Below are 57,671 nucleotides of genomic sequence, written 5' to 3'. Positions count from 1 at the left end.
CAGCACCGCGTTGATCAGCGCCGCCAATACTTCTGCGCGGCCCCAACCGAATGACATTTCCCGGCTGGCCGGTTTCTGTGCGAGCAGTGCGGCCACGGCACCCAGCGCCAGAGAAAAGGAATCAGTGATCATGTGCCCCGCATCGCCGAGGAGCGCAAGGGAGCCGGAGATCCAGCCACCGATGGCTTCGACCATGGCGAAGGCGAGGGTGATGACGAGGCCCCAGACCAGAGGTTTCAGGCGGCTGCTGCCGTGGTGATGGTGGACGTGATCGTGCATGGAATCCTTCCCAATGAAAGTGCACTTATTGTAGGAGCCTGCCCTGCTGACAAACGGGGTGTTCTGCGAATGGTTCGTCTGGAGAGCCGGCGCCTACGAAGGCGTTTTACGCACAAAAATGGCCGTAGCGGCCGAGGGTTATGCGCTCCCGCCCCGCATAATCGCGTCGGGTCTCTACACTTGTGTAGCCACTGTCGGTGAACATCTTTCGCACCGCTTTGCCCTGATCCCAACCGTGCTCCACCGCGAGCAAGCCACCTTCCGTGAGAAACCGTCGCGCGTCGGTGGCGATTTTACGGATATCCGCCAGCCCCTGCTCTTCCGCCACCAAAGCGGTGAGCGGCTCGAAGCGCACGTCGCCCTCGCGTAAATGCGGATCCTTGGTATCAATGTAGGGCGGGTTGCTGACGATCACATCAAAGGTATGTCCACCCAGTGCAGAAAACCAGTCGCTCCGAAAAACCTGTACGTTCTCAAAGCCCAGAAGCTGGCGGTTTTCTTCCGCCAACGCCACGGCCGCGGGCATGGTATCGACGGCTGTGATCTGCCACTGCTTCCTTTCGCTGGCCAGGGCCAGGGCGATCGCGCCGGTTCCCGTGCCAAGGTCGAGTAAACTCGCCGCGACTTGCGGGCAGGTAGCCAGTACTGCCTCCACCAACACTTCGGTATCCGGGCGCGGGATCAATGTGGCGCGGTTGACCTTTAAAGGAAGGGACCAGAACTCCCGGCTGCCGGTGAGATGGGCCACCGGTTCGCCAGCGATACGGCGCTCTACCAGCCGATCAAAGCTGGACTGCTGCGCTTCGTCCAGTGGATGTTCCGGCCAGGTATAGAGCCAGGCACGGGACTTGCCGAGCAGGTGGCACAGCAACACTTCCAGATCCAGCCGCGGGCTATCACTTTCTGTCAGCGCAGTTGCGCGCAGCAGATTTTCCTTCACCGTGGCCATAAATATCAGTGCTGCCCCAACGCCGCCAACTGGTCCGCCTGATATTCCGTGCGCAGCGGGCCGATGACTTCATCCAACGCGCCCTGCATTACTTCATCGAGCTTGTACAAGGTGAGACTGATACGGTGATCGGTAACCCGTCCCTGCGGGAAATTGTATGTGCGGATACGCTCGGAGCGATCGCCGCTGCCCACCAGGTTGCGGCGCGCATCGGAAATTTCCTGGGCGGCGGCGGACTCTTGAGCGCTGTTCAATTTGGCCTGCAGCAGCGCCATGGCCTTGGCCCGGTTCTTGTGCTGGGAGCGCTCGTCCTGACACTCCACCACGATGCCCGTGGGAATGTGGGTAAGGCGCACCGCGGAGTCGGTTTTGTTGACGTGCTGACCACCGGCGCCGGAAGCACGGTAGGTATCCGTGCGCAGGTCCGCCTTGTTGATTTCGATCGCATCGCGCTCGTCGGGCTCCGGCATCACCGCCACGGTACAGGCAGAAGTGTGAATGCGCCCCTGGGATTCGGTTTCCGGCACCCGCTGCACCCGGTGGGCACCGGACTCAAATTTGAGTTTTGCGTAAACGTCTTCGCCGGCAACCCGGGTAATGATTTCCTTGTAACCACCGTGTTCGCCGGGATTTTCGCTGATGACCTCAATGCGCCAGCCCTGCTTTTCTGCGTAGCGGGAATACATGCGGAACAGGTCACCAGAAAAAATGGCCGCCTCGTCGCCGCCGGTACCAGCGCGAATTTCGAGATACACGTTTTTGCGGTCGTTGGGATCGCGGGGCAGGAGTAGCGTCTGCAGCTCGCTTTCCAGAGGTTCCAATTGTGCCTCTGCCTCGCGCAATTCTTCCTGGGCCATTTCGCGCATTTCTTCATCGCTCTCGTCGAGCATTTCACGCGCCGCGGCCATATCCTCGTGCAGGGTTTTGTAGCGGCTGTAGCACTGCACCACTTCTTCCAGCTCGGAATACTCCCGCGAGAGATCACGGAATTTGTCCTGGTCGCTGATGATTTCCGCATCGCCGAGCAACGCGGAAACTTCCTCGTGACGCTCCACCAGGTTGTCGAGTTTCTGTTGTACAGAAGCTTTCATTATTTGAGGTTCTTTTTCTCCGGCGCTGAGGCCGATACATCGGATGCCTGGCTACTGTCTTCCGCTGTCAGGCCTATGATTTCCCGCGCGATGCGCAGCCGTTCCATATCGCCATCGGCGGTGGCCTGGCGCAGGGCTACGGTGGGGGCGTGAATCAATTTGTTGGTAAGTGAGCGCGCCAGCTGCTCCAGCAATTGCTCCGGATCACCGCCGGTGCGCAACTGGATCAGGGTCTTTTCCAGTTCGTCTTTACTGATGCCCTGGGCCTGCTGGCGATAACTGCGAATGGAATCCACCGCGCGCAGGCTGCGGTGCTCGCGCATAAAATCCTGCGCGGCAGCATCCACGATCAGATCTGCCGCTTCAGCGGCCTTCTCCCGCAAGCGCTTCCCTTCGTCGATGACCCCGCGCAAGTCGTCCACGGTATAGAGGTAGACATCGTCGAGCTTGCCCACCTGCGGCTCGATATCCCGCGGCACGGCGATATCCACCATAAACATGGGACTGTGGCGGCGCTGCTTGAGCGCGGTTTCCACCGCGCCCTTGCCGAGGATCGGCAGCTGGCTGGCGGTGGAGCTGATGACAATATCCGCGCGGGGCAGGTAGTCGGGGATATCCGCCAGCAGGATCGCCTCAGCGCCAAACTCTTCCGCCAGCGACTGCGCACGCTGCAGGGTGCGATTGGCAACGATCAGTTTCTTCACGCCTTTATCCAGCAGATGCCGGGCCACCAGTTCGATGGTCTCGCCGGCACCGATCAACAGCGCCGTCTGCTGGCCCAGATCGGTGAAAATGCGCGATGCCAGAGATACCGCGGCGAAGGCCACGGATACCGGGTTTTCGCCAATGGCGGTCTCGGTGCGCACTTTCTTGGCCACCGAAAACACCTGCTGGAACACATTGTGCAGCGTAGACCCGACGCTGCCAGACTCCCGCGCCACCGCGTAGGCGGACTTCATCTGACCGAGAATCTGGGGCTCACCGAGCACCATGGAGTCGAGCCCACAGGCCACCCGCATGATATGGCGCACTGCGGTCTCGTCGGTGAACTGGTAGTAGCAGCTGCTCAGCTGCTCCATGGGCACGTCGTGGTACTGGGAGATCCACGCCAGTACAGACTCAGGAGTCACCTCACCGTAGATCTCGGTGCGGTTACAGGTGGAGAGAATCGCCAGCTCCGGGCAATCCAGTACTGCGCGGGCGTCGGCCAGTGCACTGGGCATCACTTCGGGCGCGAACGCGACCCGCTCGCGCACAGCAACCGGTGCACTATCGTGATTGATTCCCAGAGCTAGGATCGGCATAGGCTCTCATCGTCTCGTCCGGGCGCCTCACTGCACCCGTCCCGAAAATCGGTACTTCTGTCGGTAAAAAGGTCGCACATTGTCCGGGGCAGCCGCACGCCGTGCAAGCGCTATCACGCTATCTCCGTGATAGCCCAGACTACACCGCCATTTCTGCGACCGTTTAAATAGGTGCTGACTTTGCCGCAGGAGCCGGCCCGCCACCACCAGAGACTCCATTCACAGCTAGAATTATACGGCGATAACCCGGAAAAATACGCCAACAGACGCCTCACCACACGGATTGGCCCGCCCTTACTGCCCGATGCAGTGAGCGCAGCGCCAAAGCTCAGCCCCGCCACCGGCCGCTGAGCAGTGCTCGGCGCGAACGTACGGACACGTTTATATGCAGCTTTTCTCTTCCCCAGTGCTAGCCACCCTGTTCACCCGCCATTGCAGCCGAAACGGTGCGGGCCCGCAGATACCGCTACCGGACCGCCACCACCGGGGGAAACTACTGGCCACGGCCGTGTCCCTGGCCATCCTGTGTGGCTGCGCCCAGCAGGCGCACCAGGTGGACCACACCTCTGCACCCGCAAACATGGACACGACCGCTCCGGCCCCGGAAGTCTCCCCTGAAGTCACCGCGATACCCGCCGGTGATACCAACGCGGACGAGCAGGCGGCAGTGGCGGAGCCCGATACAGACGACGCCAGCAAAACGGATGGCGCACCGGACCCGGCAGCAGAAAACACCGCCAAGTCCTTCCCCATCGAGACCTTCTACACCCTGCTGGTGGCGGAAGTGGCCGGCAACCGTGAGCAATACGACCTGGCCCTGGCCAACTATTACTTTCAGGCCGAGCGCACCAAAGACGCCGGTATTGCCGCCCGCGCCACGCGCATCGCGCGCTTTCTGAATGCGCGCCGCGCGGCGCTGCGCTCCGCCCTGCTGTGGGTGGAACTGGAACCGGAAAACCCGGATGCACAACTGGCGGCTACCGCGGAACTCACCCTCGCCGGTGAACTGGACGACGCCATGCGCCATGCCGAGCTGGCCCTGGATCTCGGCGGCGATGCGCCGCTGCAATCGGTGGCCGCCACCGCGGTGGATAACGATGAACTGGCGGCAAAAGTATTGCCAGAGTTCGAGCGCCTGTCGCAAAAACACCCGCGCAACAACGAAGTTTCCCTCGCCCTGGCGATGATCCTGCGCGCCAACAATCGATCGCAGGAGGCCCTGAATCTTACACGCCGGGTACAGGAACGGGACCCAACACTGCTCGACGCCCCGCTGCTGGAATCACACGTTCTGATCGATATGGGGCGCACTAAAGAAGCCCGCCGGCTGCTGGAAAACCTCGTTGAACTCTATCCGAAAGAGAGCCGCCTGCGTCTTCAATACGCGCGGCTGTTGATTCGCGAAGATCTCGACCTGGCCCAACACCAGTTTGTGGAACTGGTGAAGCAGCGCCCCAACGATGCCAACCTGATTCTGTCTCTGGCGTTGATCCAATACGAAACCGATCAACTGGACAACGCCAAGCCGCTCCTGGAGAGACTACTGGAACTGGAAGAACACGAATCTGCCGCACACTTCTATCTCGCCGCCATTGCCGAGCAGAGTGACGACATCGAAACCGCCGTCACCCACTACCGTATGGTGCGCCCTGGCAGCGATTACGTGCAGGCAATAACCCGCGGCACCAGCCTGCTCGCCGCCAACGACAATACCGAAGAAGCGCAGGAGTGGTTCGAGGAACTCCGCCAGCGGCACCCGGGGCAACATGAGCAGTTCTACCTGCTGCAGACCGAACTGCTGACCAAGCACGGCCACCTGAAAGATGCCCAAACACTGTTAGCCGGTGCACTGAAAACCAACGACGGCAGCAACCGACTTATCTACGCCTACGCCATGACCAGCGAACAGCTGGGCGATGTGGAGAATTTTGAACTGGGTTTGCGCAAGTTGTTGTCCCGCGATCCGGATAATGCGAACCTTCTGAACACATTGGGTTACAAACTGCTCTCCTATGACGACCGCCTCGACGAGGCACTGGTACTGATCAGCAAGGCGCTGGAACTGAGCCCGGACGATCCCGCCATCATCGACAGTATGGGCTGGGCGCACCACCGGCTCGGCAACCACGCCGAAGCGGTGAAGTATCTGCAAAAAGCCCACGAGCTGATGAAAGATCATGAAATTGCCGCGCACCTGGGCGAAGCCCTGTGGGCACTCGGCGAACGCCAGCAGGCCATGCAGGTGTGGGAGCAGGGATTGCAAACCAACCCGGAAAGTAAACTTATCCCGGAAGCCATGCAGCGGCTGCAGGACCAACAAAGACTGGAACAGCATGTTACGGAAAGCTGAAGCTCTCTCTCTGACCACCACCCACACTGCTACCCAGGTTTCGCCGGGTGTCGGTCGCGCCTTCAAGCTGCTGGGCGCAGTACTGCTGCTGACGCTGGCGGCGTGCAGCGCGCAGAAACCGCAGCCGCAGCAGCCACCGGCGCAACAGCCCACGCAACCCCAGTCAGCGGCTGCCATGCAGCGCTGGGAAGCAAAAGGCAAACTGGGTGTACGCTCGCCTAAAGAAAACGGCAGTGCCAATCTCATCTGGCAACAGGCAAATGCCAATTACCGTATACACCTGAGTGGCCCACTTGGCGCCGGCGCCACTACCATCAGCGGATCCCCCAGCGGTGTCAGCCTGCAGAAAGGGAGTGATCCGGCGGTACTGGCTTCCGACCCCGCGCAACTGACCGAGCAAATCATGGGCTGGCCACTGCCGGTTTCAGAAATGTTTTACTGGGTACGCGGTCTGGCGGCCCCCGGCGCGGTCGCCGGGCAACAGAAAGATTCCCGGGGACTACTGCAGAGCCTGCAACAATCCGGCTGGCAGCTGAATTTTAGCGACTACCAGTCGGTGGGCGCCTTCCAGCTCCCCAGCCGGATCAAGGCCGCCACCACCAATGCCGCGGGCCCGGTCAGCGTTACTGTGGTGATCAAAGAGTGGAGCCCCAGGTAGAACACGCGGGAACCGCGGATCACCCGGCTCCCTCCGGGCTCTCCCCTAAAAAACTTGGCGGCTGTTAAACTGGCCGCCAGTATTTCAACGCGCCACATCTTAATGAACCCTTCCTGCCCCGCTACAACAACCGGCCTCACCCTTACCGCACCCGCCAAACTCAACCTGATGCTGCGCATTCTCGGTCGCCGCGACGATGACTACCACGAATTGCAGACGGTATTTCAGCTGTTGGATTTTGGCGACAGGCTCCATTTTAGTGCCACCACAGACAGCAATATCCATCTGTATTGCCCCGGAGTAGACGTGCCCCCGGAGCAGAACTTGATTTATCGCGCCGCGCAATTGCTTCGGCAAACCAGTGGCCGCACCGACCTCGGCGCCGATATTGCCGTCGACAAAATCCTCCCTGCTGGCGGCGGTATCGGTGGCGGCAGCAGCGACGCGGCAACCGCACTTCTCGGCCTGAACCACCTGTGGCAATGCGACCTCGACCTCGACGCCCTCGCCGAACTGGGGCGGCAGTTGGGTGCCGATGTTCCGGTATTCGTGCGCGGTCACTCCGCGTTTGCCGAAGGCGTTGGCGAGCGACTGACCGCCGTCTCCATCGAGCCGCGCTGGTATCTGGTGCTTACCCCCGACTGCCACGTAAGCACTGCGGCGCTTTTTTCCGATCCACGTTTGACAAGAGATTCTGCCGCAATTACATTAGCGGCCCTTCGCGACAGGCGGCTGAACACACACTGGCTCAATGAATATGCCGGTAACGATTTCCAGTCGCTGGTTGAGAACCTCTACCCGGAGGTGCGCGGCGCCAGAGAATGGCTTTCGCAGCACAGCCAGGCCCTGCTGACAGGAACCGGCGCCTGTGTTTTCGCTGGATTCCCGTCTGAATCGGCAGCACAAAAAGTGTTCTCCGAGCGGCCTGCAGGGTGGAACGGTTTTGTTGCCCAGGGGGTGGATGAATCCCCCGCTCATCGGCAGCTCGCGAAATTTGCAGCAACAGTCTAAATTGATTAGCTGCAGCATTGCTGGGGTGTAGCCAAGCGGTAAGGCAGCGGGTTTTGATCCCGTCATGCGAAGGTTCGAATCCTTCCACCCCAGCCATATTTTCAGAATGGCAGTGAGTTCGGCGAAAGCAGCGCACTCTGACAGGTTCGAGCCGGAGCTGGCGCAGCCAGCGGAGACCAGCGAGCCGCAGGCGAAGCTAATCCTTCCACCCCAGCCATTTCCTTATTTAGGCGCCCGCTCCTCAAGCGGACGCACACGGAGCCTCCGGCCCTGCCGGACAAACTGGCAGCCTCGCCACAACCTGACACTTGCACCAATGGTCGCCCAATGAAACGGCATCACACTACTCTGCAAGCAGTTCGCGCTCCGCAATTCAGCTGAAATTCACTACTATCATCTACTCCCAACGAAAAAGGTACTCGCAGTGGCTGACTTAATGGTCTTCACCGGCAACGCAAACCCGGAACTGGCACAAAAGATTGTTGAGCATATGGCGATACCCCTCGGGGAGGCGGATGTTAAGCGTTTCTCCGACGGCGAGATCGCGGTGGAAATCACCGACAACGTGCGCGGCCGCGATGTATTCGTGGTGCAGTCCACCTGCCAGCCCACCAACCGCAACATCATGGAGCTGATCCTGCTGGTAGACGCCTTGCGTCGCGCCTCTGCAGGCCGCATCACCGCGGTAGTCCCCTACTTCGGCTACGCCCGCCAGGATCGCCGGGTCCGCTCCCAGCGTGTACCGATTTCCGCCAAGGTTGTGGCGGACATGATGGTAAGCGTGGGAATCGACCGGGTACTGACCGTCGACCTGCACGCAGAACAGATTCAGGGCTTCTTCGACGTACCGGTAGATAACGTGTACGGCTCCTCCGTACTGCTGGACGATATCGAGCGCCAGAATTACAAAGATCTGGTGGTAGTCTCCCCAGATATCGGTGGTGTAGTGCGCGCCCGCGCCGTAGCCAAGAGCCTGGAGTGTGACCTGGCGATCATCGATAAACGCCGCCCCGCCGCGAATGTCGCGGAAGTGATGAACATTATCGGTGAAGTCAGCGACCGCACCTGCCTGCTGGTGGACGACATGGTGGATACCGCCGGCACCCTGTGCAACGCGGCCATGGCCCTGAAAGAGCACGGCGCCAAGAAAGTCGTAGCCTACTGTACCCACCCGGTACTGTCCGGCAAGGCGATCGAAAACCTGAACAACTCGGTAATGGATGAACTTGTGGTCACAGACTCCATCCCGCTGGGCGACAAGATGCAGAAGGCACCAAAGATTCGCCAGCTGACCCTTTCCGCCATGCTCGCCGAATCCATGCGCCGCATCAGCAACGAAGAGTCACTGTCGGCAATGTTCCGATAAGCCCTCCCGGTAGGATCCTGCCCAGCGGACCCTTACAAATCCGCTGGCATTCCCCCGCACTTCCCCTTAGAATACGCGCCCGCCCGGCACCGCCGGGCGTTTACTATTGGGCGTTTCAATAGATTTCGCCCCTTTTATAGCAACGCCAGAAGGTTCCGGTCGCAGGTCCTTCTGGACAGACAACCTGAGGTTTATCCCATGTCTGATTTGAAATTGAATGCCAGCGTCCGTAGCGACGAAGGGAAAGGTGCGAGCCGCCGCCTACGTCGCCTGGAAGCGAAAGTTCCAGCCATCATCTACGGTGGCGAAGTTGAGCCGCAATCCATTGCCCTGCTGCAGAAAGATATGTTCAAGGCACTGGAAAACGAAGCCGTTTACTCCTCCGTCCTGACCCTGGACGTAGATGGCAAATCCGAGACCGTGATCCTGCGCGACCTGCAGCGTCACCCGGCCAAGCCTATCCTGCTGCACGCTGACTTCCAGCGCGTTTCCGCCAACACCAAAGTTCACGTGAAAGTGCCTCTGCACTTCCTGAACGAAGAAACCTGCAAAGGCGTTAAGGCTGGCGGTATCGTTTCTCACACCCTGAACGAGCTGGACATCAACGCACCGGCCTCCAAGCTGCCTGAGTACATCGAAGTGGACCTGGCGGACCTGGAACTGGACGGCACCGTTCACATCTCCGACATCAAACTGCCGGAAGGCGTTGAGTCTGTAGATCTGGCGCACGGCGAAGACCACGATCTGGTTGTTGCCTCTGTGCACAAGCCGCGCGGCGCTGTTGAAGCTGACGCAGAAGAAGGCGAAGGCGAAGAGTCCGGCGAAGAGTAAGCTGACTCTCGTTCAGGTCTCCTGATATAGGAAAAGTACCTTGAGCAAGGCTCCGGACACGCCCATCCAGTTGATTGTGGGCCTGGGTAACCCAGGCCCCGAATACGACCGGACGCGCCATAACGCCGGAGCCGACTTTGTCTCCGAGCTGGCCCGTATTCACGGCGCCCAGCTCGCGCCAGACAGCAAGTACCACGGCCTTTCTGGCCGGGTACGAATCGGCGGGCAGGATATCCGCCTGCTGATTCCCACCACCTATATGAATCGCAGTGGCCAGGCAGTGGGCCCACTGGCGAACTTCTTCAAAATTCCCGTCGAGGCTATCCTGGTCGCTCACGATGAGCTGGACCTGCCCTGCGGCACTGCACGCCTGAAAGGCGGCGGTGGCCACGGTGGGCACAATGGCCTGCGCGATATTATCGCGGCACTGGGAAACAACCGCGACTTCATGCGCCTGCGCCTCGGCGTCGGCCACCCGGGCAACGCCCGCGACGTGGTCAATTATGTTTTGCAGCGCGCCCCACGAGCCGAGCAGGATCAGCTCGCCGAAGCCATCGACCGCGCGGTAGATGCACTCCCCACCGCCGCCAGCGGCGACTGGAACGGGGCCATGAAAGCACTGCACACCAAATCCCAGTAACACCAGATTGTAAGTAGACAGCGGCCGCCCTACCCCGGCGCCTTTGTCCCAACGCACTACAAAATTCACAACAGGATTCACACCATGGGTTTTACTTGCGGCATCGTCGGCCTGCCCAACGTAGGCAAATCCACTCTGTTCAATGCCCTTACCAAAGCGGGTATCGACGCAGAGAACTTCCCCTTCTGCACCATCGAGCCGAATGCCGGTATCGTACCGGTACCGGATCCGCGCCTCGACAAACTCACCGCGATCGTCAAGCCGCAGAAAGTAATCCCCACCACCATGGAGTTCACCGATATCGCCGGCCTGGTCGCCGGCGCCTCCAAGGGTGAAGGCCTGGGCAACAAGTTTCTCGCGAATATCCGCGAGACCGACGCCATTGCCCACGTGGTGCGCTGCTTTGAAAATGAGAACGTGATTCACGTCGCCAACCAGATTGACCCGGTCGCCGATATCGAAGTGATCAACACCGAACTGGCCCTGGCAGACCTGGATACGGTAGAAAAAGCGCTTTTGCGTTACACCCGCGCCGCCAAAGGCCAGGACAAGCACGCGATCAAGATGAAGGCGCTGCTGGAAAAAATTCAGCCGCACCTGGATGAAGCCAAACCCCTGCGCTCCTTCGGCCTCAGCGACGACGAGCTCGACGGCCTGCACGAGCTGAGCCTGCTCACCGTCAAGCCCACCATGTACATCGCCAACGTGGACGAAGACGGCTTCGAGAACAATCCGCACCTGGACGCAGTAGCCGCCATCGCCGCCGAAGAAAATGCCGTGCTGGTGCCGATCTGCAACAAGCTGGAATCAGAAATCGCCGAGCTGGACGACGATGAAAAGGCCGAGTTCCTGGAAGAGCTGGGCATGGAAGAGCCGGGCCTAAACCGAGTAATCCGCGCCGGCTACAACCTGCTGAGCCTGCACACCTATTTCACCGCCGGCGTAAAAGAAGTGCGCGCCTGGACCATCCCCCAGGGCGCTACCGCACCCCAGGCGGCAGGCAAGATCCACACGGATTTCGAGAAAGGCTTCATCCGTGCCGAAGTGGTGAGCTACGACGACTTTATCGCCAACAACGGCGAGGCCGGTGCCAAAGAAGCCGGCAAGTGGCGCCTGGAAGGCAAAGACTACGTGGTTGTCGACGGGGACGTGGTTCACTTCCGCTTCAACGTCTAACGCTCCTTCCGCCAACACCCCAGCACCCCTCCACACACCCGGCGCTCCACCAGAGCGCCGGGATGCGCAACCGTCATCCACGGGGCCCGCAACCCACTTGCTCGCAGTATCACCCATTGCGCTACTACCATAGGTTGCCATGTACCAATCCAACTGGAGAGTCGGCCTGCCCCTGGCCCTGACCACCGCCTTTCTGTGGGCACTGCTACCCATCGCCATGAAAGGCCTGATCGCCGACATGGACTCCACCACCGTTACCTGGTATCGCTTCTTTGGGGCCGCCCTGTTTGCCGGCGCCTGGTACGGCTGGCGAAGAGATCTGGACCTGCGCAGCCTGTTTAAGGGAAAGTTACTGCCGTATTCCCTACTGGCCGTTGGCGGCCTTCTCGGCAACTACATCGCCTATGCCACAGGCCTCAACTACATCACCCCGGGTGCTCTGCAGGTATTGATCCAACTGGCACCACTACTGCTTTTGATTTTCAGTGTGGCCTTTCTGGGCGAACGCTTTTCCGCGCGCCAGTGGATGGGTGTCGGGCTTGTTTGCATCGGTCTGCCCCTGTTCTTCAACCTGCGCATTCAGGAGCTGATGGACGGCGAGGACCGCCAATACCTGATCGGTGTCGGTATGGTGATAGTCGCGGCGGTGACCTGGGCTGTCTACGGCCTGTTTCAGAAGAAGATCGTCGCCCAGTCCCGCCCGCAGAACCTGCTGATGCTGATCTACATTGCCGGCAGCCTGTGCTTTCTACCGGTGTCCCACCCCACCAGCGCCCTGCAACTGGACGCCCTCGGCTGGGGACTGCTGCTGTTCCTGACGGCTAACACCCTGATTGCCTACGGCGCTTTCGCCAAAGCCATGGGGGCCTGGGAAGCTTCGCGGGTTAGCGCCACCCTGGCGCTGGTGCCGCTGATGACCCTGGCGCTGAGCGCCATCATCGGCACTCTATGGCCGGAATACATCGAAGTGGAACCCATGAACTGGATCAGCTGGGTTGGCGCAATTACCGTTGTTTTTGGCTCCCTACTCGCCGCCATCGGCCGCGGGCGCTGATTGCGCACCAAAAAACACATTACACGCTAAGCTACTGATTAATTTACTAAAAAGGTGTTGACAGCTTCCCGAGGTGGCCCGATAATGCGCGCCCTCGGTTAGCCGAGACTTTCAGTGGCAAGGTAGCTCAGCTGGTTAGAGCGCAGCACTCATAATGCTGAGGTCGGGAGTTCAAGTCTCCCCCTTGCTACCATTTTCCCTCTGTGAGAAACCAGACTCACAGCACCTTTACTGGGGTGTAGCCAAGCGGTAAGGCAGCGGGTTTTGATCCCGTCATGCGAAGGTTCGAATCCTTCCACCCCAGCCATATATAAAAAAGGCGACTTCTTGCGAAGTCGCCTTTTTTATTGCGCCGCCAATAAACCCCGAGAAGCGCAGAGAACTACAGGAAGTCAGGCAGCGGGCTGCCCCAGGCCATCATTTGAGTGCGAGGCGGCCGGGTGCTCCGGCACGTCAACACTGCCAGTATTGCCCTTGCGGCGCAGCCACTCAAAGCCCAACAAACAGATCACGACCGCACCGGCAAACACAAACATACCCGCTGCGCCCAGAGTGTCGCGCTCGGTATAGCCGGTCCACAGATACTGGCCAATACACAACACGGCCACCACCAGCAACGTGGGTTTGCGACCAATCAGCCCCACCACAAAGACCCCCAGCGGCGCGCCCAGCGCTACCACCGGTGCCGCAGCCAGCCAATTGCCCAGCACTCCCGGCTGCCAGGTGCTGGTGGCGGTTTTCACCGCAACCCCCACCAGTGAGGTGAACGCCATGATGATCACCGAAGTGGGAATGGCCACCTTGAGATCCACCCGGCAAAGCAAAACCAGCAGGGCGTAAATCACCATATCAATCCCCACCCCGGTAATCGCCGCTGCCATGCCGCCAGCACAAACGCCAGCCACAAGCCCGAGACGAAACTCCCGCACAGAAGCGCCCGCCCCCATTCCGCTGTGGGCAGTAATTTCCGGCAGCCGGTACAGGTGCAACACCCCGAAGCTCCCCCAAATCACCGCAAATGCCAGTTTTATCCACAACTCAGGAATCAACGGGGATAAAAACAGAATACCCAGCGGCGTGCCGACCAGCGCCCCGATCATGGCGCCGCGCAACATGCTCCAGGCCAACGGCTGGCGACGGCAGAGAATAAAGATACTGGCACTGACCATACCGATGGACTGCACCGCAAAACTGAAATCCCGGCCGAGGCTGGCGGGCATATCGAACAGCAATACCAATACCGGGAAGCCCACGGTACCACCACCCATAGGCGTAGAGCCTGCAGCGTAGCTGCCAACAGCCATTGAAAGCGCCATGGGCCAGTGTTCCGCCACCACGCCCCACTTATCCCGCCCAAATACAAACAGCGCCCAAAGCCCGTAAAAAGCTCCGAGGAATGTTAGCCAGGCGGCGTAGCGGGTAAAAAACATGGTGGGATTACCGGGGGTAGAGACCCCGGAGCTCGCCCAGAAAGAGCGAGACCGGGAACATCAGGGAGCAGGAAGCTCCCCGACAGCAGGGATCAGCCCTCAGCCTGCATCCGCGCCAGACGAGAGAACTGGTGCATGGAGCCCAGCTGCGCGAACAGCGGCGGCAGGAAGCCGCGCTTGCGGAAGTCTGCGAAGTCTTCTTCGCTCAGCTCGCCCAGTTTCTTCTCATCGACCATGTAGATACCGGTCAGATTGATCTTCTCACCACCTGCGTTGACCGCAACGTTCTGAGTGGTCAGCAAATCTTTCTCAGCCAGAATGGTGATAAAAGCCTTGGTCATCTGGTCACTTTCCAGGTAACCCACCAGCGCCTCTTTCTTGGCCTTCAGGTACTCGGACTCTTTACCGGACTCGTCGAACAGGGCATTGCCCTCTTCTTCGCCAACAACCGGGCTGTTCTCTACCAGACCAACCATCAGCTGCTCTTTGTTCTCGCCAGCCGGGGCCAGAACGAAAGGATGATTGCGAACAGCGCCCGGAACGAAAACGCCCTTCCACTTTTCGCCATCTACAAACAGGTTTTCGCCTACTTTCAGGCTCAACAAAGCAACAGACTGAAACTGGTCGGTATCGGAATTCTTGACAAAAACGATCGGGTATTCGGCACCCAGACGAGAAAATTCGTGAGCAGTTACCGGCACCATGTGTGCGTTCTTGACGTGCTCAAAGGTCCCCAGTTCACGGACTTTCAGCTTACCGTGCACATCGCTGCGCAGAGGAACGATTTTTGGGGCTTCTACAGTGGCCATACAACACCTTATTGAAATTTGAAGTTATTCTAAAAACCCGGACAGTATATTTTTTATACTCAAAAAGGGAAGCAAAAAGTTACACCAGACCGGTCCAGTTTGCCAGTCACTCGTGCAGGTAAAAACGGCCTACATCTGATACCGCCGCGGAATAGGCACTTGAAACGCTCAAGGATTCACCTGAGGAGCTTCGTAGCTCACAAACAGGTTGGCCGTCAGGCGCCCATCTACCGGACTAAAGCTGATACTTTTGTCACTAAGAATATTGGCACTGTGTAAAGTGTTCCCGCGGTATATGACAAGTCGATTAAATTTTGCAGGTACGAAACCCACCCGCGTGAACAAGTCGTCTGAGTCCAGGCAGTACTTTTTGGGCCGACGGAACTTGTTGAACTCGACATAACAACGGTCCAGGTAGTGTTCGACCCGCTGAGGTGAGATCGTTTCGTAGCCAGTACTCTTATGCTGATAAAAGCCGGTGCCACCATGGCTTTCGTCACACAGATACAGCAATACCGCGTAAAGCCCCGGCGCGCTGGTATCGAAATGGGGAGCCCGCTGCAGGGGGCCAAGCTCCTCTTCCGGCACGGTAATCAGGTTCAGCGTTTCCTGATGAATCTTCAGCTCGTGACTTTCGGGTACAGCGAATCGCTCCCGAATCACATCATCCAGCCGATCCATCATCATCCTTGCATGATGCTCAGGCGCCGCCGCGCGGACGCCGGGGTAGCCTTTGCGCTCGGCAGCGATCGGCCAGGGAGCAAAGCTCGACTTGCTCGCAAAGGCCACCAGGTCCTCCGCCTCAGCGCCCCCCAGAAAATCGTCCATGACGACAATCGTATTTTTCTCTTCGCCAACGTTCAATACTTGCGTATTCAATTTCACCGAACTCCAAGTTCAACCTGAATCACTTTTGGCTACCCTGCCTACAATCCTTAACTCGTCCGACCGCTCACATGCCAGCGCGCTTCAAATGTTGCTGCAACTCCGTCAACCAGGCCCGTTGCGGCATCAGCTCCCCGGCCAGGCTTTCCGATTGCTTTCGCGCAGCTTCGACAATTTCCGACGCTTTCGTACTTTCCACATCACTGAGAGCAATTGGCTTTGTCGGGAACTTCATGCCGTACAGTACGTAGAGATAATTTTCGACGCCGAAAATGTCAAAAGCACTGAAAAAATCCAGGCTTTTGGGAGTAGCAATAGACCAGCGCTCTAAACGATCTGACAACTCTTCTGACAGTTTCGTCTTTTCCGTACAGTCAATCCAGAACTGAGTGTCCCGTCGGTCGGAAATACAGTAATGCAATTGAACAAAATCAATCACTCGCTCCCAGGTATAGCGAACAACTTTGTTGTAATAGCCGGACAATTGCGGAATATCGTCATAATAACGCGGAAATCGCTTGGCCAGCAGATTGGCAGAAAAGTCCGTCACCAGAATAGATGTCGCCTCCAGGGGCTCTACAAAACCTTGGGCCAGCCCGAAGGCCACGCAGTTCTTTTGCCAGAATTTCTCACGAAACCCTATTTTCATAGGTATTTTTCGCACTTCATCAATCTGCAACTGCCGACCGACATATTCGGAGAACTCTCCCAGCGCTTCTTCATCTGACATGTATTTACTAGCATACACACAGCCCAACCCGCGCCGCGTTGTCAATGGAATATCCCAGATCCACCCTGCCTTGTGCGCCCTCGCTGTGGTGTAGGGTCGAATAGCGGAGTCCGGTGTGCTGGGTTCCTGAAGCACCAGAGCGGAGTCCGTCAGAATACGGTCCGATTTATCTTCAAACGCTGTTTTCAGAGCACCACCCAACAGTACGGCGCTGAACCCGCTGCAATCCAGGTAAAAATCGTAGGCTTCGCTCTCGCCATCACTGTAAACGAGAGAACCAATCCCACCATCCTCGCGGAGGATTACATCTTTTACGGTCGCAAACTTGTGCTTTACGCCAAATCGCTGTTTCGCGTTGCTCGCGATCAGCTCAGAAAATTTACCGGCATTAAAGTGGTAGGCATAGTCAACAGCACCCACATAAGGCCCGGAAGACTTACGCTTGGGACAGCGGTCCTGCTCAGACAACGCAAAAGATTCGGAGATATGGGAAAAACAATATTCAGGGTTCTGAGATAGCCAGTAGTCAGTTACATCAAACCCCTGCGGATAAGGAGTGCTGAACGGGTGATAATAAAATTCATCTCCCGACTCCCGCGACATCCAATTGGAAAATTTAATGCCTGTTTTAAACGTCGTATCGCAACTGGCCAGCATGGCAACTTCCGATATACCAAACCGGTCTAGGGTCTCTTTAATTCTGGGAACAGTCCCCTCCCCTACACCAATTACCGGTACATCTTTGGACTCGATAACCGTAATTTCGATATCCGGGTCGTTGGCCAGCTCCACGCCGAGGTGATTTGCGGCCATCCAGCCAGCCGTTCCACCACCGACAATCGCAATTTTTTTTATTTTCATAGCAACCACTTTCAGACAAAAAAAAGGCCCAGCTGAAAAGCTGGGCCTTTTATTAGCTAGGCAAAGTTCTTAGAACTTGTAGCTTGCACCCAACTGGTACACTGCTTCGCCTGCAAAGGACCAGGCCGGGAAGCCTTCCTGCAGAGTCACCTTCTGACCAGTTTCAGAGCTATCTTTGTCAGCAACACCGTACTGAATATCGTCTTCTTCCAGCAGGTTTACTGCTTCAAAAGTAATATCCAGGTTCTCAGTAGCATACCAGTTCAAGCTCAGATCCAGAGAACCGAAGTCATCGTGCATACGGTTACCATACCAGAAACCACCGTCACGAATCATGTACTCAGAGCGGAAGTTATAGGCCATACGCGCGGAGAATGAATCATTCTCCCAGTAGCCCATCAGGTTATACGCGTGTTCGGAAGACTCGGTGAAGACCGGAACCTGATCCATAAACGCTTCTGATGGCGCGTCTGCATCGGTGTAGGTGTAGTTAGCCGCTACACCAAAGCCGTTGTCGAACGCGTGTTGAACTTGAAGCTCAAGACCCTGGATATCGGCACCGCCAGCATTCTGGAGAGATTCGATAGCCCAGCTATCTCCGCCATCCGGGTCAACCAGACCAATAGACTGGTCAGGAGTGATTTCGGAAGTTACAAAGTCGTCGATGGACTTGACGAAGTAAGTGGCAGATACGAGGTTGCCATCGCCATAGTAGTACTCGAGAGAGATATCGGCGTTGGTGGATTTCATTGGCAGCAGTGCTTCACTACCCAGACGAGCAGTCTGGTTCAGTGCGTTGCTGTCATCGAAACCATTGTAAGTCACCAGCATGTCATCGTAATTCGGACGACTGATGGTCTGGGAAGCGGACGCGCGCAGAACCAGCTCTTCAGACAGATCGTAGGTTACGTTTACGCTCGGCAGGAAATCACTGTAATCTGCAGTGTGATCGGTCAGCGAGTAGCTGTAGCCATTATTGCGCGGCAGATCGCCCTCGCGCAGGTCAGAACCATCCAGCTCGTACTGGGTGCGAGTTACATCGGTAGAGATATAACGCAGGCCGAAGTTACCGCGCAGAGCACCGGTTTCGAAAGTGAACATACCGTAAAGCGCGGTATTTTCTTCGTTCAGGTCGGAGTAACCCGCACGAGCTTCAACCCACTTGTCCAGGCTGGCATTGGTGGCGGCAATCATCGCATCCAGATCGGGCTTCGGCGCAGTGAAGCCATCCTGACCAATCTCGTAGCTACCGTTGTACAGGCTATCGGTATCAACAACCGCTGGGTCGTTAATTACTTCGCCATCTTCGTCCAGGGTGGTTTTGAACACACCGCGATAGGCGCGACGATTTACATCGTGATCGGTCCAGCGTACGCCCGTTTTAAACGCGGTCAGAATGCCTACATTGAGGTCAAACTCAACATCCAGCTGTGCGTAGACTTCTTCGTCTTCTGCCGGGCCACTACCTACCGCCCAGCTTTCTGGGGAAGCAGTCGGCGCATAGTTGTCCAGAGTCAGGCTCGGATCCAGAGTCGGATCGATTTGAATCTCTTTACCAGTGGCGTCAATGGAACCCTGCCAAAGGGACATTGCATCACTGAAGTGAGAGAAGTTGGTGGTGTAGTCAGTACCGCCAGCAGCCTTGGAGGAACCGATGTTACCGCTTGCACGGAAGCCTTCACCCTCGAATTCACCACTGAAATCGAAAGTATCTGAGCTCATTGAGGACTGACGGCCCCAAGTCTGGTTGAAGGTTTTGTTTGCTACGGTAGAGTTTTCAGTTGTGCTGGAAGTACACAGGCCGGCAGCATTTTCTGAATGACAGGTAACGTTGTCACCAGCCAGGGAGAACAGGTACAAACTGTTGTTGGTATTGTTTGCTTCCAGGTCCAAAGTCATGGCGTGCAGCGCGAAAGACAGGGCGTCAGTTGGCGCGTACTGCAGGGTTACGTCCAGGGCTTTACGCTCTTGATCCTGCAGGAAAGTGGTCGGGGCAACATCACCAGACCAGCGGTAGTCAGATTCGGTACCGCGGCGAACGTACTCACGGTCTTCAACAGCGGCAGAAAGCAGCACACCGAAGGTTTCGGAATCATTTTTCCAGCTGTACAAGCCGGACAGCTCCGGAGCCAGCTCATCACTGATGGTGCCAACGCGGCCTTTAGTACTGATAAATGCAGTATTTGCATCCATATCCAGCGGCTTGCGGGTTTTGACGATGACAGTACCACCGATACCGCCTTCATTCAGGTCAGCCTGGGAAGACTTGTAAACTTCGATTCCACCGATCAGCTCGGACGGCAGCAAAGAGTAGTTGAAGCTACGGTCAACCGGTACCTGATCAAACCAGCCGGTAGAGGCAACGTTCTGACCGTTAAGCTGGGTCAGAGTCATCGCAGGTGCTGCACCGCGAATGGATACAGAGGCACCTTGACCAAATGCACGACCTACGGTGATACCCGGGATGCGGCCCAGAGCTTCACCCACGTCAGAATCGGGGAACTTGCCCACGTCTTCTGCAGATACAGCGTCGACCAAAGAGGTCGCGTCACGTTTGATATTTACGGCGTCTTGCAGTGCTCCGCGGATACCAGTAACGGTAACCTCTTCCAGAGCTTCGGTTTGCTGAGCAACTGCCAGCGGAGCCATCAGGCCACCACTCAGTACAGCTGCACTAATCGAGAGAGCGAGTTTGTTGCGCTTGAGCATCGATTTCCCCTTCCTTTTTTATAGATATAAGGTTTGGCTAGAAACTTTTATTCACCTTGTACCGCCAAATGATAGCGCTGTCATTCATTTTTATGATAGCGCTGTCATTCTCAAGATCGACAATACACAGAATGAAAAGAAAAAGCTACAGGGCTCGGGGGAAATTATCTGGGATTTTTACAGTTTTTTGCCACCAGAACCTGTCTATTGTGACAGAAGGGAGCGAAAACACGCCGAAACCCGGCAAACAGCAGGACAAAAATTGTACAACCCTCATGGCTGACTATTCAGTCCACGCCAGCGCGCAGCCTCACGAGCGCCCCGCTCCATCCATCCCCTTGTTCTCTGGAGCCGAAAACAAAACTCCCGGCATTAAGCCGGGAGTTTGGGAAAGATCTCGCTCGGATACTTACTCGATTTCTTTGATACGCATGGAACTGGTGCCGCCACCCATGTTCAGGCGTTCACCCTGAGTAATCAGGATACGCTGGCCCTTTTCCAGAGTAAGGCGTGAGCCCAGCACTTCCACGATGGCATCGGTCAAGTGGCCCAGGGGCACGGAGGCCGGGTCAAACTCGATGGGCTCGACGCCACGCAGCAGCACCAGCTGGCGCGCAACACGGGAGTGGCGTGTGAGAGCGTAAATCGGCAGCTGGCTGGTGGCACGAGACATGATGCGCGGGGTGCGACCAGACTCGGTGAGCGCGGCAACGGCGCACAGGTTTTCCACCCGGGCAGCGGACTCAATAGCCGCCTGGGCGATCACGGTATCGATGGTCTCGGACGAAGAGCGATCCGCGGCCGGGCGAGAGGTAGTGCCCAGGTATTGCTCTGCACCCACAACCACTTCAGCCATGGATTCCACAGCGGCAACCGGGAAATCACCGGCAGCGGTTTCTGCGGACAGCATCACCGCATCGGTGCCGTCGAGCACCGCGTTGGCCACATCCATGACTTCCGCGCGAGTAGGCGTCGGGCTGGTGATCATGGATTCCATCATCTGGGTTGCAGTGATCACACCGCGGTTCAGAGCGTTAGCGCGGTTGATCAGTTTTTTCTGCACGCCTACCAGAGCGGAATCACCAATTTCCACACCCAGGTCGCCACGGGCAACCATGATCACGTCGGACGCGAGGATAATTCCGTCCATCTGCTCATCGTTGTTTACTGCTTCCGCGCGCTCAACCTTGGCGACGATTGCGGCATTGCTGCCAGCTTCGCGCATGGCCTTGCGCGCGATATCCAGATCTTCGCCACTGCGCGGGAAACTGACCGCGAGGAAATCTACATCCAGCTCAGCGGCGAGTTTAATATCCCGATAGTCTTTTTCTGTGAGCGCCGGTGCAGAAAGGCCTCCGCCCAACAGGTTGATACCTTTATTGTTGGACAGCTTGCCGCCCTGCAGCACGCGGGTGAACAGCTTGGTATTGGTACCGCCAGTCACTTCCAGGCGGATCTTACCGTCGTCCAGCAGCAGGATGTTGCCGGGTTTACAGTCGGCGATCAGGGACGGGTAGTCCACTCCTACTTTCTGCTGGTTACCACCCTCGTTCGGGCAGTCGGCGTCGAGGGTGAACTCAGCATTATTCTCCAGAAAGATGCTGCCTTCGGCAAAGCGGGCGATACGGATCTTCGGGCCCTGCAGGTCACCGAGAACGGCAACCAGTTTGTTTTGCTCAGCGGCGGCACGGCGCACTTCTTCCACGCGTTTGCGGTGGTCGTCGGCACTGCCGTGGGAAAAGTTCAGGCGTACGACGTTGACGCCGGCGCGGATAATCTCGTCAATAACACGCGGCTTGTCAGTACCTGGGCCGAGTGTGGCAACTATTTTTGTATGGCGAATCATAGTGGTGGTATTCGTTTTATCGTGTGGATGTGAGACGTATTTTCTGGCGATCGTTTTTTATGGCAGTCGGCGTTGACTGCAGAAAGCAAAACCGGAGCGGATATTGCACCCGCTCCGGTGCGATAACGATGACGTTATCAGGCTGTTGTTACAGCCGGCCGTATTTCAGGCCAGGCTTACAGCCCCTGGGCTTTGGCCATGGCCAGACCGGTATCGAGCATACGATGGGAGAAACCCCACTCGTTGTCGTACCAGGCCATCACTTTCACCAGGTTGCCATTTACGCGAGTGTGGTTGGCATCGAAGTGGCTGGATGCGGCCGTGTGGTTGAAGTCGACGGAAACCAGCGGCTGGTCACAGTAAGACAGAACGCCGCCTTTCATGCTGCCGGCTGCGTCTTGCAGGATGCCGTTGATCTCTTCGACCGTGGTGTCGCGGCTCGCAATAAATTGGCAATCCACCAGAGAAACATTGTTAACCGGTACACGTACCGCCATGCCGTCCAGCTTGCCTTTCAGCTCTGGCAGTACCAGGCCTACTGCAGCAGCAGCGCCGGTCTTGGTGGGGATCATGTTGTCGGCTGCAGCGCGGGCACGGTAGATGTCTTTGTGCACGGCATCCTGAGTGTTCTGGTCGTTGGTGTAAGCGTGCACGGTGGTCATGAAGCCGCGCTCGATACCGATTGATTCATTCAGAACCTTGGCTACCGGCGCCAAGCAGTTGGTAGTGCAAGACGCGTTGGAAACAACCTTGTGCTCAGCAGTCAGCTTGTCATCGTTTACGCCGTAAACCACGGTCAGGTCGGCATCGCCAGACGGCGCGGAAATCAGTACCGCTTTTGCGCCTGCCTGCATGTGCTGAGAAGCGGCTTCTTTGCTGGTGAACAGGCCAGTACATTCCAGTACCAGATCCACTTCCAACTCGCCCCAAGGCAATGCAGCCGGGTTGCGCTCCTGGCAGACTTTCACGGTGTCACCACCGATAACCAGATCCTCGCCCTGTACGGCGACTTCGGTGTTGAAGCGACCGTGTACAGTGTCGAACCGAGTCAGGTGCGCGTTGGCCTCTACCGGCGCCAGGTCGTTGATGGCAACCAGCTGGATACGATCGTTATAGCCAGATTCGTAGATCGCGCGCGTTACGTTGCGGCCAATGCGGCCATAGCCGTTGATAGCAATTCTAAGTTTCATATCGCTACACCCTCTGTGTCTTGTAAATGAATAATTTTTTGTTGTTGGTGCCGGGTGTACTCCCCCCCAGCACATGCTCACTACTCGAAATAATTACTGCTCAGAGCCTTACCCCTTCAGCAGCGAGGCCTCCTTGGCCAGGCGGGTAATTTCCGCCCAATTTTTTTCTGCAACCAATTTCGGTGCCGCCATCCAGGAACCACCAACACAAACTACGTTGGAGAGAGCCAGGTAGTCTTTCGCGTTCTGCGGGCTGACACCGCCAGTGGGGCAGAACTTCACCTTGCCGAGGGGTCCACCGATGGATTTCAGCATCGGGATACCGCCGGCCGCTTCCGCCGGGAAGAATTTCTGGTAGTGGTAACCGCGCTCCAGAAGACGCATGACTTCAGATGGATTTGCGGCGCCGGGCAACAGCGGCACGGTCGCATCGGCAGCGGCGTCAAGCAGCGCTTCAGTAGTACCAGGGCTCACCATGAAAGTTGCGCCGGCATCTACAGAGCGGCGAATATCGTCCGCGTTCAGCACGGTGCCGGTACCCACGTAGGCATCGGGCAGATGCTTGGCGATTTCTTCCACCGCAGCCAGCGCGGCTTCGGTACGCAGGGTGACTTCCAGAACATTCAGGCCGCCTTCAACCAGGGCCTGAGCCAGCGGCAGCGCATCGCTCACCTTGTCCACTACGATGACTGGCACTACGCCAGCCTGTTCCAATACGGGTACCAGAGTCTGTTGCATCATCACGTCCTAAAACTCGTCAAAATTCGGTTGTTATTTACTTTAAGGGGCCCAGTACACAGTAACTGGCTTCAACCCCTGCTTGAGAATGCTGCGCACCGGCATTTCCTGCTCGTCATTCCCCAGTAGCGCCTGGCGGTAGACCTTGAGCTTTTCTTCACCGGTAATCAGCAGCTTGATTTCTTTTGCCTGCAAAATAGCAGCAAGGGTGAGCGTCATGCGCTCGGTGTGCGCACCGGTTACCGCACTTTGCTTGGCGGTAATTGCTTTGCACAGCTTTTCACCTTTCGCATCCAGCGCTTCATCCAATCCTTCTGCATACGGGAAGAAAGACGCGGTGTGGCCGTCATTCCCCATGCCGAGCACGCACACGTCGTACGGGCGCGGCAACTCCTGGTAGGCGCGCTCGCAATCCGCTTCACCTTCTGCGGGCGTAGCCGCAGAATTTTTCATGCCCAGGCAAGGCGCCTTCGCCGCTTCGTTTTGAAGAAGACTGTTGGTGATGAACGCGAGGTTACTACCGGGCTCGTCTTTCTCTACCCAGCGCTCATCCACCAGTGCCACATTCACGTTCTGCCAGGGCAGAGGGCGACGGGACAGTTCGCGATAAACCGGCTCGGGCGAGCTGCCGCCGCTGACCAGGAAAGTGGCCTGCCCGTTCGCCTTGATACCGGCATGCAGCGCTGCCGCACACTCATTGGCGAGCGACAGCGTGAGCTTTTCCCTGTCTGCAAAAAATTTCTCTTCAACCATGTCTCAGACCTTGTTAATGGTTTTGCCCGGCGGCTCTCAATTTCTTTTCACGGCTCAACTAGGGGTTAAACCAGTGGTGACCGTTCTCTGCCAGCAACTGGCTGGAAGCCTGCGGCCCCCAGGTACCTGCGCGGTACAGCTGTGGCTGGTTGGCGGTATCGCGCCAGTGATCAATAATCGGATCGACCCAGGCCCAGGCCGCGGCAACTTCTTCGCGGTGAATAAACAGTGCGGAGTTGTTCGCCGCCGCATCCAGCATCAGACGCTTGTAGGCGTCACTTTTGAAACTGTCATAGGTGTCGGACAGAGTCAGGTTCAGCTCCACCGGTTGCAACTCCATGGTGAGGCTGTCCATCTTCTTGGCCATCAATACCAGCTTGATGCTCTCTTCCGGCTGCAAGCGGATAACCAGGCGGTTGGGCAGCACTTCGCCCGCTTCCGGCTGATAAACGCTGTGGGACACCTTTTTGTACTGGATCACAATCTCAGCGCAGCGCTTTTCCATACGCTTGCCAGTGCGCAGATAAAACGGCACACCGGTCCAGCGCCAGTTGTCGATATGCGCACGAATGGCCACGAAGGTTTCGGTGGTACTGTTCGGCGCTTTCAGTTCTTCCAGGTAACCGGGCACCAGCTCTTTACCCAGGCCGCCGGCCACGTACTGACCGCGCACGATGTTGCTATCCACACTGTCGTCAATGAGCGGACGCAGCGCTTCCAGCACCTTGATTTTTTCCGAGCGGATGTTGCGCGCGGACATGCTATTGGGGGATTCCATGGCGATCAGACACAGCAGTTGCAACAGGTGATTCTGCACCATGTCGCGCATAGCGCCAGTGTCATCATAAAAACCCGCGCGCCCTTCCAGGCCCACGGTTTCAGAAATGCTGATCTGGATATGATCGATGGTTTTCGCATCCCACAGCTGCTCAAACAGTACATTGCTGAAACGCAGTGCCAGCAGGTTCTGGACGGTCTCTTTACCCAGATAGTGGTCGATACGGAAAATACTGTCTTCCGGGAAATACTCGGCGATCTTGCTGTTGATCTCGTCGGAAGTTTTGGCGTTGTAGCCCAGCGGCTTTTCCACTACTACGCGGGAGTTTTCGTGGATCAGTCCCTTTACCGAGAGGTTTTCACAGCAGGGACCAAATACCGCGGGCGGGATGGCCAGGTAAAACAGCCGGGTGCGCTCGGTGTCTTTACCGAGGATGTCTACCAGGGCGTCCCACTGCTCGTCCGGCTTGGAAATATCCAGCGCGGCGGCACGCAACATCTGGCTGAACTCTTTCCAGCTTTTATCGCTGTATTCGCCATCGCGCAGGTGGGTTTTCAGCGCTTGCTGTGCGGTTTTCAGGTAGGCATCAGCGTCGTCCTGGCGACGACAGATAGGAAGAATACGGGTGTCCTTGTTCAGGCCACCTTCAATATACGCCCGGTACAGGGCCGGAATCAGTTTGCGCAGCGACAGATCCCCGCCGCCGCCAAACAGTACCATGTCGAATGAGTTTGCCATTGTTTTGCTCTCAAGTTGCGCAGCCTCTACCCAGCAGGTGGCCGCGCGAAATTCAGTTAAAAAAGAATGCTACCGCCGGTTTCCGCGCCGCTCGCAAGCTTGCGCATATTGGTAAACAGGTCCCGCCCCATGCCCGTGGCATTGGCGGACAGGTCGCACTCTGCCGGCGTGCGCGCCGCCAGCTCTTCATCACTTACATCGACTTTGAGAACGCCGGCTTCCGCGTCCAGCTCAACAATATCTCCATCCTGGATTTTCGCGATTACGCCACCTTCCAGCGCTTCCGGAGACAGGTGGATGGCTGCCGGCACCTTGCCGGAAGCACCGGACATACGGCCATCAGTAACCAGTGCCACCTTGAAGCCGCGGTCCTGCAGTACACCGAGCGATGGTGTCAGTTTGTGCAGCTCGGGCATGCCGTTGGCCTGCGGCCCCTGGAATCGCACCACGGCGACAAAATCTTTTTCCAGCTCGCCGGCCTTGAAGGCGTCGAGCATGTCGTCCTGGCTGTTGAAAACGACCGCTGGTGCTTTCACCTTCAACTGCGGGGTTTTCAGCGCGGACACCTTGATCACGCTGTTACCCAGATTGCCCTGCAACAATTGCAGACCACCGTGACTGGAGAATGGATCGCTGGCCGGGCGGATGATTTCCGAATTGCCGGACTGTTCCGCGGTCGGGCGCCATACCAGGCCATCTTTGTCTTCGTTCAGGAACGGGTCGTAGGTATACGGCTCCATACCGGAATTGCCCAGTACGGTGCTGACATCGTTGTGCAGCAGGCCGGCACCCAGCAGTTCGCGAATCAGGAACTGCATACCGCCTGCAGCGGCAAAGTGGTTAATGTCGGCGGTACCATTGGGATACACGTGGCACAGCAGCGGTACGATTTCAGAAAGCTCGGCCATGTCCTGCCAGGTAATCTGGATACCGGCGGCGCGGGCCATGGCGATCAGGTGCATGGTGTGGTTGGTGGAGCCACCGGTTGCGTGCAGACCGACAATGCCGTTTACAAACGACTTTTCGCTGAGAATTTTTGCGATGGGCGTGTAGTTGCTGGGCTCGGAAATTTGCACCAGCTGCTTGACCGCCTCTTGGTTCATCGCGTCACGCAGCTCTGTACCGGGGTTGACAAAGGAACTGCCCGGCAGTTGCAGGCCCATGATTTCCACCAGCATCTGGTTGCTGTTGGCAGTGCCGTAGAAGGTGCAGGTGCCGGCGCTGTGATAGGACGCGCTTTCGGCTTCGAGCAGCTCTTTGCGGCCGACTTTGCCCTCGGCGTAGAGCTGGCGAACCCGGACTTTTTCCGCGTTGGCCAGGCCAGTGGGCATGGGGCCAGCAGGAATAAATACGGCGGGCAGATGACCGAACGAAAGTGCGCCAATCACCAACCCGGGAACAATCTTGTCGCAGATCCCCAGGTACATGCCGCCATCGAACATATCGTGAGACAGGGAGATCGCCGTGGCCATGGCGATCACATCGCGGGAAAACAGTGACAACTCCATACCCGGCTGCCCCTGGGTAACGCCATCACACATGGCGGGCACGCCGCCGGCAACCTGTGCGGTTGCGCCGTTGCGCAGGGCTTCGGCCTTGAGCATTTCCGGGTAGGTGCCGTAGGGCTGGTGCGCCGACAACATGTCGTTGTAGGCATTGATGATCGCGAGATTGGGGCCGTGACCGGAGGCGATCAGATTTTTATCGTGATCGCTGGATGCCGCCATCGCGTGCGCCAGGTTTCCGCAGGACAATTTGTGCCGCGCACGACCCTTGCCCTGCGCGCGCTCAACCTGGGCCAGGTAGCTAGCCCGGGTTTCTTCGCTGCGGCGGATGATCCTGTCGGTAACCGCCTGTATCCGACTGTTTACCACTGTTTTGTTTGCCATTTGTTTAACTCTTCGTTTTTTATCAGTTCGTCACACGCTGTTGCATCGCTGCAGTTAAGCCTGTTCTCCGGCAGACTCAGCCACCCCAACTTCAGGTAGCTCCGTGGACGTAACCGCGCCGTTTATCCGGCGGTAGTATTCGATCAGTTGGGTGGTGGAACCGTCTTCTGCGGACAGGTCACCGGCAGCCAGTTTCGGCTCCAGTTTGCTGGCCAGACCTTTACCAAGTTCCACGCCCCACTGATCAAAGGAATAAATTTGCAGGATCACACCCTGAACAAAAATTTTGTGCTCATAGAGTGCAATCAGCCCTCCCAGTGATCGGGGGGTCAACTCCTTCAAGAGTATTGTGTTACTAGGCTTTCCACCCCTGTGTACTTTGAACGGGGTGAGCCTTTTTATTTCTTTTGGCGACAGCCCTTTGGCTGCCAGTTCACGACTGACTGACTCCGCATCCACGCCGTTCATCAGTGCCTGACTCTGGGCGAACATGTTGGCCAGTAGTATCTCGTGGTGACCTTCGAGGTCGTGCCCCGGGATCACGCTACCGATAAAGTCCGCGGGAACCACTTCCGGGCTCTGGTGCAGATACTGGTAAAAAGCATGCTGCCCGTTGATACCGGTCTGGCCCCATATTAGTGGGCCGGTTGCGTAGTCCACCTCCACCCCCGCACGGGTGGTAGATTTGCCGTTGCTCTCCATATCCGCCTGCTGCAGATAGGCGGGCAACATATGCAGTGCCTGGTCGTAGGGCAGTACCGCCTGGGCGGGATACCCCATAAAGGTGCAGTACCAGACACTCAGCAGCGCCATGATCACCGGCGCGTTCTGGGCAAACGGTGCCTCGCGGAAGTGGCGATCCATCTCCGCGGCCCCATCCAGCAGCGCCCGAAAATTATCGAACCCACAGGCGATGGCGATGGGCAGGCCGATGGACGACCACAGTGAGTAGCGGCCGCCAACCCAATCCCAGAAGCTGTAGGTGCGCTCCGGCAGAATGCCGAACTGCTGCGCCTTGTCCGGGCTCGCGGTGACACCCACAAAGTGCCGCTGCACCAACGTCTCTGCCGGCACTTCCGGTGCCGCGCGCTGCAGCCACTTGAGCCCACTGCGCGCGTTGGTCATCGTCTCGCTGGTCGTGAAGGTCTTGGACGAGACGATGAATAAAGTCGATTCGGCATCCAGGCCGGCCAGCACATCCGTGAGCTGGGTTCCATCCACATTGGAAACAAAATGCACTGCGACATCGCCCTTCCGATGGGCACGCAATGCTTCGATGGCTGTCTGTGGCCCCAAATGGGAGCCGCCAACACCAAGATTGACGACATCGGTAATCCGCTTACCGCTGCAACCCGTCAAGTGGCCATTATGTAGTAAAACTACAAGCTCTTTCAAGCGCTGCAATTCGGCCTCCACTGCTCCTGTGACGGATACCCCGCCCACTTCGAGATCAGCCTCGAGACCGCCGCGCAGTGCGGGGTGTAGAACAGGCCGCCCCTCGGTGGCATTGATGGGCTTGCCCGAGAAAAAGTCCCGCCGCCACTGCTCCAGCCCAGCCTCGTCCGCCAAGCGTAATAAATTTACAAAAACTGACTGGTCAATATGGTTTTTGGAGTAATCCAGCAGGAAATGCGGCAATTCCAGGGAGAAATCCCGAGCGCGCTGGGGTTCTTCGGCAAACAGGTCTTTGAGTTCGCGCTGCTTTAGCTCTGCGGCCTGCGTTTGCAGTGCCCGCCAGATGGCGGAATGGGAAATCGCGGAATGAGAGTGTGCATCTTGCATGGTGTGCCCCCTGAAAGTGGCGCCCACCGGAGGGTGGCGGGCACCGGTTATTCTTGTTTATTAAATGACAACGCTGTCAATATGGCAAAAGGGTCACATAGAGGACAAACCCTGTCAATTGAGTTTGTAGTTTTCTTTCAGGAATCCGGAACTGCGGCCACGTATCGGTGGCCGCCCTTGTACCCCGGCAACGCAAAAAGCCTGAAAAGCTCTAAAATTGAAGGAAACCGCGGCGAAAACACGGGTTTAGCAGGCAAAGCCGGCGCCAAAACGACGAATGACTATAAAGCCATCGTCGCGCAGCCCTCAAAGGGGTAAACTGCGCGGCTGGGATGGATAAGGAACATTGCCGACCATGAAGAGCACCATCAACGACGTGGCCGCAAGGGCCGGGGTATCGATCAAGACCGTTTCGCGGGTTATCAACAATGAGCCGTCGGTGCGCCCGGCCACACGCAAAAAGGTGATGGATGCGGTGGAGGAACTCCACTACCAGCCAAATCTGGCGGCGCGCAATCTCGCGGGCACTCGCAGCTATACCATTGCGCTGATCTACGACAATCCCAACGCCTATTACGTCATCGACATGCAGAACGGTATCCTCGAGGCCTGCAAGGCCCGCGGTTACGAGCTGCTGATCCACCCCAGTAACTCCAAATCCTCTACCGTCAACGACGAGCTGCGCGCACTGGTGGAGCACTCCAAGGTCGCCGGTGTGGTACTCACCCCACCCTTCTCTGAGACCCAATCGGTGATCGAAGAGGTGAAGAAACTCGGCCTCGACTATGTGCGTATCGTATCCAGCGGCGCGGCCGAAGGGGACGAAGACAACTGCATCCAGGTGGACGATACCGCCGCCGCCTACGACATCACCAGGCACCTGATCGAACACGGTCACAAGCGCATCGGCTTTCTCTGCGGTGGTGAAGAACACGTATCCACCCACGGGCGCCTCGAGGGCTATAAAGAAGCCCTGCAACAGGCTGGCATTACCATTGATCCGGAACTGATTGTTGCCGGTGAGTACTCATTCGACTCTGGCGTGAATGGTGCAAAGCACCTGCTGGAGCAGGACAACCCGCCCACTGCGATATTTGCCAGTAACGATGAAATGGCGGCGGGCGCACTGTTCGCTGCACGCTTGATGCACATCGAAATTCCCCAGCAGCTGTCTATTGTCGGCTTCGAGGACAGCCCCTTCTCCCGTCAGACTTGGCCGAAACTCACCACTGCACACCAGCCGAACAATGAAATCGCCAAATGCGCTGCCGCCCTGGTATTGAACAAGGCGCGCAGCAAAAGTGCCGCCGAGAGCGCCGCGGCCAACAAGGACGCGGGTATTCTGAAAAAGTTTGTGCCGGAACTGCTGGTGCGGGACTCCACCGGAGATTCCCCCAACTGAACAGGCAAAAAAAAGCCCTCACTAGGAGGGCAAAGATGACGAGAACCAAAGAGAGAAACTTCTAAAGAAGTTCACAAAATCAAAAAATCCCTTTCAAAACAACATCCAAAACTGAGAGACAAAACGTTCAATCTGACTGAGAGCGCTAACGCTGGCAACCGTCCTGGTTGCCACTTTGTCCAACTATGTCTAACTACGTCCAGCTGCGCATCTTGTGGCCTTTGACCGCGTAAAACAGGATAAACAGGTAAGCCGGAATCGAGATGACATAAGCCATCTGGCCGTCACCGGTATCGGCGAAGTGACCGTACAGGGGCGGCAGGATTGCGCCACCGGAAATACCCATAATCAGCAGTGCCGCACCTTTAGAGGTAAACTTGCCCAGGCCGTCCAGCGCCAGCGGCCAGATTGCCGGCCAGCACATGGCGTTGGCGAAGCCCAGCAGCGCAACAAAGTAAACCGCATTGGGAATTTCCGGCAGGCCGAAGTGGGCCAGCGTCGCAGAGGACATAACGGTGCTTTCGAGCGAGCCGGTCATTACTGCAATAGTGAACATAATGCCCATCACTGCAGAGGCCAACAGCGCGGTCTGCTGACTGATAAAGCGCGGAATGGCAACAGTACCCCAGAGATAACCCAGCACCATGAACACCATGGTGTAAGACGTGAGCACCGAAGCCACTGCGGTGTCGAGGCCCGCCTGCTTGCCTAGCAAGCCGATGGCATCACCAGCGATTACTTCCACACCCACGTAGAAGAACAGCGCGATGGAACCAAGGATCAGCTGCGGGAATTTTTTCAGCCCCATCAGGGTAATGGCCGCATCTTCCTGACCTTCCAGCACTTCGTCTTCGATATCCGGCAGCGGGGCGAACATCATCGCAACCGCCAGAACAAACCCGAGTATGGCCATGCCGATGTACGGAGAAACCAGCTGCCCGGCCAGCTCGTCCAGCTTGGCGTCTTTAGCGGCCGCACCCAGTGCGGAAAGTTCGGCTTCGGAGATGCCGGAAATACCAGACATGACCAGCGCGGCGAACACCAGCGGCGCCACAATACCGGCACCTTTATTCAGCAGCCCCATGATGCAGATACGCACCGCTGCAGTCTCCGGGGAGCCGACTTTCACCACGTAGGGGTTGGAAGCGGTTTGCAGAATCGTCAGACCGGAACCCACTACAAACTGGGCCAGCAGGAAGATACCGAACATACGGCTGTACGCCGCTGGGATAAAGATCAGGGCACCCACCGCTACCAGTCCAAGGCCGAGTGCCATACCGGTTTTGTAACCGGTGCGCTCGATGATGGCTGCCATGGGCAGCGCCATGACGGTGTAGGCGATATAGAAAGCGGAGGCCACCAGCATTGCCTGGAAGCCCGTCAGGTCACAGATGGTCTGCAGAAACGGGATCAGTGCGCCGTTCAGCCAGGTCACAAAACCAAAGATAAAAAACAGCAGGCCGATGATGATCATCGGCAAAACGCTGCTGCGCGTTTCACTCTGGCTGATAACTGCGGTATTCATAAACTCACCTTTAATTATCGTTATTTAGCGTTGATTGAAATCGTCATCGTTTATTTGTTTTGGCGTTCGCCCGCGGGGGTTAGCCTGCGGAAAATACTTCCTGCCCACCAATCCAGGTTTTCTGCACCTGAAGAGCTTCATCCATCAAAATCAAATCTGCCCGCGAACCGGCTTTGATACGCCCGAGGTCCGCCCCCAGAAACTGGGCCGGATACAGGCCCGCCATACGCAGCGCTTCGCCCAGTTCTACACCGCACCAGTCGCGGACGTTGCGCACCGCACCGATCATATCCAGGTGCGAGCCGGCCAGCTCGCCGGTTGTAGAGGTCAGCTTGTCGCCGTCGCGGGTCACGATACGGTCGAACAGCGGGAAGCTCATTTCGTCGCTGCCCACCAGCGACATGGCATCGGTCACCAGTACCACCTTGCCGCGGGGCTTGGCCTTCAGCGCCAGAATCATGGCCTCGGCACTGACGTGGTGACCATCCGCAATCAGGCCGCACCAGCAGTCATCGCTGATCAGCGCGGTGCCCACCATGCCCGGGTCACGGGAATGCAGCGGCGACATGGCGTTGTACAGATGGGTAAACCCGGTTGCACCGGCAGCCACTGCCGCCGCAGCCGTTTTGCCATCCGCATTGGAGTGGCCGAGACACACCTTCACACCCAGATCGACCAGCTTGCGAATATCTTCTGGCGCTACATTTTCCGGTGCCAGAGTGACCATTTTCAGACCCAGGTCATCGCGGCCGTAAATCGCCAGTTCTTCATCGCTGAGCGGGCGAATGAATTTTTCTTCGTGCGTCCCCTTCTTCGGGGTGCTCAGGTGGGGACCTTCAAAGTGCACCCCCAGAACCCCGGGAACACCCTCTTTGAGCGCGGCACTGACAGCGTCCGCGGCCTTCTGCATCACATCCACTTGATCGGTGATCAGGGTAGGCATAAACCCGGTGGTGCCGAAGCGGGCGTGGGCTGCCGACATCTTGCCCAGCGCGTTAACGGTGGTGTCGTTATTAAACAGGGCGCCGCCGCCACCGTTGACCTGCACATCGATCAGTCCCGGGGCCAGCAAGCCTTTGAGGCGCACCGCATCTGCCGCCGGCTCGCCACCGAGTGCGACCACCTTGCCGCCGTCGATGGTGAGCGCCACATCGATGTGTAGCTGCTCACCGTCGAATAACTTGTCTGCGATAAATACCTGTGCCACTTGCCCGCTCCCGAGGTCCGTCACCGATTCAACAATCAAACAGTCTGGGTGACTTTTTTCAGGCCCGCCGGCTCATCCGGGTTGATACCGCGGCTGACAGCGACGTGAGCCACGTCGAGATAAAAACGCTGCAGTAGTGCCAGCGGTGCGACGCGCGGATGCACACCCTTGCTCGGCACATGCAAATTGATCAGGGTACCGCCGCGACGGATGATGTCGGCGATCTGCTCGCTGTGTGCCTGATAGGATTCGTCTTCGATGGGCACATTCACCACCGTGAGCTTCTGCTCTACCAGGGTGACCGGGCCGTGCAGGAATTCCGCACTGGAAAAAGATTCCGCATGCACGCTGCACACTTCTTTCAGTTTCAGCGCCAGCTCGCGGGTAATGCCGTAACCGGGGCCACGGCCCAGGACGACCAGGTTTTTCACCGCAGCCAGATCTTCCGGACGCAGCTGTATGTCGGATTCGATGGCGTCGGTGAGGGTCTGCGGCAGCATTTCCACACCGGCTTTCAGCTCTGCGTCCTGAGTCCAGCTGGCCACCAGCTGCAATACCGCAGACAGAGTGCACAGGTAGCTCTTGGTGGCAGCAACGGCCAGTTCGGGACCGGCTTTCAGCGGTACCACCTGGTCAACGATATCTTTGATGGGCGCAGTTTCGTCGTTCACCAGCGCGACGGTGTAAGCGCCTTCGTCTTTCGCCATCTGCGCCTGAGCGAGGATGTCCGGGCTGCGGCCGGATTGAGAAATCACGATGACCAGTGCGTCTTCCAGCTTCAGCTTTTTGCCGTACACGCTGGACACAGACGGGGCCGCCGCGAAGGTGGGCGTGCCGGTTTCAATTTCGATCAGATATTTGGCGAACACACCGGCGTGGTCGGAAGAACCGCGGCCTACGATCATCACAAAGCGCGGCGGCTTGCTGCGCAGGCGCTCACCCAGCGCCTCCATGATCGGAGCATTGTTTTTCAGCTGTTCGGCAATCCGGCTCGGGGCTTCGCGGGCCTCGGTTTCCATTACTGTCATCGCCATAGATGTATCCGCCTTGTTGGCCTCAGCAGGAGTCACTGCGCTCATAAAATCTGTCCGTAAAATCCGTATGACTTTGGTTGCCCATCAATGTGCTCGGACAACCTGTGTGTTCTAGTTAGCCGGCGCGCTTATCCAAAGAGCGCTTTGGCATCCACCTCTTCTGACTGGCGGGACTCGCTGCCCCCCTGCGCCGCAAGGGAGTGCTGCGCGAAGTACGCACAGCCAAGCTCTGGCGGGTCCAGCGGGTCAGACACCCGCTCGGCAATATGGGGTTTCAGCCAGGGCTTCAGGCGCGGCGCCAGGCCGCCGATCATGGCCAGGCGCGGCGGCTTGCTTTCCATCAACTTCTCGGCGAGATCACTGATGTAGGCAGCACCATCGCGCATGATGGACGCAGCCATCGGGCAGTCCGCTTCTGCACACTCCACCACTGGCACCGCCAGCTTGGCGTATTGACTGGAGGGTTTCCCCGCCATCATCTCGATCACATCGTAGGGGTCGTCGGTACCCAGCGCCTTTTGTATTTCGCGCTGCAGCATGGATTCCTCGGCCAGCCCTTCCATCGCCATCAGCACATATTTCACCGCTTCCATCCCCAGCCAGGCACCGCTGCCCTTGTCGCCGTGAGGGAAACCGTGACCACCGACAATCTCACTGCGCCCGTTCACCCAGGAGTAACCGACTGAGCCGGTACCCGCGATGATGACTGCACCGTCGCCACCGCGATGGGCGCCGAGGCAGGCGGAGTGCTGATCCGTAGTGAGGAACATCTGCTTGAAGGGGTGTGCCCAGGCATCCATCTCGTTGTACAGACGGGGCATATTGACGCCCGCCAGACCGACGCCGGCCACCAGCTCACCCATGGTTTCCGCAGGCAATCCGGCATCGGCCACAGCCAATGCGGCGGAGCGCACAATGGAATCAATGGTCTGTGCATAACCATGAAGGGGGTTTGCGGGCCCGGAAACACCGGTGCCCAGCAGGCGATTGTCCGCGTCGAAAATCGAAGCCCGGCATTTACTGCCACCTCCGTCGACGCCAACGTAGAGAATGTCCCTGCTATCTCTCAAAGCAACCATCTGAACCGGCCCCTAAGATTTTCTATTGTTATCTGTCCTGACCGAATTCCCCACCGCAATTGCTTGCTCCCCAGGAAAATCCGGTGCGACGCCTTGATTGACGTCTGTGCCAATATGGGAGAAATACTACAAGACAAATGACAGCGTTGTCATGTCTTTTTTCAAAAAAAATCCCGTGCACTTTTAAATTATATGGCTATTCCGCGCACCAAGTGGTGAATAAAACGTCGGAACAGCGCTGTAAGCCGCACCCTACGGCAAGCGAGAACAAAAAACAAACAACCCGCTACCCGACTGCCTACCTGCGTTTAGAGACGGCCCATGCGGGTTGAGTTCAACCTGATTGCAATAACTTCGTCACACTTTTTTGCGATAAAGCGCGCCGAACGCATCGCCCGAATTCGGGCGCGGAGATAATCGGGACTTGTAGGGATAAATGATGGTAAACGCACGGGCGATACAACACTGCCTGCACCGCTGGATCGCAGGCTGCGCGGCGCTACTCACGCTGGTGCTATCCGTAAGTCACAGCCTGGCAAACGCCAATGTATCGGATTCCTCGCAAATACTCTTCCGCATGACCGGCTCCAACACCATCGGCGCGGACCTCGCGCCCGCCCAGGTCAAGCGTTACCTACAGTCGATTGGCGCCAGCGATATCGCCCAGCGCAGCGAAGGCGAAACCCACTGGATTGATGCCACACTCAATGGAGCACCGGTGGTAGTCCCGATCATCGCCCTCGGGTCCAGTACCGGCTTCAAGGCGCTCCGTAGCGGCACTGCCGATATCGGCATGGCTTCCCGCAAGATCAAAGCCAAAGAGGTCGACCAGCTCGCGCACCTTGGAGACTTTGCCGGCCCCCAGGCAGAACACGTCATCGGCCTCGATGCGCTGGTGGTATCGATACACAAAGACAACCCCGTCTCGCAGCTCACCATGACACAGCTGGCGCAGATCTACCGCGGTGAGATTCGCAACTGGTCGCAGCTCGGTGGCCCGAACCTGCCGATTCGCCCGTTGCACCGGGACATCGAATCCGGTACCCGTGCCACTTTCGACAGCGAAGTTTTCGGCGCCAGCCGCTCGGCCGCGCCTTTTGTCTATGAAGTTTCCGGCAACCACGAAACCCGCGCGCTGGTACAGCGGGACCGCGGAGCCATCGGCTACCTGCCTTTCGCCGATGCGGATGGCCTGCACAAGGTAGCCATCAAGGCGGGCGAGCTAGCCGCGGTGGTCCCCGACCGGGGCATCATCGCCACCGAAGACTTCCCACTCACACGGCGCCTCTACCTGTATCGCAACCCGGGGAAGTTCAATCCGCACGTGGATGCCTTTATTCAATTTGTGGAATCCCACAAGGGGCAGCATGTGGTTGCAGACGTGGGATTTATTAACCTGACCCCGGTGGCGCTGCAGATGACGCCCTATACCAATGCACCGGATAACTATCGCCAGTTGATGGAGAGCGGCTCGCGCCTGAGCATATCCTTCCGCTTTGCCGACGGCAGTACCGAGCTGGACAACCGCGCCCTGCGCGACCTGCAACGGTTGCAGGAATTTATGGAGGAAGATGAAAATCGCGACCTCTCCCTGACACTCGTCGGCTTTTCCGACCAAAAATCCAATCGCAATATATCTGACCTGATTTCCCGCTTCCGCGCCCTCAAGGTCCAGGGCGCCCTGCTACGGAATCACAAATTGGGCGACAGCCAGATCATGTCTGTGGGCGCCTTTGCACCACTTACCGCGAGTAGCGAGCACGGTCCGGTCAAAAACAGTCGAGTGGAAGTCTGGATCAATTGATCGCTTATGGGTCGCGGGGGCACCAGGCAGGATCTATATTTAACGCCATGAATATACCGCTCCCGGCAATCACTACCCGCGCCATCGGCGCCACTCTGGCACTGATTATCCTGCTTGTCGGCGGCTGCTCGAGTGTACGCCTTGCCTACGGCCATCTGGACTGGTGGATGGACCGCAACATCAATAAATACCTGGACCTGGACGGCGCCCAGGAAGACCTGCTGCAGCTGCGTGTGGATGAATTCCACCGCTGGCACCGCCAGACCCAACTCCCCCGTTACGCCGATTACCTCGAATTACTCGCCGCGGATGTGGATTCACCGGACGCCAACCCGGAAAAGTTGAAGCAGATAGAAGAGCAAGTCGACACTTTCTGGCACTCATCAGTAGTGATGCTGAGCGATCTTCTGCTCCCCATCGTGATCAAACTGGACGAGCGGCAGATAGACCAGCTGGAAGAAAACATTCGCGAGGAGCGAGAGGAATCCCTGAAGAAATGGGAGAAATCCAAACGCAAACGGGAAAAAGAGTTTCGCAAACAGGCCGAGCGCTGGCTGGGGGACCTGACGCCAGAACAGGATGCGATGATCGACCACCAGGTGGACACCACCACCTTCGACCCCAAACACCGGGATGCCCAGCGCCAGCTTTGGGCTAAAGAATTTATCAATACCCTGCGCAACAAACCCGACGGCTATCAGAAAACGCTGCGGGAAATGCTGATCAATCCGCAGTCTCTGTGGTCGGACAGTTATCGCCAGATGCAGGATCAACTGCGTGCCCAGGCCCGGGCGTTGGCCAGTGATATTCTCACCAGCGCCACACCAGAACAGCGCACCCACCTGAAAGCCAGTCTTCTCGAATACGCTGCCGACTTCCGCATTCTCGCGGCCCAAGAACACTGACTGCCGAAGCTCGCGCAACGTTCGTACGGCAACGAGCGACAGACCGTTTCAGCCGAAACAAATTTTCTGCCAGCAACCCCTGTTTTTACCGGGTAAAGCGTTAAAAAAGTGTCAGAAAACATGACGCAATCCGCCCGTGGCTGATAAGCTCCCTCCCCGCAAGTTCAACCCCCAGATGAGGATTTTCCGTGCGTATCGAGACCGCCAACCGTGAACAGCTGCAACAGTGGGAAAAAGAGCTGGAGCAACAGTACCAGCGCATTTGCCAGCACAACCTGAGCCTGGATATTACCCGCGGTAAACCGGCGGCGGATCAGCTGAGCCTGTCCGACGACCTCGACGGTATTCTCAACGGTGACTACCGCGCGCCAGACGGCACCGACACCCGCAACTACGGCGGCCTGGAAGGTATCGCCGCAGCCCGCGAACTGGGCGCCGATGTACTGCAGGTACCCTATGAAGAAGTGCTCGCCGGCGGCAACAGCTCCCTGACCCTGATGTACCACGCGGTGCTCACCGGCTACCTGTTCGGCTTCGCCGGCACCCAGCCGTGGAAGGAAATGCGTGCGCCCAAATTCCTGTGCCCGGTTCCCGGCTACGATCGCCACTTCTCCATCTGCGAGCAGCTGGGCATCGCCATGGAAACCGTACCCATGACCGCCACCGGCCTGGACATGGATGTACTGGAGCAGAAAATCCGCGAAGACGATCAGATCATCGGCCTGTGGTGCGTACCCAAGTTCTCCAACCCTACTGGTGTCACCTATGACGCGGACACCGTCGACCGTCTCGCGCAACTGGGCAAGTTCGCCAACCCGGGGTTCCGTATCTTCTGGGACAACGCTTACGCCATTCACGACCTGGACCACCAGGTAGCACTGCCGAATATCCGCGAAGCCGCTCTGGGTAATGAAACCGCAGACTCGGTACTGCAATTCGCCTCCACCTCCAAGGTCACCCACGCCGGTGCCGGTGTGGCCTTTGTCAGCGCCAGCCCGGCCAACCTGGCTTCGCTCAAGCAGCAGATGTCTGCGATGACCATCGGACCGGACAAGGTGAACCAGCTGCGCCACGCGCGTCTCTTCCCGGAGCTGACCCAGCTGAAGGCGCACATGCAGCAGCACGCGGAAATCCTGCGACCGAAATTTGCCTGTGTTCTGGAACACCTGGATAAAAACTTTGCCGATTCCGATCTGGGCGAATGGGAAACCCCGAAAGGCGGTTACTTTGTTTCCTTTAACACCCGCCCGGATGTGGCTTCAGAAGTGATCCGCCTGTCAGCGGAAGCGGGTGTAAAACTCACCCCCGCCGGCGCCACTTTCCCCTACGGCAAGGACCCGGAAAACACCAATATCCGCATCGCCCCGAGCTTCCCCCCACTGGAAGAACTGGATACGGCCATGTCGGTATTTGTGCTGTGTGTAAAGCTGGCCAGCGTGCGCAAGGCACTGGAAGCAGCCTGATTTTTCACGCCGTACTTCTCCGCCGCCAGAAACGAAAAAACCCGGCCCCCTGAGTGAAGAGGGCCGGGTTTTTTATGCGCTGCGTTCAGGCTCAGTCGATCAGGCCGTACTCGTCGCGCAACACCTGTACGATTTCCGCCTTTGGATTCGCGGAAATCCGCAGCTTCTCACCGATGATCTTTTCCGCAATACCCACATAGGTTGCGGAAACATCCATCAACATGGACTCAGGCAGTTCGTTGTCGCGCGCCAGCGCTTCGCGCTCATCCATGCGATCCTTGTTCAGGAGAATATCCGGGTCCGGGAAATGGCTCAGCAGCGCCTGGCGGAAACCTTCTTTGGAATTCTCCACCACCTTGCCGTTGCGATAGGCTTCGCCGTCCCAGATACGGGACGAATCCGGAGTACCCACCTCGTCCATATAAATCAGCTTTGCATTACCATCGGCATCGGTGACATAACCGAATTCAAACTTGGTATCCACAAACACCTGATCCAGCTTTGCGAGCTCGGCGGAGATAACATCGAAGCCCTCTTTCAACAACTGCTCGTAGCGGGCGACGTCGTCGGCACTGCGGAAATTGAACGCGGGAAAATTGCCTTCGATATCCTTGCGGGTGATATTCACATCATCCGCCTCGGGTACCCCGGGGATACCCTTCAGAATGCCCTTGGTGGACGGGGTGATCAGCAGCTCAGGCAGTTTCTCGTCTTTTTGCAGACCGTCGGCGATTTCAATGCCACAAAACACGCGTTCGCCTCTGCTGTAGGCGCGCCACATAGAGCCGGTGATGTACTGACGCGCAATGGCCTCAATCATTACCGGACGCGCTTTCTGCACAATCCACACCGCCGGGTGCGGGATATCCAGAATATGGCTCTCCGCCAGTCCCTTGTCCTTAAACAGTGTGAACCAGTGGTTAGCGATGGCGTTGAGTGCAGCACCTTTGCCGGGCACACCCCGCAGGTCACCCTCACCGGTCCAGATACAGTCAAACGCGGAGATCCGGTCGGAAATTACCATCACCGCCAGCGGCGCGTCGGCGGCAACCGGGTAGCCTTTTTCCTGAATCAGTCGGCGGCTGTCGGCTTCGGTCAGCCAGTAGACAGAGCGGACTTTACCGCTGTGCACGGGCTTGTCTGTGCGGATCGGCAGGTCGTTGTTGACTGCCAGTACTGTGTCGGCAAGGCGCATGAACATTCCTAGTAGGTTAACCGGGGCCTCAAATCAGGCGACGCACTCTAGCAAATAGCCCGAAAACGGAACAGTTATTCAGTGGATTCATTCTGCATTTCGACCGCTTCCCTGGCCTGCCACTCCGCCTGGTGTTCAGTGGTGGGCCAAGCATTCAGAATCGCCTTGGCCAGGGTCGCCAGCGGGATCGCAAAGAACACACCCCAGAAGCCCCAGATACCACCAAATACCAGTACCGCGAGAATGATCGCTACCGGGTGCAAATTGACCGCCTCGGAAAACAGGATAGGCACCAGCACGTTGCCGTCCAGCAGCTGAATCATCCCGTAGGCAAACATCAGCCAGAAAAACTCGCCGCTCCAGCCCCACTGGAACAGGCCGATGGCCGCCACTGGAATGGTCACTACGGCAGCGCCGATATAGGGAATAAGTACCGACAGGCCCACTGCCACCGCCAGCAGTAGCGCATAGTTGACGCCCAGCAGCAGGAAGGCGATATAGCTGGTCACCGCCACAATGGCGATTTCGATCACCTTGCCGCGCACATAGTTGGCGACCTGGTCATTCATCTCGTACCAGATTTGCCGCAGCATCGGGCGCTGATTGGGCAGGAAGGAGGCGCACCAACCCAGCAACTTGTTGGAATCCTTGAGGAAGAAGAACACCAGGATCGGCACCACCACCAGGTAAATCAATACCGCGGCGAGCACTGGCAGGTTCGCAAGGGAGAAGGTCAGCACCGTCTGCCCCATACTGCCGAGCTCGCTTCCGAGAGTGGTGAAAATCTCGTCGATCTGCTGAGCCGTGACCAGGCGTGGATACTGCTCCGGCAGTAGTAACAGCAGCTCCTGCCCGCGGTCGATCATATTGGGGAGCTCGGAGAACAAGCGCACCGTCTGGCGGGAAATGATCGGCATCACCACAAACAGCAGGCCGACGATGGTGCCCACCAGCACCAGACAGGCGATGCTGACCGCAAGCCAGTGCGGCACCTTCCACGACTGCAATCGAACTACCATGCCCTGCATCAGAAAGGCGATCACCAGTGCCGCCAGAACCGGCGCCAACACCCCGCCCAGCGTCGCCAGGACGATCAGCGCGGCCAGCAACAGCAGTACCAGCAGGACTACCTCTTCCTGGCTGAAATAGCGATTTACCCAACCCCTAATAATCGCAAACATAAAAACCTGTTCTCTCGAGACTCTCTAACACTGTCGTCAATTCGATTGTACGGACGTCTTCTTTATTGCGCGATGCCTGGCGCGTCGTCTATTCGCTGCAACCAGTAGTGAAACTCTTCGCCGCGGGCTTCAACCCGCAGCAACGGTACACCACTGAGGCTGCAAAAGCTGCGAATATCCCGCTGGGACGCGGGGTCAGTCGCGATCAGGTGCAACAATGCCCCCGGCGCCAGCTGCTTCATAGCGCGCCGCATGGCCAGCAGTGGCTGCGGGCAGGGAAGGTCCCGGGCATCTACCCTTAATGCAGACTCCCAATCGAATTTCGGGGCTTCTGAGGCACTCATGGACGAGTCAGTCATAAAATCGCGGTAAAGAACCGTAAATGCCGCGAATTATAACGGCGCCTACTGGTCAATGGGTCATTCAGCAGAACCTTTTCCCTTAAGACTGATCAAAACCTCGACAGTCTCACAGGGTTACGTATAGTGTTAGCGGTGGGCAACCCGGCAGGTGCAGTACAAAATATGACCGAGATCCTTACATCATTCAGCCATCTCTGGAAGCGCTGCTGCCAGGGCGCAGCCGGTGTTGCCGCGGGCCTGCTGCTGGGCGCCGCGCCGATTGCCGCCACCGCTCAGAGTGACCACCATATCCAGCTCCCGCAACTGGGTGACACCAGCAGTGGCCTGGTATCCCGGGCACGGGAGAACGAACTCGGCGAGATGTGGTTGCGCATGTTCCGCAGCCAGGTACGTACGTCCAGCGACGCCCTGCTGCAGCAGTATGTGGAGAACTCGCTCAAGGCCCTCGCCGAATACAGCCCTCTCGAAGACAAGAACCTCGACGTAGTGGTGGTCAACAATGACACCATGAACGCCTTCGCTGTGCCCGGCGGCGTGGTCGGCGTGCACACAGGCCTGTTCCTGTTCGCTGAGAACGAAGACCAGTTTTCCTCGGTTCTCGCCCACGAACTAGCGCACCTCAGCCAGCGCCACTACGCCCGCTCCCTGGAAGCCCAGCGCAACAGCACCATTCCCACCCTGGCCGGTATGCTCGGCGCCCTTGTGCTGGCGGCCACTGCAGGTGGCGATGCCGGTCTCGCCGCGATGACCGCCACCCAGGCCGCAGCGTTGGACAATCAACTGCGCTTCTCCCGCCAGAACGAGCAGGAAGCAGACCGGGTGGGTATCGAGACCCTGGCCAAAGCCGGTCTGAACCCCCAGGCGGCCGGTGAGATGTTCGAGCAGATGCTCAAGGCCACCCGCTACTACCGCCGCCCACCGGAGTTTCTGCTTACCCACCCGGTGACAGAGAAGCGGATCGCGGACGCTAAATTGCGCGCCAACCGTATGGAGCAGGTCCCACTGCGCGACAGCCGCGAATACCACCTGATGCGCGCGCGCATCCGGGTAAACGCCGAGGCCACTCCACAGCAGGCGGTGAAGCGCTTCCAGGCGGAATTGCGCGGTATCAACGACAACGAAGATGCCGCCCGCTACGGCCTGGCGCTGGCGCAGACGGCTGCCGGCAAACCGGATACGGCCCTCGATACCCTGCAACCGCTGCTGGAAAAGGAGCCGGACAAAGACGCCTTTATCCTCGCCCGCGCCGATGTCGACCTGGTGCGCCAGGACTACAACAGCGCCACCCGGCGACTGCAGAATGCGGTCAACAAGAACCCGAAAAACCATGCCCTGATCATGGGGCTGGCCAATGCTCACTTCAAAGCGGGCAACTATCTGGCGGCCGAGCGTATCCTGAAAAAGCACAGCCGGATTCGTCGCAAGGATCCCGCGGTCTGGTACCTGCTGGCAGAAACCCACGGCCTGGCCGGTGATATCGTCGGTGTGCACGAGGCGCGCGCGGAGTATTACATTCTGAACGGCGTATTCGACAAGGCTTTACAGCATCTGCGCCACGGCGTGCGACTGGCGAAGAACGATTACCAGACCCACGCGATTCTGGAACAGCGAATGAAGGATGTGATCAAGATGCAGGAGAAAGCCAAAGAGCTTTGATGGCAGGATATCTGGGTTAACCAACAAAACAAAAAAGAGCGGCAATTGCCGCTCTTTTTGTGTTCAGTCCAGTGGCTTGCGGAAATCCAGCATCCGCTGCAACGGGATCATGGCCCGCTTGCCGAGATCCGGGTCGACAAAGATTTCGTTGTCACCCCGCTCCAACACCCCACACAGATTTTCCAGTGAATTCATTGCCATCCATGGGCAATTGGCGCAGCTGCGACAGGTAGCGCCCGAGCCGGCGGTGGGCGCAACGATCAATTCTTTGTCCGGGCACTGCTGCTGCATTTTGTAGAAAATGCCCTGGTCAGTGGCGACGATAAACTGCTTGTTCGGACGGGTTTTGGCAGCGTTAATGATCTGCGAGGTGGAACCCACCACATCCGCCAACTCCACCACCGCCGCCGGCGACTCCGGGTGCACCAGCACCAGCGCGTCTGGATAGAGCGCCTTCAGGTCAGCGACCCCCTTCGCCTTGAATTCCTCGTGCACGATACAAGCAGCATCCCACAGCAACACGTCAGCGCCGGTCTGCTTCTGCACATAGCTGCCGAGATGCTTGTCCGGCGCCCACAGGATTTTTTCGCCCTGGGCATCGAGGTGATCCACAACATCCAGCGCGATACTGGACGTCACTACCCAATCCGCCCGCGCCTTCACCGCAGCGGAAGTATTGGCATACACCACCACCGTGCGGTCCGGGTGCTGGTCGCAAAATGCGGAAAATTCGTCGATGGGGCAGCCCAGATCCAGAGAACAGGTTGCCTCCAGAGTGGGCATCAGCACGCGTTTGTTAGGCGTCAGAATCTTGGCGGTTTCTCCCATGAATTTAACACCGGCCACGATCAGGGTATCCGCCTGATGCTCGGCCCCAAAGCGCGCCATTTCCAGGGAGTCGGAAACACAGCCGCCTGTCTCTTCCGCCAGTTGCTGAATCAGCGGGTCCGTATAGTAGTGCGCAACCAGCACCGCGTTCTGCTCTTTCAGCAGCCGCTTGATGCGCTCGCGCCAGAGGTTCAGCTCCTCTTCGCTGTACTCGTGCATAGCGGGGTGCGCCAGGTGATCCTGGATGAAGTCGCGCGCATCGATCGCATTCGGTGCCGGGCTGGTGGCAATTTTTTCGCTGCTGTCTGTCATGAGTCTCTGATACTGCGGGGAAAAGGCGGCATTATACCGATCCGTCACAAATTCGCCGCTTTTCGGGCCCGGGATGACGCGACGAGGGCGTAAAGACAGATCTCGGAGGAATCTTAACGTCGCAGAGGGCCCGGGCGGAAAGCCAGAACGAATAATTTGAAGGGAATCTTGAGGAAATGGTGGGTCGTGCTGGATTCGAACCAGCGACCAATTGGTTAAAAGCCAACTGCTCTACCAACTGAGCTAACGACCCTTAAGATTGCCTGAAACCCAAAAGGCCTCTGGCTAACTGCTTGTATAACCCGACTTGCGGCGAGTTTTTTAATGGTTACCGGCTGAACCAATAGAACGGTTCGGAGTGCCGATAACAGGGGGGAATATGGTGGGTCGTGCTGGATTCGAACCAGCGACCAATTGGTTAAAAGCCAACTGCTCTACCAACTGAGCTAACGACCCTTTGCCCTCTACCTGAGGAGCTGCGTATCTTACGGATCTAATCCGAAAACACAAGACCCGATTACAAAAAAATTACCAGCAAATTTAAGGGCTTAGGGCCTTAAAAACCGACCCTTGAACCCTCACGCATAAATGGTCGGATCTTCCAGCCCGGCCTCAGCGAAGCCCGCCGCACGCAGGCGGCAGCTATCGCACCGGCCGCAGGCTGCGCCATCGGCCTGAGCCTGATAACAGCTGACGGTCAAGCTGTAATCCACACCCAGCGCAGTACCGCGCTTGACGATATCGGACTTGCTCATTTGCATCAGCGGCGCACGGACAGTGAGCTTGTTGCCCTCGACGCCGGCACGGGTCGCCAGATTGGCCATTTTTTCGAACGCATCGATGTAATCGGGCCGGCAATCCGGATATCCAGAGTAGTCAACTGCATTCACGCCCACAAAAATATCCTGTGCCCCCAGCACCTCGGCCCAGCCCAGGGCGATGGAGAGGAATACGGTGTTGCGTGCGGGCACATAGGTCACCGGAATACCGGAGGTCTCCTCTTCGGGGACATCGATACTGTCGTCAGTCAGGGCCGAGCCACCAATGACCCGCAGGTCGAGCTTCACGACCTTGTGCTCACTGGCATCCAGATCAGCGGCAACCCGCTGCGCCGCCATCAGTTCCGCACTACTGCGCTGGCCGTAATCAAAGCCGAGGGCAAAGCACTGGTAGCCTTCCGCCCGCGCCATCGCCAGCACAGTGGCCGAATCGAGACCGCCAGACAGTAAAACCACGGCCTTTTTGTCACTCATAAATCACTCCGATCAATCAAAGTTGTGATTGCTTCTGCGGTAGTTTTGGCCCGCACGGAGGCCGTCATACACCGGGAACGTCGCCCCACAACAGCTTGTGCAGCTGCATCTGCATACGTACCGGCAGGCCGTCTTCGAGAATCCACTCGGCCAGCTGACGCGGGGCCAGTTGCTCGTAACTGGGGGAGAACAGTACCTCCCCTACCCGATCTGCCAGCTGATACTGGTCCAGGGTAAATCTGGCCCAGTCGTAATCACCGCGATCACAGATTACAAACTTGACCTGATCGTGCTGCCCCAGCAGCGGGATATTTTCCATGCGGTTGCGCGCCTGCTCACCGGAAGCCGGCGTTTTCAGGTCCACAACCCGAGAGACCCGCGGGTCTACTGCATCCACCGGCATGGCACCGCTGGTTTCCAGGGATACCTGAAAGCCTGCCTCGCACAGTGCTTTCAATAGAGGTATACAGTTGGGCTGTGCCAGCGGCTCTCCCCCGGTGACACAGACGTGCCGGGCGGGATAGCTCTGAACCTTGTGCAAGATTTCCGCCAGTGTCATGCGCTCGCCGCCATAAAAGGCGTACTCGGAATCGCAATAGGTGCAGCGCAGCGGGCAACCGGTGAGGCGCACGAATACCGTGGGCAGCCCCGCATTCCGAGCCTCTCCCTGTAGCGAATAAAAAAGCTCGCTAATCCGGAGCGACTCAGCATTCAGGTCGACACCGGTTTGCACAATCTGAGTTTCACCCATAGTTCGCCGCAACTGCCCTCTCAGGCGCCGACTAGCCAGTTTCGGCCGGGCGCCACAAATAAAAACGCCCGGGAGGCCAATGCCACCCGGGCGCGGGATCATAGAGTTTTTTTGGTCACAAAACCAGCATTCGCCCGGAGGCGAGCGCGCAGCTTACTGGAAGTTTTCCTTCAGATACTGCTTGGCCAGACCAGACGCGCGCTGATCGCTGGCAGCCACCTGCTCCAGCAACTCTTTGGCTTTGGCCTTGTCGCCTAACTGGTAGTAAACGGTACCGAGCTTGTAACGGCCATCCCATACCTTGCTGGAATTGGGATAACCATCGAGCAGGGCCACAAACCAGGTGCGGGCCTCTTCAATATTCCCCTGTACCAGCGCGATCTCACCCAGCCAGTAATTGGCGTTGGGCGCGTACTGGCCATTGGGATGGTCGTCGAGCAGGCTTTTAAACGCCTTGCTGGCACCATCGTAATCGCCATCCCGGGCCAGGCCGAAACTGGCCTGATAGCGATCGCGCTCGCTTTCACTGGCCTCGGGCGCCGTACCGCTATTTGCGGGCTGCGGTTGAGAGGTGGACCCGCCAGCGGCATTCCCCGATTCAGGGGCATCGCTTGCCGGGGCGTCACCGCTCAGCTTGGATATCCGGCGGTCGAGATCCATATAGTCTTCTGTGCGCTGCTGGCGCAACCGTTTGACCTCGTGCCGCAGCTCCTCCACCGCGCCGCGCAATTCCTGCACTTCCTGCTGCAGAACCTGCATCTGGTAGTAGGCTTCCGCCTGAGGATTTGCCTGTAGGCTGCCGGCCGAGGTATCGGCACGACTTGCCAGCTGTGGATAGCTGGGCGGAGGAGGGGTTGCAGTGCCCTGATTGACGTTGCTGCCACTGGACAGATCGACAATCGGGGCCTGCGAGAATGCAGGGCTAGCCGCAGCCATAAAGGCTGCGGCTACCGTGATACTTCTAATCAGAAAAGACAATTGCATGCTTACAGATTAGTTGATTACCACACGACGGTTCATAGCACGGGCGCTTTCGCTGGAGCCTTCGCTCGCAGGACGCTCTTCACCGTAGCTGATCACTTCCAGGTTGCCGGCGTTTACGCCCTGCAGAACCAGGAAATCGCGAACCGCGTTGGCGCGGCGCTCACCCAGAGCCAGGTTGTATTCACGGGTACCCAGTTCGTCGGCATGACCTTCCAGACGTACGGTGCCGCTGGTGGAGGCGCGCATACGGTCAGCGTGCTTGATCAGCAGCTCACGGGTAGAAGGCTTCAGCAGGCTCTGGTCGAAGTCGAAGTAAACGACGTTGTCCAGCGGCACTACAGTCTCGGTAGCAGTGGTATCTTCCACTACCGGAGGAGGGGTTTGCTCAACCATCTGGTTGGCGCTGTCATCGGTGTCGGTGCTGGAACAACCGGCCATTACTGCCAGTACGCAAGCCAGACCCAAGCCGGTTTTAACTGATTTGAACATAAACAACTCCGCTTTAGTGTTATCGAGAAATCCTGTAAGACTTTAAAACCCCGCACATTAGATCAGGGTTTCGCTTCTTCTTATTTGTTTGATCTCACACTTGCCGCAAATAAATGAGGAATGCGTCAGGTACTGCATCAATCAAAGTAAGGCGACCACGCCGGCTCGCGGACATTACCCTGCTGGGAAGGCAGGCTGTATTTCACTCCGGCATCCAGCGACACCGCAGCCAGAATACCCTTGCTCCCCCGCTTGGTGGCGTACATCAGCATCGCGCCATTGGGCGCAATACTCGGGGATTCGTCCAGGCGCGTCTCCGTAAGGACACGCATTCTGCCGGATACGATATCCATCGTAGCAATCGTGAAAACCCCCCTGCTACGATGCACCATAACCAGCGTTTTGCCATCCGGGGAAACCCGCGGACGCGCGTTGTAGTCGCCGTCGAAGGTTAAGCGGTCTACTTGACCCGTGGCAAGAGTCAATTGATAAATTTGTGGCTTACCTCCCCTGTCGGAAGTGAAAACCAGGGATTTTCCGTCCGGCATCCAGTTCGGCTCGGTATCAATGGAGAAGTGACGGGTCATCCGGGTGAACCTGCCGGTGGGCAAGTCGAGGACATAGATCTCGGGATTGCCGTCTTTCGACAGCACCATGGCGAGCTTGGAACCGTCGGGAGACCAGGTCGGGGAACTGTTCAGCCCCTTGAAGTTGGTCAGCTGCTGGCGCGCACCGGTGCGAAGGTTTTCACGGAAAATTGCCGGGCGACCTGTCTCAAATGACACATAAGCCACTTCCTGCCCGCTGGGCGACCAGCTGGGGGACATTACCGGCGCACTGAAACGGCGGATCTGGCGGGCGCGGGCGCCGTCGATATCCGACAGCATCAGCGCATAGCTGGGCTGACCTCCGCGCTGGGTCTCCTGCACATACACCATCTGGGTACCGAAGGCGCCGCGAATGCCGGTAATCGCCTCGAAAATTTCATCTGCGGCCCGGTGTGCGATGTCCCGCAGTTGTTGGGCACCACCGGTCACCTGTTTGGTGAACACCTTGCGCTGACCGAAGATATTGGTGAGATCGAAGCTCAGCAGGTAGCCGTTGGCCTGAGGTTGCATGCGGCCGGTCACCACATACTCGGTACCCAGCATGCGCCAATCGCGAAAGCTCACCTCTTCCGGGGTTTTCGGGAAGGACAACATATCTTCCCGTGGTACCGGCGCGATCAGGCCACTGCGGCGCAGATCTGCAGAGATGATTGAAGACACGTCTTCCGCCAGCACACCGCTGCCAGACCAGTCGAATGGAACAACCGCAACGGGGGTGGGATCCTGGTTGCCTTCGGTAATTTCCACTACAAGCTGAGCCTGGGCGGAAACCGCCAGCACACAGCTCACCAGAGTGGCAAAGAATAGAGAGACTGTTTTTTTCATCATTGGCGCAGGCCTTCGACTCTGAATATCAGTTTGGTGGTTCGTATCTGGCGCTCAAACAGCGACGGTTCCTCGCGGGCCACGTCGGCCACTTCAGGGAATACCTCTACCTTCTTGACCGCAGTAAGCACCGATCTATCCACAGCGGGGTTGCCGCTGCTTTTGGTAATGGTTGAAGCAATCACCCGCCCAGTGGGCACGAAATTGATCTGCACCTCAACGACCATGCCATTGCGGGCGCTCGGTGGGCGGCTCCACACCGCCTCGATGCGCTGCTGGATCGCCTGGGCAACCGACATGACCGCCGCGGAATCGTCACTGGCATCCCGCCACTCCTCTTCGTCTTCTAGCGCCTCCTCGAAAGCACTCTGACGCTCCTTCTCGAGCTGCTCCTTGCGCGCCTTTTCCTTGCGGGCCTTTTCTTCTGCCTCACGCTTTTTGCGGGCTTCGTCCGCTTTGCGCTTTTTCTCGGCTTCCTGTTTTTTCTTACGCTCGGCCGCAGCCTTGCGCTTCTTCTCGGCTTCCGCCTCACGCTGGCGCTGCAACTCCTGCTGGCGGCGCTTTTCCCGCAGGTCGACCTTCGGCGGCGCCTTGGGTTCGTTGGACTTGGACTCCAGCTGAACCAGCTTCGCCTGCACAAACTTCGGCATCGGCTTGACCTCGTGACTCTGCTTGGCCTCCCAGCCAAACGTGAGCACCGCGATCAAAAGCGCGTGCAATGCCACACTGATAACGATAGCCGGGCCGTAAGAGCCTTTCATAGTCGCCTGTTGCCCCCGGTTCACTCTGACGGCGGCTCGGTTACCAGCCCTACGCTGGGGGCCCCGGCCTGCTGCAGGTGGGTCATGACACCGACAATCAGGCCATACTTGGCGTCAGTATCACCCCACACCAGCACCGGCGTTTTCGGCTTCTGGCGCAATACCTTGGCCACGGTTTCCTTGATTTCCTTCAGCGGTTTGGCGACTTTTTCATCGTCACCCAGGTTCAGGTAATAGGTGCCGTCGGCGCGGACAGATACGATCAGAGGCTCGTCGTCAGTGTCGTCAATCGGTGCCGACGGTGCGTCCGGCAGATCCACCTTCACTCCCTGCATCAACAGTGGCGCGGTCACCATAAACACGATCAACAGCACCAGCATCACATCGATGTAGGGCACTACGTTGATCTCAGAGACCAGTTTGCGCTTGGGAGCCTTGCGAAAATTGCTCATAGCTTCGCTATCCTCGCGCCTCAGCTAGCGTGCACTTTGCGGTGGAGAATGGAGGAAAACTCCTCGGCGAAGGTCTCGTAGCTGGAAAGCAACCACTCGGCCTTGGCGGAGTAACGGTTGTAGGCCATCACCGCCGGGATCGCTGCAAACAAACCCATGGCTGTGGCGACGAGCGCCTCGGAGATGCCCGGTGCAACCGTGGCAATAGTGGCCTGATGCATGGTGGCGAGGCCGCGGAAAGAGTTCATGATGCCCCACACGGTACCGAACAGGCCGATATAGGGACTGACGGAACCGACGGTGGCGAGGAACGGCAGGTTCATTTCCACCTTTTCTTGCTCTCGGGACATGGCCACGCGCATGGCGCGCTCGGTACCCTCCATCACCGCCGCGGAGCTGCTTTTACCCTGCTGGCGGAGACGGGTGAATTCGGTAAAGCCGGCGCGGAACAGGGATTCCACCCCATCGATCTTGCCCTTCTCGGCAGCCGCATTGCCGTCGCGGAACAGCTGGTTGAGATCAGCACCGGACCAGAAGCGGCGCTCGAAATTGATCAGCGATCTGCGCGCCCGGGACAGGTAGGTGCCACGCTGGATGATCATCACCCAGGAAATCACCGAGGCGAGCAGCAGCATCAGCATCACCAACTGCACCAACAGACTGGCGCTGGAAATCAGGCCCCACAGGGAAAGTTGTTCACCGGCGTTCATGTTTTAACTCGCTGCCTTCAATGCTTGATAGATAGTTGGGGGGAGTGCACAGGGTTTGCGGCTGGCATCATCCACACAGGCCACTTTGACCACGCCCTCACAAATAATTTCATCGCCGCGCCAGATTTTCTGCTCGAAAGTGATTGCGGCGCGGCCGAGCTTGCCAATTCGAGCGGAGGCTTGCAGCTGGTCGTCCAGGATTGCCGAACGGCGATACTGAATCTCCGCTGAATGCACTACCAGTAGCAACCCTTGCTGCGGCATGGCGGGCTTATCATAGCCGAGAGAACGGACCAATTCTGTGCGCGCCCGCTCCATATACTTTAAATAATTGACGTAATAGACGATTCCGCCAGCGTCTGTATCTTCGATATAGACGCGAATGGGGATTGAGAAAAGTTTTGTGGAGCAAGGTTCTGACACACATCGTCCTTAATTTGCCGACCGCAAACGCATTTTTGTTGTTGATAGCGGTTTGGGATCTGCCGGCGGCTGTTCAAAACCCAGGATCAATACCGTGGATCAAGTCCGCTGACCGGCAATGACGGAACATGCTACAGGATCGCGACCGTTTCGTCAGGTGCGGTCGGGCTTAGGGATACCAAAGTGCTCATAGGCCAGTGCAGTCACCACCCGGCCACGGGGAGTGCGCGCCAGATAGCCCTGCTGGATCAGATAGGGCTCCAGCACATCCTCGATGGTATCCCGCTCTTCGCTGACTGCCGCCGCCAGGCTGTCTACACCCACCGGGCCGCCGTCGAATTTTTCGATCATGGTCAACAGTACGCGGCGGTCCAGCTGGTCGAAACCGCTGGCGTCCACATTCAGCATATTCAGGGCGAGATCCGCGGTTTCTGAGCACACGTGGCCATTGCCCTTTACTTCCGCGTAGTCCCGCACCCGGCGCAACAGGCGGTTGGCGATCCGCGGGGTGCCGCGGGCGCGGCGCGCCACTTCCAGGGCCCCACCCTCATCCATTTCCACTCCCATTAACCGGGCGGAGCGGGCAACGATGCTGGTGAGATCTGCCACCGAGTAGAACTCCAGGCGCTGCACGATGCCGAAACGGTCCCGCAGTGGTGAGGTCAGCAGGCCCGCGCGGGTAGTGGCACCCACCAACGTGAACGGTGGCAGATCGAGCTTGATAGAGCGCGCCGCCGGGCCCTCACCGATCATGATATCCAGCTGATAGTCCTCCATCGCCGGATAGAGCACCTCTTCCACATGGGGGCTGAGGCGGTGGATTTCGTCGATAAACAGCACGTCGCCGGGCTCGAGGTTGGTCATGATGGCGGCGAGATCGCCGGCCTTTTCCAGCACCGGCCCGGAAGTGGTTTTAATCGCCACCCCCATTTCTGCAGCAATAATATTGGCCAATGTGGTCTTGCCGAGGCCGGGCGGGCCAAACACCAGGGTGTGATCCAGAGCCTCTTTGCGCAACCTGGCGGCCTGAATGAAGATTTCCATCTGCTCGCGCACCACCGGCTGGCCCACATAGTCTTCCAGGGACTTGGGGCGCACGGCGCGGTCGTACTGCTCTTCCTGGCCGGTGGGGCCCTGAGGTTCGGGAGCGATCAGGCGGTCGGCTTCAATCACGGGCAATTCTCAAATTGATACGGTATCAGGCCGGAGCCATGCTTTTCAGCGCCAGCCGAATCAGAGTGGCGCTATCGGCGTCGGGCTGCTCCTTGGCGGCGCGGGCGACCATTTTGGTGGCGTCGGTGGGTTTGTAGCCCAGAGCGGCCAGGGCGCTCTCCGCTTCGCCGGCATGGTCAATTTTGGGTTCGGCGTTGGTAGACATCAGCGGAATATCACCCAGGTCACCAGTCTGCGGGGTAAGTTTGCCGCGTAGCTCGATGATCAACCGCTCGGCGGTTTTCTTACCCACGCCGGGCACTTTGACCAGCGCACCCACATTGTCGTCGGCCACACAGCGGGCCAGTGCGGCGCCGTCGAGACCGGACAAAATGGCCAGCGCCATTTTCGGGCCGACGCCGTTGACCTTGATCAGGGTGCGAAACAGCTGGCGGTCGGATTCACGAATAAAGCCAAACAACTGCTGCGAGGTTTCCGACACCGCCAGATGGGTGTGCAACTGCACACTGCCACCCAGTTGCGGCAACTCGAAAATGGTTGTCATAGGAGCCAGCACTTCGTAGCCCACCCCCTGGACATCGACCAAAAGTTGAGGCGGTTGTACGGCGGCAAGCGTGCCGGTCAGTCTTCCGATCATGTTTGTTTCAAATCCAATAAATTACGTAACACTCAAGCGACCGCGACGGAAGCGCGCGCGCGACCCGGCCGAAGACTGAATCAATGTCTGCATGGTGTGCATATGACACAACGCCACCGCGAGCGCATCGGCCGCATCTTCCTGCGGAGATGCGGGCAGTTTCAGCAGGGTTTTGACCATATGCTGCACCTGCAGCTTGTCCGCGCCGCCGTTACCGACGATCGCCTGCTTGACCTTGCGCGCCTCGTACTCAGATACCGGCAGGTCTGCATGTGTACCGGCGACAATGGCCGCACCCCGCGCCTGCCCCAGCTTCAGGGCAGAACCGGCGCTCTTGGCCATAAATACGCTTTCGATCGCCATCTGCTGCGGCTGATATTGCTGAGCGATCTGACTGACCGCGTCAAAAATCAACTTTAACCGCTCCGGCAGGGGACCATCGGGCAACCTGATCACGCCGCTGGCCACATAGCGGGCATTGGAACGCTCGATGTCGATCAGGCCGTAACCGGTCTTGCGCGAGCCGGGATCAATTCCCAGAATTCGGGTCACGGCGGGCTGCCCCCTGTACATTTATACAATTGTTGCGGGAAGTGTCCCAAGGCCGCGCCAAGGCGTCAAGGCCGGCGGTGGCGTATCAAACCGCAGATACAAAAATGCCCCGGCGTACGGGGCATTTTGAAGCCGGCCTCAAAGAGCAATCAGCCTAGTTCGGCCATCACCTCTTCGGGGATATCCACATTGGTGTAGACATTCTGCACGTCATCGAGGTCTTCCAGCATATCCACCAGAGCCAGTACTTTCTCGGCGCCGTCTTTATCCATTGGGATAGTGGTGGAGGGAATCATCGCGATTTCAGCATTGTCCGGCTTGAAGCCAGCTTCGGTCAGCGCGTCTTTTACCGGCATATAGTCGGTAAATTCGGTGGTGAGTTCGATGCTGCCGTCGTCGTTGGTTTCGATGTCTTCGGCACCGGCTTCCAGCGCCGCCTCCATCAGAGCATCTTCGTCCACACCCGGCTCGTAATACATCTGCCCTTTGCGGTCGAACAGGTAGGCCACCGAACCGTCGGTACCCAGGTTGCCGCCGCGCTTGGTGAAGGCGTGGCGCACTTCCGCCACGGTGCGATTGCGATTGTCGGTCAGGCATTCCACCAGCACCGCCACTCCGCCGACACCGTAACCTTCGTAGGTAACCGCCTCGTAGCTATCACCATCAGCATTGCCGGCGCCGCGGGCGATGGCCTTGTCGATGGTATCGCGCTTCATATTTGCGCCGAGGGCCTTATCGATGGTGGTACGCAGGGTCGGGTTGTCATCCGGGTTGGCACCGCCTTTCGCGGCTACGGTGAGTTCGCGAATGATCTTGGTGAACACCTTCCCCCGCTTGGCATCCTGGGCGGCCTTGCGGTGTTTGATGTTGGCCCATTTACTGTGTCCTGCCATCGATAAATCTCCGGTCTTTCTACTCTATCTGGATCTGGCTCATGCATGCTTCCCGTCACCCCGGCACAGGCCGGGGTGACGATAAGGGGAAACGTTAGCCCACCTGCTCTTCTTTCTGACGCAGGCGAATGCTCAGTTCGCGCAGCTGCTTGGCGTCTACCGCACCCGGGGCGTCGGTCATGACACAACCGGCGCTCTGGGTTTTCGGGAAAGCGATGACGTCGCGAATGGAATCGCTGTCGGTCATCAGCATCACCAGACGGTCGAGGCCAAAGGCCAGGCCGCCGTGGGGGGGTGCGCCGTACTTGAGTGCGTCCAGCAGGAAACCAAACTTCTCACGCTGCTCTTCCGCCGCGATGCCCAGCGCCCGGAATACGGTCTGCTGCATGGACTGATCGTGAATACGGATGGAACCGCCACCCAGCTCGGTGCCGTTCAGTACCATGTCGTAAGCGCGGGACAGGGCCTCCAGCGGATTCTTCTCCAGATCTTCCGGGGAACAGGAGGGCGCGGTAAACGGGTGGTGCAGTGCGGTAACACTGCCGTCATCGTTTTCTTCAAACATCGGGAAGTCCACGACCCACAGCGGCGCCCACTCGGACACGTACAGATCTAGGTCTTCACCGAGCTTGCAGCGCAGGGCGCCCAGAGCCTCGGAGACCACCTTGGCCTTGTCAGAACCGAAGAAGATCAGGTCGCCGTTCTCCGCCTGCACGCGGTCGAGAATCGCTGCGCGCACGTCATTGGGCAGGAATTTGACGATGGGAGACTGCAGGCCGCCTTCGAGGTCGGACTTGTCGTTGACCTTGATGTAAGCCAGGCCCTTGGCGCCGTAGATGGAGACGTACTTGGTGTAGTCGTCGATCTGCTTGCGGGTCAGCTTGTCATTGCCACCGGGCACTTTCAGCGCGGTCACACGACCTTTCGGGTCGTTGGCCGGGCCGGAGAACACCTTGAAGTCCACCTCACGCATCAGGTCCTTGATGTCCACCAGCTCCAGCGGAATACGCAGGTCCGGCTTGTCGGAACCGAACTTTTCCATCGCCTCGCTGAACGGCATACGCGGGAATTCGCCCAGGTCGACGCCTTTCAGCTCTTTGAACAGCTTGCGGATCATGTTCTCAGTGATCGACATGATGGCGTTTTCATCGAGGAATGCGGTCTCGATATCGATCTGGGTGAATTCCGGCTGACGGTCAGCGCGCAGGTCTTCGTCGCGGAAGCACTTGGCGATCTGATAGTAGCGATCAAAGCCAGACACCATCAGCAGCTGTTTGAACAGCTGTGGCGACTGCGGCAGGGCAAAAAACTTGCCGCCGTGGGTACGGCTGGGCACCAGGTAGTCTCGGGCACCTTCCGG

General features: G+C 58.0%; 52 protein-coding genes and 5 tRNA genes (2 of these 57 cut by a window edge). 17 read left to right on the top strand and 40 right to left on the bottom strand.

The genetic code is table 11. The annotated features are described in order from the left end of the window. From Q1A74_RS16525 to hemA, 4 genes are all read right to left on the bottom strand, one after another. Positions 1-279, bottom strand: the beginning of a protein-coding gene (locus Q1A74_RS16525; RefSeq protein WP_299598865.1) for a cation diffusion facilitator family transporter. It extends 630 nt beyond the left edge of the window; only the first 279 of its 909 coding nucleotides appear in the window; the start codon lies at positions 277-279; its stop codon lies off the left edge, out of view. 106 nt (positions 280-385) lie between these two features. Then, positions 386-1,228 carry a peptide chain release factor N(5)-glutamine methyltransferase gene (prmC, locus tag Q1A74_RS16520; protein WP_299598862.1) on the bottom strand — a complete coding sequence of 281 codons (843 nt, stop codon included), beginning with the start codon at positions 1,226-1,228 and terminating at the stop codon, positions 386-388. A gap of 5 nt (positions 1,229-1,233) precedes the next feature. Next, positions 1,234-2,319, bottom strand: a complete 1,086-nt coding sequence (prfA, locus tag Q1A74_RS16515) for a peptide chain release factor 1 (protein WP_299598860.1) — start codon at positions 2,317-2,319, stop codon at positions 1,234-1,236. Beyond that, positions 2,319-3,623, bottom strand: a complete 1,305-nt coding sequence (gene hemA, locus Q1A74_RS16510) for a glutamyl-tRNA reductase (protein WP_299598857.1) — start codon at positions 3,621-3,623, stop codon at positions 2,319-2,321. Before hemA ends, prfA begins: the two co-directional genes overlap by 1 nt. 385 nt (positions 3,624-4,008) lie before the next feature. Between hemA and Q1A74_RS16505 the strand changes: the two genes are divergently transcribed. The 11 genes from Q1A74_RS16505 (at position 4,009) to Q1A74_RS16455 (ending at position 13,016) form a co-directional block, all read left to right on the top strand. Further along, positions 4,009-5,973, top strand: a complete 1,965-nt coding sequence (locus Q1A74_RS16505) for a tetratricopeptide repeat protein (protein ID WP_299598854.1) — start codon at positions 4,009-4,011, stop codon at positions 5,971-5,973. After that, a complete protein-coding gene (gene lolB, locus Q1A74_RS16500) occupies positions 5,957-6,631 on the top strand; it encodes a lipoprotein insertase outer membrane protein LolB (RefSeq protein WP_299598851.1) in 675 nt (224 codons plus the stop codon). Before Q1A74_RS16505 ends, lolB begins: the two co-directional genes overlap by 17 nt. Positions 6,632-6,733: 102 nt before the next feature. Further along, positions 6,734-7,642: a 4-(cytidine 5'-diphospho)-2-C-methyl-D-erythritol kinase gene (gene ispE / locus Q1A74_RS16495; RefSeq protein WP_299598848.1), complete on the top strand. Its 909-nt coding sequence runs from the start codon at positions 6,734-6,736 to the stop codon at positions 7,640-7,642. Positions 7,643-7,663: 21 nt separating this feature from the next. Further along, positions 7,664-7,738, top strand: a tRNA-Gln gene (locus tag Q1A74_RS16490). Positions 7,739-8,078: 340 nt separating this feature from the next. After that, positions 8,079-9,008: a ribose-phosphate pyrophosphokinase gene (locus Q1A74_RS16485; protein ID WP_299599275.1), complete on the top strand. Its 930-nt coding sequence runs from the start codon at positions 8,079-8,081 to the stop codon at positions 9,006-9,008. A gap of 198 nt (positions 9,009-9,206) precedes the next feature. Further along, a complete protein-coding gene (locus tag Q1A74_RS16480; protein ID WP_299598845.1) occupies positions 9,207-9,839 on the top strand; it encodes a 50S ribosomal protein L25/general stress protein Ctc in 633 nt (210 codons plus the stop codon). A 40-nt stretch (positions 9,840-9,879) separates the two neighbouring features. Continuing rightward, positions 9,880-10,479 carry an aminoacyl-tRNA hydrolase gene (pth, locus tag Q1A74_RS16475; protein WP_299598842.1) on the top strand — a complete coding sequence of 200 codons (600 nt, stop codon included), beginning with the start codon at positions 9,880-9,882 and terminating at the stop codon, positions 10,477-10,479. Between the two features lie 84 nt (positions 10,480-10,563). Further along, entirely contained in the window at positions 10,564-11,655 is a 1,092-nt protein-coding gene (gene ychF, locus Q1A74_RS16470; protein WP_299598839.1) for a redox-regulated ATPase YchF, read from the top strand. Between the two features lie 139 nt (positions 11,656-11,794). Next, positions 11,795-12,709, top strand: coding sequence for a DMT family transporter (locus Q1A74_RS16465; RefSeq protein ID WP_299598836.1), 915 nt, complete (start codon positions 11,795-11,797; stop codon positions 12,707-12,709). A gap of 116 nt (positions 12,710-12,825) precedes the next feature. After that, positions 12,826-12,902, top strand: a tRNA-Met gene (locus Q1A74_RS16460). A gap of 39 nt (positions 12,903-12,941) precedes the next feature. Next, positions 12,942-13,016, top strand: a tRNA-Gln gene (locus tag Q1A74_RS16455). 85 nt (positions 13,017-13,101) lie between these two features. On the opposite strand, the gene Q1A74_RS16450 is transcribed toward Q1A74_RS16455, so the two are convergent. From Q1A74_RS16450 to Q1A74_RS16430, 5 genes are all read right to left on the bottom strand, one after another. Beyond that, complete coding sequence (locus Q1A74_RS16450; RefSeq protein ID WP_299598833.1) at positions 13,102-14,139, bottom strand: sulfite exporter TauE/SafE family protein; 1,038 nt, start codon at positions 14,137-14,139, stop codon at positions 13,102-13,104. Between the two features lie 92 nt (positions 14,140-14,231). Further along, positions 14,232-14,948, bottom strand: coding sequence for a SapC family protein (locus Q1A74_RS16445; protein ID WP_299598830.1), 717 nt, complete (start codon positions 14,946-14,948; stop codon positions 14,232-14,234). A gap of 168 nt (positions 14,949-15,116) precedes the next feature. Beyond that, entirely contained in the window at positions 15,117-15,827 is a 711-nt protein-coding gene (locus Q1A74_RS16440) for a DUF6445 family protein (protein WP_299598827.1), read from the bottom strand. A gap of 73 nt (positions 15,828-15,900) precedes the next feature. Beyond that, positions 15,901-17,424, bottom strand: coding sequence for a tryptophan halogenase family protein (locus Q1A74_RS16435; RefSeq protein ID WP_299598824.1), 1,524 nt, complete (start codon positions 17,422-17,424; stop codon positions 15,901-15,903). Positions 17,425-17,493: 69 nt separating this feature from the next. Then, a complete protein-coding gene (locus tag Q1A74_RS16430; RefSeq protein WP_299598821.1) occupies positions 17,494-20,133 on the bottom strand; it encodes a TonB-dependent receptor in 2,640 nt (879 codons plus the stop codon). On the opposite strand from Q1A74_RS16430, the gene Q1A74_RS16425 reads away from it, so the two are divergent. Then, a complete protein-coding gene (locus tag Q1A74_RS16425; RefSeq protein WP_299598818.1) occupies positions 20,126-20,416 on the top strand; it encodes a hypothetical protein in 291 nt (96 codons plus the stop codon). The two genes, Q1A74_RS16430 and Q1A74_RS16425, sit on opposite strands and share 8 nt — an antisense overlap. Before the next feature lie 126 nt (positions 20,417-20,542). On the opposite strand, the gene pyk is transcribed toward Q1A74_RS16425, so the two are convergent. From pyk to pgi, 7 genes are all read right to left on the bottom strand, one after another. Continuing rightward, a complete protein-coding gene (gene pyk, locus Q1A74_RS16420; protein WP_299598815.1) occupies positions 20,543-21,979 on the bottom strand; it encodes a pyruvate kinase in 1,437 nt (478 codons plus the stop codon). A 176-nt stretch (positions 21,980-22,155) separates the two neighbouring features. After that, complete coding sequence (gene gap, locus Q1A74_RS16415; protein ID WP_299598813.1) at positions 22,156-23,169, bottom strand: type I glyceraldehyde-3-phosphate dehydrogenase; 1,014 nt, start codon at positions 23,167-23,169, stop codon at positions 22,156-22,158. 108 nt (positions 23,170-23,277) lie between these two features. Further along, entirely contained in the window at positions 23,278-23,907 is a 630-nt protein-coding gene (gene eda, locus Q1A74_RS16410; RefSeq protein WP_299598810.1) for a bifunctional 4-hydroxy-2-oxoglutarate aldolase/2-dehydro-3-deoxy-phosphogluconate aldolase, read from the bottom strand. Positions 23,908-23,949: 42 nt separating this feature from the next. Next, complete coding sequence (gene pgl, locus Q1A74_RS16405) at positions 23,950-24,660, bottom strand: 6-phosphogluconolactonase (RefSeq protein ID WP_299598806.1); 711 nt, start codon at positions 24,658-24,660, stop codon at positions 23,950-23,952. Positions 24,661-24,718: 58 nt separating this feature from the next. After that, positions 24,719-26,176, bottom strand: coding sequence for a glucose-6-phosphate dehydrogenase (zwf, locus tag Q1A74_RS16400; protein WP_299598803.1), 1,458 nt, complete (start codon positions 26,174-26,176; stop codon positions 24,719-24,721). 56 nt (positions 26,177-26,232) lie between these two features. Continuing rightward, positions 26,233-28,065: a phosphogluconate dehydratase gene (gene edd, locus Q1A74_RS16395; protein ID WP_299598800.1), complete on the bottom strand. Its 1,833-nt coding sequence runs from the start codon at positions 28,063-28,065 to the stop codon at positions 26,233-26,235. A gap of 54 nt (positions 28,066-28,119) precedes the next feature. Further along, positions 28,120-29,847, bottom strand: a complete 1,728-nt coding sequence (gene pgi / locus Q1A74_RS16390) for a glucose-6-phosphate isomerase (protein ID WP_299598797.1) — start codon at positions 29,845-29,847, stop codon at positions 28,120-28,122. A 355-nt stretch (positions 29,848-30,202) separates the two neighbouring features. Between pgi and Q1A74_RS16385 the strand changes: the two genes are divergently transcribed. Next, positions 30,203-31,249, top strand: coding sequence for a LacI family DNA-binding transcriptional regulator (locus Q1A74_RS16385; protein ID WP_299598794.1), 1,047 nt, complete (start codon positions 30,203-30,205; stop codon positions 31,247-31,249). Positions 31,250-31,442: 193 nt separating this feature from the next. Here the strand turns inward: Q1A74_RS16385 and Q1A74_RS16380 are convergent, their stop codons facing one another. The 4 genes from Q1A74_RS16380 to nagK form a co-directional block, all read right to left on the bottom strand. Then, positions 31,443-32,774 (bottom strand): sugar MFS transporter, encoded by a 1,332-nt coding sequence (locus tag Q1A74_RS16380; RefSeq protein ID WP_299598791.1) that lies wholly within the window; start codon positions 32,772-32,774, stop codon positions 31,443-31,445. Between the two features lie 79 nt (positions 32,775-32,853). Further along, entirely contained in the window at positions 32,854-33,981 is a 1,128-nt protein-coding gene (nagA, locus tag Q1A74_RS16375) for an N-acetylglucosamine-6-phosphate deacetylase (protein WP_299598788.1), read from the bottom strand. Between the two features lie 35 nt (positions 33,982-34,016). Continuing rightward, the gene (nagB-II, locus tag Q1A74_RS16370) at positions 34,017-35,060 is read right to left on the bottom strand and encodes a glucosamine-6-phosphate deaminase NagB-II (protein ID WP_299598786.1); all 1,044 of its coding nucleotides are present in this window, start codon (positions 35,058-35,060) and stop codon (positions 34,017-34,019) included. 83 nt (positions 35,061-35,143) lie between these two features. Beyond that, complete coding sequence (gene nagK / locus Q1A74_RS16365; RefSeq protein ID WP_299598782.1) at positions 35,144-36,094, bottom strand: N-acetylglucosamine kinase; 951 nt, start codon at positions 36,092-36,094, stop codon at positions 35,144-35,146. Positions 36,095-36,530: 436 nt separating this feature from the next. On the opposite strand from nagK, the gene Q1A74_RS16360 reads away from it, so the two are divergent. From Q1A74_RS16360 to Q1A74_RS16350, 3 genes are all read left to right on the top strand, one after another. Further along, positions 36,531-37,898, top strand: a complete 1,368-nt coding sequence (locus Q1A74_RS16360) for a substrate-binding domain-containing protein (RefSeq protein ID WP_299598779.1) — start codon at positions 36,531-36,533, stop codon at positions 37,896-37,898. 47 nt (positions 37,899-37,945) lie between these two features. Continuing rightward, on the top strand, positions 37,946-38,803 hold the full coding sequence (locus tag Q1A74_RS16355) for a DUF6279 family lipoprotein (RefSeq protein ID WP_299598776.1): 858 nt from the start codon (positions 37,946-37,948) through the stop codon (positions 38,801-38,803). A gap of 188 nt (positions 38,804-38,991) precedes the next feature. Further along, positions 38,992-40,266, top strand: coding sequence for an aminotransferase class I/II-fold pyridoxal phosphate-dependent enzyme (locus tag Q1A74_RS16350; RefSeq protein ID WP_299598773.1), 1,275 nt, complete (start codon positions 38,992-38,994; stop codon positions 40,264-40,266). A 91-nt stretch (positions 40,267-40,357) separates the two neighbouring features. Here the strand turns inward: Q1A74_RS16350 and Q1A74_RS16345 are convergent, their stop codons facing one another. The 3 genes from Q1A74_RS16345 to Q1A74_RS16335 all read right to left on the bottom strand — a co-directional run bounded on the left by Q1A74_RS16345 (position 40,358) and on the right by Q1A74_RS16335 (position 43,001). After that, positions 40,358-41,461 carry a phosphoribosylaminoimidazolesuccinocarboxamide synthase gene (locus tag Q1A74_RS16345; RefSeq protein ID WP_299598770.1) on the bottom strand — a complete coding sequence of 368 codons (1,104 nt, stop codon included), beginning with the start codon at positions 41,459-41,461 and terminating at the stop codon, positions 40,358-40,360. 74 nt (positions 41,462-41,535) lie between these two features. Beyond that, positions 41,536-42,642: an AI-2E family transporter gene (locus tag Q1A74_RS16340; protein ID WP_299598767.1), complete on the bottom strand. Its 1,107-nt coding sequence runs from the start codon at positions 42,640-42,642 to the stop codon at positions 41,536-41,538. Between the two features lie 62 nt (positions 42,643-42,704). Then, positions 42,705-43,001, bottom strand: coding sequence for a sulfurtransferase TusA family protein (locus Q1A74_RS16335; protein WP_299598764.1), 297 nt, complete (start codon positions 42,999-43,001; stop codon positions 42,705-42,707). A gap of 165 nt (positions 43,002-43,166) precedes the next feature. On the opposite strand from Q1A74_RS16335, the gene Q1A74_RS16330 reads away from it, so the two are divergent. Continuing rightward, positions 43,167-44,660 (top strand): M48 family metalloprotease, encoded by a 1,494-nt coding sequence (locus Q1A74_RS16330; protein ID WP_299598760.1) that lies wholly within the window; start codon positions 43,167-43,169, stop codon positions 44,658-44,660. Positions 44,661-44,723: 63 nt separating this feature from the next. Here Q1A74_RS16330 and nadA read toward each other — a convergent pair whose 3' ends face one another. The 17 genes from nadA to aspS form a co-directional block, all read right to left on the bottom strand. Beyond that, positions 44,724-45,800 (bottom strand): quinolinate synthase NadA, encoded by a 1,077-nt coding sequence (gene nadA / locus Q1A74_RS16325; RefSeq protein WP_299598757.1) that lies wholly within the window; start codon positions 45,798-45,800, stop codon positions 44,724-44,726. Positions 45,801-45,977: 177 nt separating this feature from the next. After that, positions 45,978-46,053 (bottom strand) — tRNA-Lys (locus Q1A74_RS16320). A gap of 127 nt (positions 46,054-46,180) precedes the next feature. Beyond that, positions 46,181-46,256, bottom strand: a tRNA-Lys gene (locus Q1A74_RS16315). Positions 46,257-46,378: 122 nt separating this feature from the next. After that, the gene (queC, locus tag Q1A74_RS16310) at positions 46,379-47,053 is read right to left on the bottom strand and encodes a 7-cyano-7-deazaguanine synthase QueC (protein WP_299598754.1); all 675 of its coding nucleotides are present in this window, start codon (positions 47,051-47,053) and stop codon (positions 46,379-46,381) included. A 64-nt stretch (positions 47,054-47,117) separates the two neighbouring features. Further along, positions 47,118-47,804, bottom strand: a complete 687-nt coding sequence (gene queE / locus Q1A74_RS16305; RefSeq protein ID WP_299598751.1) for a 7-carboxy-7-deazaguanine synthase QueE — start codon at positions 47,802-47,804, stop codon at positions 47,118-47,120. Positions 47,805-47,957: 153 nt separating this feature from the next. Further along, positions 47,958-48,740: a tol-pal system protein YbgF gene (ybgF, locus tag Q1A74_RS16300; protein WP_299598748.1), complete on the bottom strand. Its 783-nt coding sequence runs from the start codon at positions 48,738-48,740 to the stop codon at positions 47,958-47,960. A 57-nt stretch (positions 48,741-48,797) separates the two neighbouring features. Then, a complete protein-coding gene (gene pal / locus Q1A74_RS16295) occupies positions 48,798-49,277 on the bottom strand; it encodes a peptidoglycan-associated lipoprotein Pal (RefSeq protein ID WP_299598745.1) in 480 nt (159 codons plus the stop codon). Between the two features lie 137 nt (positions 49,278-49,414). Beyond that, positions 49,415-50,710 carry a Tol-Pal system beta propeller repeat protein TolB gene (gene tolB / locus Q1A74_RS16290; RefSeq protein WP_299599273.1) on the bottom strand — a complete coding sequence of 432 codons (1,296 nt, stop codon included), beginning with the start codon at positions 50,708-50,710 and terminating at the stop codon, positions 49,415-49,417. Next, on the bottom strand, positions 50,710-51,471 hold the full coding sequence (gene tolA, locus Q1A74_RS16285; protein ID WP_299598742.1) for a cell envelope integrity protein TolA: 762 nt from the start codon (positions 51,469-51,471) through the stop codon (positions 50,710-50,712). Before tolA ends, tolB begins: the two co-directional genes overlap by 1 nt. Before the next feature lie 20 nt (positions 51,472-51,491). Continuing rightward, a complete protein-coding gene (gene tolR, locus Q1A74_RS16280) occupies positions 51,492-51,923 on the bottom strand; it encodes a protein TolR (RefSeq protein ID WP_161857712.1) in 432 nt (143 codons plus the stop codon). A 20-nt stretch (positions 51,924-51,943) separates the two neighbouring features. Further along, positions 51,944-52,633, bottom strand: a complete 690-nt coding sequence (tolQ, locus tag Q1A74_RS16275) for a protein TolQ (protein WP_299598735.1) — start codon at positions 52,631-52,633, stop codon at positions 51,944-51,946. A 3-nt stretch (positions 52,634-52,636) separates the two neighbouring features. Beyond that, positions 52,637-53,056: a tol-pal system-associated acyl-CoA thioesterase gene (gene ybgC, locus Q1A74_RS16270; protein WP_299598732.1), complete on the bottom strand. Its 420-nt coding sequence runs from the start codon at positions 53,054-53,056 to the stop codon at positions 52,637-52,639. A gap of 153 nt (positions 53,057-53,209) precedes the next feature. After that, positions 53,210-54,229, bottom strand: a complete 1,020-nt coding sequence (gene ruvB, locus Q1A74_RS16265) for a Holliday junction branch migration DNA helicase RuvB (RefSeq protein ID WP_299598728.1) — start codon at positions 54,227-54,229, stop codon at positions 53,210-53,212. A 25-nt stretch (positions 54,230-54,254) separates the two neighbouring features. Then, on the bottom strand, positions 54,255-54,866 hold the full coding sequence (ruvA, locus tag Q1A74_RS16260) for a Holliday junction branch migration protein RuvA (protein ID WP_299598725.1): 612 nt from the start codon (positions 54,864-54,866) through the stop codon (positions 54,255-54,257). Positions 54,867-54,887: 21 nt separating this feature from the next. Next, on the bottom strand, positions 54,888-55,418 hold the full coding sequence (gene ruvC, locus Q1A74_RS16255) for a crossover junction endodeoxyribonuclease RuvC (RefSeq protein WP_299598721.1): 531 nt from the start codon (positions 55,416-55,418) through the stop codon (positions 54,888-54,890). 149 nt (positions 55,419-55,567) lie between these two features. After that, a complete protein-coding gene (locus Q1A74_RS16250; protein WP_299598718.1) occupies positions 55,568-56,311 on the bottom strand; it encodes a YebC/PmpR family DNA-binding transcriptional regulator in 744 nt (247 codons plus the stop codon). 94 nt (positions 56,312-56,405) lie between these two features. Beyond that, on the bottom strand, positions 56,406-57,671 hold the 3' portion of the coding sequence (aspS, locus tag Q1A74_RS16245; protein ID WP_299598716.1) for an aspartate--tRNA ligase. 513 nt of this gene lie beyond the right edge of the window; 1,266 of the gene's 1,779 nt are visible here — the last part of the coding sequence; the start codon falls outside the window, past its right edge — the gene reads right to left on this strand; its stop codon occupies positions 56,406-56,408.

Source organism: uncultured Microbulbifer sp. (assembly GCF_947504145.1).
GTDB lineage: Bacteria > Pseudomonadota > Gammaproteobacteria > Pseudomonadales > Cellvibrionaceae > Microbulbifer.
This window is presented reverse-complemented; position numbering and strand designations above follow the sequence as displayed.

Bases quoted from the DNA above. Each gene is read 5' to 3' on its own strand.
- tolB (WP_299599273.1), bottom strand. From the start codon at position 50,710: ATGAAAAAAACAGTCTCTCTATTCTTTGCCACTCTGGTGAGCTGTGTG.
- prmC (WP_299598862.1), bottom strand. From the start codon at position 1,228: ATGGCCACGGTGAAGGAAAATCTGCTGCGCGCAACTGCGCTGACAGAA.
- Q1A74_RS16450 (WP_299598833.1), bottom strand. From the start codon at position 14,139: ATGTTTTTTACCCGCTACGCCGCCTGGCTAACATTCCTCGGAGCTTTT.
- Q1A74_RS16505 (WP_299598854.1), top strand. From the start codon at position 4,009: ATGCAGCTTTTCTCTTCCCCAGTGCTAGCCACCCTGTTCACCCGCCAT.
- nagK (WP_299598782.1), bottom strand. From the start codon at position 36,094: ATGGTTGCTTTGAGAGATAGCAGGGACATTCTCTACGTTGGCGTCGAC.
- tolA (WP_299598742.1), bottom strand. From the start codon at position 51,471: ATGAAAGGCTCTTACGGCCCGGCTATCGTTATCAGTGTGGCATTGCAC.
- Q1A74_RS16360 (WP_299598779.1), top strand. From the start codon at position 36,531: ATGATGGTAAACGCACGGGCGATACAACACTGCCTGCACCGCTGGATC.
- edd (WP_299598800.1), bottom strand. From the start codon at position 28,065: ATGGCAAACAAAACAGTGGTAAACAGTCGGATACAGGCGGTTACCGAC.
- lolB (WP_299598851.1), top strand. From the start codon at position 5,957: ATGTTACGGAAAGCTGAAGCTCTCTCTCTGACCACCACCCACACTGCT.
- ychF (WP_299598839.1), top strand. From the start codon at position 10,564: ATGGGTTTTACTTGCGGCATCGTCGGCCTGCCCAACGTAGGCAAATCC.
- gap (WP_299598813.1), bottom strand. From the start codon at position 23,169: ATGAAACTTAGAATTGCTATCAACGGCTATGGCCGCATTGGCCGCAAC.
- pyk (WP_299598815.1), bottom strand. From the start codon at position 21,979: ATGATTCGCCATACAAAAATAGTTGCCACACTCGGCCCAGGTACTGAC.
- nagB-II (WP_299598786.1), bottom strand. From the start codon at position 35,060: ATGAGCGCAGTGACTCCTGCTGAGGCCAACAAGGCGGATACATCTATG.
- Q1A74_RS16340 (WP_299598767.1), bottom strand. From the start codon at position 42,642: ATGTTTGCGATTATTAGGGGTTGGGTAAATCGCTATTTCAGCCAGGAA.
- Q1A74_RS16330 (WP_299598760.1), top strand. From the start codon at position 43,167: ATGACCGAGATCCTTACATCATTCAGCCATCTCTGGAAGCGCTGCTGC.
- queE (WP_299598751.1), bottom strand. From the start codon at position 47,804: ATGGGTGAAACTCAGATTGTGCAAACCGGTGTCGACCTGAATGCTGAG.
- hemA (WP_299598857.1), bottom strand. From the start codon at position 3,623: ATGCCGATCCTAGCTCTGGGAATCAATCACGATAGTGCACCGGTTGCT.
- Q1A74_RS16445 (WP_299598830.1), bottom strand. From the start codon at position 14,948: ATGGCCACTGTAGAAGCCCCAAAAATCGTTCCTCTGCGCAGCGATGTG.
- Q1A74_RS16430 (WP_299598821.1), bottom strand. From the start codon at position 20,133: ATGCTCAAGCGCAACAAACTCGCTCTCTCGATTAGTGCAGCTGTACTG.
- queC (WP_299598754.1), bottom strand. From the start codon at position 47,053: ATGAGTGACAAAAAGGCCGTGGTTTTACTGTCTGGCGGTCTCGATTCG.
- Q1A74_RS16335 (WP_299598764.1), bottom strand. From the start codon at position 43,001: ATGACTGACTCGTCCATGAGTGCCTCAGAAGCCCCGAAATTCGATTGG.
- pgl (WP_299598806.1), bottom strand. From the start codon at position 24,660: ATGGTTGAAGAGAAATTTTTTGCAGACAGGGAAAAGCTCACGCTGTCG.
- ruvA (WP_299598725.1), bottom strand. From the start codon at position 54,866: ATGATCGGAAGACTGACCGGCACGCTTGCCGCCGTACAACCGCCTCAA.
- Q1A74_RS16345 (WP_299598770.1), bottom strand. From the start codon at position 41,461: ATGCGCCTTGCCGACACAGTACTGGCAGTCAACAACGACCTGCCGATC.
- prfA (WP_299598860.1), bottom strand. From the start codon at position 2,319: ATGAAAGCTTCTGTACAACAGAAACTCGACAACCTGGTGGAGCGTCAC.
- Q1A74_RS16385 (WP_299598794.1), top strand. From the start codon at position 30,203: ATGAAGAGCACCATCAACGACGTGGCCGCAAGGGCCGGGGTATCGATC.
- Q1A74_RS16465 (WP_299598836.1), top strand. From the start codon at position 11,795: ATGTACCAATCCAACTGGAGAGTCGGCCTGCCCCTGGCCCTGACCACC.
- Q1A74_RS16480 (WP_299598845.1), top strand. From the start codon at position 9,207: ATGTCTGATTTGAAATTGAATGCCAGCGTCCGTAGCGACGAAGGGAAA.
- tolR (WP_161857712.1), bottom strand. From the start codon at position 51,923: ATGAGCAATTTTCGCAAGGCTCCCAAGCGCAAACTGGTCTCTGAGATC.
- Q1A74_RS16355 (WP_299598776.1), top strand. From the start codon at position 37,946: ATGAATATACCGCTCCCGGCAATCACTACCCGCGCCATCGGCGCCACT.
- Q1A74_RS16380 (WP_299598791.1), bottom strand. From the start codon at position 32,774: ATGAATACCGCAGTTATCAGCCAGAGTGAAACGCGCAGCAGCGTTTTG.
- pgi (WP_299598797.1), bottom strand. From the start codon at position 29,847: ATGCAAGATGCACACTCTCATTCCGCGATTTCCCATTCCGCCATCTGG.
- Q1A74_RS16435 (WP_299598824.1), bottom strand. From the start codon at position 17,424: ATGAAAATAAAAAAAATTGCGATTGTCGGTGGTGGAACGGCTGGCTGG.
- pal (WP_299598745.1), bottom strand. From the start codon at position 49,277: ATGTTCAAATCAGTTAAAACCGGCTTGGGTCTGGCTTGCGTACTGGCA.
- ispE (WP_299598848.1), top strand. From the start codon at position 6,734: ATGAACCCTTCCTGCCCCGCTACAACAACCGGCCTCACCCTTACCGCA.
- tolQ (WP_299598735.1), bottom strand. From the start codon at position 52,633: ATGAACGCCGGTGAACAACTTTCCCTGTGGGGCCTGATTTCCAGCGCC.
- zwf (WP_299598803.1), bottom strand. From the start codon at position 26,176: ATGGCAAACTCATTCGACATGGTACTGTTTGGCGGCGGCGGGGATCTG.
- ybgF (WP_299598748.1), bottom strand. From the start codon at position 48,740: ATGGCTGCGGCTAGCCCTGCATTCTCGCAGGCCCCGATTGTCGATCTG.
- Q1A74_RS16485 (WP_299599275.1), top strand. From the start codon at position 8,079: ATGGTCTTCACCGGCAACGCAAACCCGGAACTGGCACAAAAGATTGTT.
- nadA (WP_299598757.1), bottom strand. From the start codon at position 45,800: ATGACAGACAGCAGCGAAAAAATTGCCACCAGCCCGGCACCGAATGCG.
- Q1A74_RS16250 (WP_299598718.1), bottom strand. From the start codon at position 56,311: ATGGCAGGACACAGTAAATGGGCCAACATCAAACACCGCAAGGCCGCC.
- eda (WP_299598810.1), bottom strand. From the start codon at position 23,907: ATGCAACAGACTCTGGTACCCGTATTGGAACAGGCTGGCGTAGTGCCA.